The sequence below is a fragment of the Halomonas sp. DQ26W genome (genome assembly GCF_003339685.1).
Taxonomy (GTDB): domain Bacteria; phylum Pseudomonadota; class Gammaproteobacteria; order Pseudomonadales; family Halomonadaceae; genus Halomonas.
The window spans coordinates 56,828-113,534 of sequence record NZ_QPKI01000009.1; the positions used below are offsets into that span (position 1 = coordinate 56,828).

54 protein-coding genes and 2 pseudogenes (2 of these 56 cut by a window edge) are annotated in these 56,707 nt (G+C 63.9%); 35 read left to right on the forward strand and 21 right to left on the reverse strand.

The annotated features are described in order from the left end of the window. Positions 1-130: the beginning of an inositol monophosphatase family protein gene (locus tag DU490_RS06680; RefSeq protein ID WP_114573550.1), read on the reverse strand. 665 nt of this gene lie to the left of the window's left edge; 130 of the gene's 795 nt are visible here — the first part of the coding sequence; its start codon is at positions 128-130; its stop codon lies off the left edge, out of view. A 173-nt stretch (positions 131-303) separates the two neighbouring features. On the opposite strand from DU490_RS06680, the gene trmJ reads away from it, so the two are divergent. The 15 genes from trmJ (at position 304) to DU490_RS06755 (ending at position 14,633) form a co-directional block, all read left to right on the forward strand. Further along, a complete protein-coding gene (gene trmJ, locus DU490_RS06685; RefSeq protein WP_114573551.1) occupies positions 304-1,092 on the forward strand; it encodes a tRNA (cytosine(32)/uridine(32)-2'-O)-methyltransferase TrmJ in 789 nt (262 codons plus the stop codon). Positions 1,093-1,178: 86 nt separating this feature from the next. After that, positions 1,179-2,042, forward strand: a complete 864-nt coding sequence (gene cysE / locus DU490_RS06690; protein WP_114573552.1) for a serine O-acetyltransferase — start codon at positions 1,179-1,181, stop codon at positions 2,040-2,042. A 130-nt stretch (positions 2,043-2,172) separates the two neighbouring features. Next, positions 2,173-2,643, forward strand: a complete 471-nt coding sequence (locus DU490_RS06695) for a Fe-S cluster assembly transcription factor (RefSeq protein ID WP_114573553.1) — start codon at positions 2,173-2,175, stop codon at positions 2,641-2,643. A 49-nt stretch (positions 2,644-2,692) separates the two neighbouring features. Next, positions 2,693-3,841, forward strand: a complete 1,149-nt coding sequence (locus DU490_RS06700; protein ID WP_114573554.1) for an aminotransferase class V-fold PLP-dependent enzyme — start codon at positions 2,693-2,695, stop codon at positions 3,839-3,841. A 36-nt stretch (positions 3,842-3,877) separates the two neighbouring features. Next, positions 3,878-4,204 carry an iron-sulfur cluster assembly accessory protein gene (locus DU490_RS06705; RefSeq protein ID WP_114573555.1) on the forward strand — a complete coding sequence of 109 codons (327 nt, stop codon included), beginning with the start codon at positions 3,878-3,880 and terminating at the stop codon, positions 4,202-4,204. 244 nt (positions 4,205-4,448) lie between these two features. Further along, positions 4,449-4,874 (forward strand): nucleoside-diphosphate kinase, encoded by a 426-nt coding sequence (gene ndk, locus DU490_RS06710; RefSeq protein WP_114573556.1) that lies wholly within the window; start codon positions 4,449-4,451, stop codon positions 4,872-4,874. 169 nt (positions 4,875-5,043) lie between these two features. Continuing rightward, complete coding sequence (gene rlmN, locus DU490_RS06715; RefSeq protein WP_404872836.1) at positions 5,044-6,207, forward strand: 23S rRNA (adenine(2503)-C(2))-methyltransferase RlmN; 1,164 nt, start codon at positions 5,044-5,046, stop codon at positions 6,205-6,207. A 99-nt stretch (positions 6,208-6,306) separates the two neighbouring features. Then, positions 6,307-7,041, forward strand: a complete 735-nt coding sequence (gene pilW, locus DU490_RS06720; RefSeq protein ID WP_114573558.1) for a type IV pilus biogenesis/stability protein PilW — start codon at positions 6,307-6,309, stop codon at positions 7,039-7,041. 30 nt (positions 7,042-7,071) lie between these two features. Beyond that, on the forward strand, positions 7,072-8,064 hold the full coding sequence (locus tag DU490_RS06725) for a RodZ domain-containing protein (RefSeq protein ID WP_114573559.1): 993 nt from the start codon (positions 7,072-7,074) through the stop codon (positions 8,062-8,064). Positions 8,065-8,074: 10 nt separating this feature from the next. Then, positions 8,075-9,190 carry a flavodoxin-dependent (E)-4-hydroxy-3-methylbut-2-enyl-diphosphate synthase gene (gene ispG, locus DU490_RS06730; protein ID WP_114573560.1) on the forward strand — a complete coding sequence of 372 codons (1,116 nt, stop codon included), beginning with the start codon at positions 8,075-8,077 and terminating at the stop codon, positions 9,188-9,190. Between the two features lie 25 nt (positions 9,191-9,215). Then, positions 9,216-10,544, forward strand: coding sequence for a histidine--tRNA ligase (gene hisS / locus DU490_RS06735; RefSeq protein ID WP_258801410.1), 1,329 nt, complete (start codon positions 9,216-9,218; stop codon positions 10,542-10,544). 46 nt (positions 10,545-10,590) lie between these two features. Beyond that, entirely contained in the window at positions 10,591-11,250 is a 660-nt protein-coding gene (locus DU490_RS06740) for a tetratricopeptide repeat protein (RefSeq protein WP_114573562.1), read from the forward strand. A gap of 8 nt (positions 11,251-11,258) precedes the next feature. Continuing rightward, the gene (bamB, locus tag DU490_RS06745; protein ID WP_258801414.1) at positions 11,259-12,413 is read left to right on the forward strand and encodes an outer membrane protein assembly factor BamB; all 1,155 of its coding nucleotides are present in this window, start codon (positions 11,259-11,261) and stop codon (positions 12,411-12,413) included. Then, positions 12,410-13,813: a ribosome biogenesis GTPase Der gene (gene der / locus DU490_RS06750; RefSeq protein ID WP_114573564.1), complete on the forward strand. Its 1,404-nt coding sequence runs from the start codon at positions 12,410-12,412 to the stop codon at positions 13,811-13,813. The genes bamB and der overlap by 4 nt, the downstream gene beginning before the upstream one ends. A gap of 178 nt (positions 13,814-13,991) precedes the next feature. Continuing rightward, positions 13,992-14,633, forward strand: coding sequence for a hypothetical protein (locus DU490_RS06755; RefSeq protein WP_404872837.1), 642 nt, complete (start codon positions 13,992-13,994; stop codon positions 14,631-14,633). Positions 14,634-14,663: 30 nt separating this feature from the next. Here the strand turns inward: DU490_RS06755 and DU490_RS06760 are convergent, their stop codons facing one another. Further along, complete coding sequence (locus tag DU490_RS06760) at positions 14,664-15,530, reverse strand: ATP-binding protein (protein ID WP_114573565.1); 867 nt, start codon at positions 15,528-15,530, stop codon at positions 14,664-14,666. A 127-nt stretch (positions 15,531-15,657) separates the two neighbouring features. Between DU490_RS06760 and DU490_RS06765 the strand changes: the two genes are divergently transcribed. Both DU490_RS06765 and DU490_RS06770 read left to right on the forward strand, forming a co-directional pair. Then, complete coding sequence (locus DU490_RS06765; RefSeq protein ID WP_114573566.1) at positions 15,658-16,455, forward strand: M48 family metallopeptidase; 798 nt, start codon at positions 15,658-15,660, stop codon at positions 16,453-16,455. 18 nt (positions 16,456-16,473) lie between these two features. Further along, positions 16,474-16,734, forward strand: coding sequence for a hypothetical protein (locus DU490_RS06770; protein WP_114573567.1), 261 nt, complete (start codon positions 16,474-16,476; stop codon positions 16,732-16,734). A gap of 153 nt (positions 16,735-16,887) precedes the next feature. On the opposite strand, the gene aroE is transcribed toward DU490_RS06770, so the two are convergent. The 5 genes from aroE to DU490_RS06795 all read right to left on the reverse strand — a co-directional run bounded on the left by aroE (position 16,888) and on the right by DU490_RS06795 (position 21,633). Continuing rightward, positions 16,888-17,700: a shikimate dehydrogenase gene (aroE, locus tag DU490_RS06775; RefSeq protein ID WP_114573568.1), complete on the reverse strand. Its 813-nt coding sequence runs from the start codon at positions 17,698-17,700 to the stop codon at positions 16,888-16,890. Next, on the reverse strand, positions 17,697-18,626 hold the full coding sequence (gene hemF / locus DU490_RS06780) for an oxygen-dependent coproporphyrinogen oxidase (protein ID WP_114573569.1): 930 nt from the start codon (positions 18,624-18,626) through the stop codon (positions 17,697-17,699). The genes aroE and hemF overlap by 4 nt, the downstream gene beginning before the upstream one ends. Before the next feature lie 26 nt (positions 18,627-18,652). After that, the gene (locus DU490_RS06785; RefSeq protein ID WP_114573570.1) at positions 18,653-19,210 is read right to left on the reverse strand and encodes an L-threonylcarbamoyladenylate synthase; all 558 of its coding nucleotides are present in this window, start codon (positions 19,208-19,210) and stop codon (positions 18,653-18,655) included. Positions 19,211-19,471: 261 nt separating this feature from the next. Beyond that, on the reverse strand, positions 19,472-20,563 hold the full coding sequence (dprA, locus tag DU490_RS06790) for a DNA-processing protein DprA (RefSeq protein WP_114573571.1): 1,092 nt from the start codon (positions 20,561-20,563) through the stop codon (positions 19,472-19,474). Positions 20,564-20,601: 38 nt separating this feature from the next. Next, entirely contained in the window at positions 20,602-21,633 is a 1,032-nt protein-coding gene (locus DU490_RS06795; RefSeq protein ID WP_181869990.1) for a LysM domain-containing protein, read from the reverse strand. A gap of 274 nt (positions 21,634-21,907) precedes the next feature. Between DU490_RS06795 and def the strand changes: the two genes are divergently transcribed. From def to DU490_RS06835, 8 genes and pseudogenes are all read left to right on the forward strand, one after another. Further along, positions 21,908-22,420: a peptide deformylase gene (gene def, locus DU490_RS06800; RefSeq protein WP_114573573.1), complete on the forward strand. Its 513-nt coding sequence runs from the start codon at positions 21,908-21,910 to the stop codon at positions 22,418-22,420. A gap of 1,890 nt (positions 22,421-24,310) precedes the next feature. Then, positions 24,311-25,297, forward strand: a complete 987-nt coding sequence (fmt, locus tag DU490_RS06805) for a methionyl-tRNA formyltransferase (protein WP_114573606.1) — start codon at positions 24,311-24,313, stop codon at positions 25,295-25,297. Then, entirely contained in the window at positions 25,297-26,646 is a 1,350-nt protein-coding gene (rsmB, locus tag DU490_RS06810) for a 16S rRNA (cytosine(967)-C(5))-methyltransferase RsmB (RefSeq protein ID WP_114573574.1), read from the forward strand. Before fmt ends, rsmB begins: the two co-directional genes overlap by 1 nt. 38 nt (positions 26,647-26,684) lie before the next feature. Next, the gene (locus tag DU490_RS06815; protein ID WP_114573575.1) at positions 26,685-26,891 is read left to right on the forward strand and encodes a dodecin; all 207 of its coding nucleotides are present in this window, start codon (positions 26,685-26,687) and stop codon (positions 26,889-26,891) included. Between the two features lie 109 nt (positions 26,892-27,000). After that, positions 27,001-28,377 (forward strand): annotated as a pseudogene (gene trkA, locus DU490_RS06820) (Trk system potassium transporter TrkA); the annotation flags it as partial. Positions 28,378-28,455: 78 nt separating this feature from the next. Continuing rightward, positions 28,456-29,904, forward strand: coding sequence for a TrkH family potassium uptake protein (locus DU490_RS06825; RefSeq protein WP_114573577.1), 1,449 nt, complete (start codon positions 28,456-28,458; stop codon positions 29,902-29,904). A 239-nt stretch (positions 29,905-30,143) separates the two neighbouring features. Further along, the gene (locus DU490_RS06830; RefSeq protein WP_114573578.1) at positions 30,144-31,382 is read left to right on the forward strand and encodes a TraB/GumN family protein; all 1,239 of its coding nucleotides are present in this window, start codon (positions 30,144-30,146) and stop codon (positions 31,380-31,382) included. A 36-nt stretch (positions 31,383-31,418) separates the two neighbouring features. Then, positions 31,419-31,529, forward strand: a pseudogene (locus DU490_RS06835) (hypothetical protein); the annotation flags it as partial. 4 nt (positions 31,530-31,533) lie between these two features. Here the strand turns inward: DU490_RS06835 and DU490_RS06840 are convergent. The 3 genes from DU490_RS06840 to aceK all read right to left on the reverse strand — a co-directional run bounded on the left by DU490_RS06840 (position 31,534) and on the right by aceK (position 34,944). After that, on the reverse strand, positions 31,534-32,301 hold the full coding sequence (locus tag DU490_RS06840; RefSeq protein ID WP_404872838.1) for a tRNA-uridine aminocarboxypropyltransferase: 768 nt from the start codon (positions 32,299-32,301) through the stop codon (positions 31,534-31,536). Between the two features lie 96 nt (positions 32,302-32,397). Continuing rightward, positions 32,398-33,132, reverse strand: a complete 735-nt coding sequence (locus DU490_RS06845; RefSeq protein ID WP_114573579.1) for an NAD-dependent deacylase — start codon at positions 33,130-33,132, stop codon at positions 32,398-32,400. 66 nt (positions 33,133-33,198) lie between these two features. Continuing rightward, positions 33,199-34,944 carry a bifunctional isocitrate dehydrogenase kinase/phosphatase gene (gene aceK / locus DU490_RS06850; protein ID WP_114573580.1) on the reverse strand — a complete coding sequence of 582 codons (1,746 nt, stop codon included), beginning with the start codon at positions 34,942-34,944 and terminating at the stop codon, positions 33,199-33,201. Positions 34,945-35,248: 304 nt separating this feature from the next. On the opposite strand from aceK, the gene DU490_RS06855 reads away from it, so the two are divergent. Beyond that, positions 35,249-35,596, forward strand: a complete 348-nt coding sequence (locus tag DU490_RS06855; protein ID WP_114573581.1) for a CcdB family protein — start codon at positions 35,249-35,251, stop codon at positions 35,594-35,596. Between the two features lie 117 nt (positions 35,597-35,713). Here the strand turns inward: DU490_RS06855 and DU490_RS06860 are convergent, their stop codons facing one another. Together DU490_RS06860 and DU490_RS06865 are read right to left on the reverse strand one after the other, a co-directional pair. After that, on the reverse strand, positions 35,714-36,946 hold the full coding sequence (locus DU490_RS06860) for an MFS transporter (RefSeq protein WP_114573582.1): 1,233 nt from the start codon (positions 36,944-36,946) through the stop codon (positions 35,714-35,716). Between the two features lie 111 nt (positions 36,947-37,057). Next, positions 37,058-37,723, reverse strand: a complete 666-nt coding sequence (locus tag DU490_RS06865; protein ID WP_114573583.1) for an SDR family oxidoreductase — start codon at positions 37,721-37,723, stop codon at positions 37,058-37,060. Between the two features lie 224 nt (positions 37,724-37,947). On the opposite strand from DU490_RS06865, the gene DU490_RS06870 reads away from it, so the two are divergent. After that, positions 37,948-39,366, forward strand: a complete 1,419-nt coding sequence (locus DU490_RS06870) for a hypothetical protein (protein ID WP_114573584.1) — start codon at positions 37,948-37,950, stop codon at positions 39,364-39,366. Between the two features lie 334 nt (positions 39,367-39,700). Here the strand turns inward: DU490_RS06870 and DU490_RS06875 are convergent, their stop codons facing one another. Continuing rightward, entirely contained in the window at positions 39,701-41,008 is a 1,308-nt protein-coding gene (locus tag DU490_RS06875) for a ferredoxin reductase family protein (RefSeq protein WP_258801419.1), read from the reverse strand. A gap of 182 nt (positions 41,009-41,190) precedes the next feature. Between DU490_RS06875 and DU490_RS06880 the strand changes: the two genes are divergently transcribed. The 4 genes from DU490_RS06880 to DU490_RS06895 all read left to right on the forward strand — a co-directional run bounded on the left by DU490_RS06880 (position 41,191) and on the right by DU490_RS06895 (position 44,477). Beyond that, positions 41,191-42,489 carry a Glu/Leu/Phe/Val dehydrogenase gene (locus tag DU490_RS06880; protein ID WP_181869989.1) on the forward strand — a complete coding sequence of 433 codons (1,299 nt, stop codon included), beginning with the start codon at positions 41,191-41,193 and terminating at the stop codon, positions 42,487-42,489. Positions 42,490-42,595: 106 nt separating this feature from the next. Then, positions 42,596-43,363 carry a pseudouridine synthase gene (locus DU490_RS06885; RefSeq protein ID WP_114573585.1) on the forward strand — a complete coding sequence of 256 codons (768 nt, stop codon included), beginning with the start codon at positions 42,596-42,598 and terminating at the stop codon, positions 43,361-43,363. A gap of 21 nt (positions 43,364-43,384) precedes the next feature. Next, positions 43,385-44,218: a tRNA cyclic N6-threonylcarbamoyladenosine(37) synthase TcdA gene (tcdA, locus tag DU490_RS06890; protein ID WP_114573586.1), complete on the forward strand. Its 834-nt coding sequence runs from the start codon at positions 43,385-43,387 to the stop codon at positions 44,216-44,218. Between the two features lie 34 nt (positions 44,219-44,252). After that, the gene (locus DU490_RS06895; RefSeq protein WP_114573587.1) at positions 44,253-44,477 is read left to right on the forward strand and encodes a DUF1653 domain-containing protein; all 225 of its coding nucleotides are present in this window, start codon (positions 44,253-44,255) and stop codon (positions 44,475-44,477) included. Here the strand turns inward: DU490_RS06895 and DU490_RS06900 are convergent. From DU490_RS06900 to lptF, 8 genes are all read right to left on the reverse strand, one after another. Then, entirely contained in the window at positions 44,474-45,241 is a 768-nt protein-coding gene (locus DU490_RS06900; protein WP_114480879.1) for an ABC transporter permease, read from the reverse strand. The two genes, DU490_RS06895 and DU490_RS06900, sit on opposite strands and share 4 nt — an antisense overlap. A 13-nt stretch (positions 45,242-45,254) precedes the next feature. Then, positions 45,255-46,100, reverse strand: a complete 846-nt coding sequence (locus DU490_RS06905) for an ABC transporter ATP-binding protein (RefSeq protein WP_258801424.1) — start codon at positions 46,098-46,100, stop codon at positions 45,255-45,257. Between the two features lie 4 nt (positions 46,101-46,104). Continuing rightward, positions 46,105-47,154 (reverse strand): ABC transporter substrate-binding protein, encoded by a 1,050-nt coding sequence (locus DU490_RS06910; RefSeq protein ID WP_114573588.1) that lies wholly within the window; start codon positions 47,152-47,154, stop codon positions 46,105-46,107. Between the two features lie 316 nt (positions 47,155-47,470). Next, a complete protein-coding gene (gene bfr, locus DU490_RS06915; RefSeq protein ID WP_114573589.1) occupies positions 47,471-47,953 on the reverse strand; it encodes a bacterioferritin in 483 nt (160 codons plus the stop codon). A gap of 167 nt (positions 47,954-48,120) precedes the next feature. Next, the gene (locus tag DU490_RS06920) at positions 48,121-48,327 is read right to left on the reverse strand and encodes a (2Fe-2S)-binding protein (RefSeq protein ID WP_114573590.1); all 207 of its coding nucleotides are present in this window, start codon (positions 48,325-48,327) and stop codon (positions 48,121-48,123) included. Positions 48,328-48,447: 120 nt separating this feature from the next. Beyond that, positions 48,448-48,924, reverse strand: coding sequence for an RDD family protein (locus DU490_RS06925; protein ID WP_114573591.1), 477 nt, complete (start codon positions 48,922-48,924; stop codon positions 48,448-48,450). A gap of 6 nt (positions 48,925-48,930) precedes the next feature. Further along, the gene (gene lptG, locus DU490_RS06930; protein ID WP_114573592.1) at positions 48,931-49,995 is read right to left on the reverse strand and encodes an LPS export ABC transporter permease LptG; all 1,065 of its coding nucleotides are present in this window, start codon (positions 49,993-49,995) and stop codon (positions 48,931-48,933) included. Beyond that, a complete protein-coding gene (gene lptF, locus DU490_RS06935) occupies positions 49,995-51,074 on the reverse strand; it encodes an LPS export ABC transporter permease LptF (protein WP_114573593.1) in 1,080 nt (359 codons plus the stop codon). Before lptF ends, lptG begins: the two co-directional genes overlap by 1 nt. Before the next feature lie 117 nt (positions 51,075-51,191). On the opposite strand from lptF, the gene DU490_RS06940 reads away from it, so the two are divergent. The 4 genes from DU490_RS06940 to DU490_RS06955 all read left to right on the forward strand — a co-directional run. Further along, positions 51,192-52,712 (forward strand): leucyl aminopeptidase, encoded by a 1,521-nt coding sequence (locus DU490_RS06940; protein ID WP_114573594.1) that lies wholly within the window; start codon positions 51,192-51,194, stop codon positions 52,710-52,712. A 146-nt stretch (positions 52,713-52,858) separates the two neighbouring features. Continuing rightward, positions 52,859-53,959, forward strand: coding sequence for a branched-chain amino acid aminotransferase (locus DU490_RS06945; RefSeq protein WP_258801427.1), 1,101 nt, complete (start codon positions 52,859-52,861; stop codon positions 53,957-53,959). A 190-nt stretch (positions 53,960-54,149) separates the two neighbouring features. Continuing rightward, positions 54,150-54,590 carry a DNA polymerase III subunit chi gene (locus DU490_RS06950; protein WP_114573596.1) on the forward strand — a complete coding sequence of 147 codons (441 nt, stop codon included), beginning with the start codon at positions 54,150-54,152 and terminating at the stop codon, positions 54,588-54,590. A 304-nt stretch (positions 54,591-54,894) separates the two neighbouring features. After that, positions 54,895-56,707: the 5' portion of a valine--tRNA ligase gene (locus DU490_RS06955; RefSeq protein WP_114573597.1), read on the forward strand. It continues 1,049 nt past the right edge of the window; the window shows 1,813 of its 2,862 coding nt (coding positions 1-1,813); it begins with the start codon at positions 54,895-54,897; its stop codon lies off the right edge, out of view.

Consider the following 56,707-nt stretch of genomic DNA (forward strand, 5'->3'; position numbering starts at 1 on the left):
GAGCGGTGTCCTCGAGCAGGCGATCGAGGTTGTGTTCCTCGTGAGAATTCTCGATGCGCTCACGAATGCGCAGGAACTGTTCGGCGGCACTGCGCGTGGCGCGCAATGCAAATTGGACCATCGGATGCATGATCGGGCCTTGGAGCGTCGGTGGTGTTAAAGAACAGGCTTGTTCGAACGAAGCGTACAGGTCGAACGTATCGGCGCGAATGCTAGCAGAGTCGGCCCGACTGTGCCATCACCACAAGCGGACATGGTAGACTCTGCGCCCTCTTTTACCGTGACGCGACAGGCAGGACCACCATGCTCGACCGCATCCGCATCGTTCTGATCGGCACCAGCCACCCCGGCAATATCGGTGGCACCGCCCGCGCCATGCACAACATGGGGCTTGTCGACCTGGCCCTGGTGGCGCCGCGCTGCGAGCCACTGACCAGCGACACCATTTCCCGCGCCTCCGGGGCCGATCATATCGTGCATGGCGCCCGTACGGTCGAGACCCTGGAGCAGGCCGTTACCGACTGCACACTGGTGGTAGGCGCCAGTGCTCGTTCACGCACCCTGCCCTGGCCGATGATCACTCCCCGGGCGCTGGGGAGCCGGTTGCCCGAAGAGCTGTCCGGCTCCAAATCGCGGATCGCACTGGTATTCGGTCGCGAGGACAGCGGCCTCTCCAATGCCGAACTCCAACGCTGCCATGCTCACGTGCACATCCCGACCAACCCGGACTTCAGCTCGCTCAACCTGGCCGCGGCGGTGCAGGTGCTGGCCTACGAGTGCCGCCTGGCCTGGCTGGCTCAGCAGGAGGAAGGGGGAAGTGCCGAGATCGAGCCACACCAACCATTGGCAAGCCACGAGGAACTGGAACACTACTTCGCCCACCTGGAGCGCACGTTGATCTCCATCGGCTTCCATGACCCGGCCCTGCCCCGGCAACTAATGGCCCGGCTTCGCCGCTTCACCCTTAGGGCACGCCCCGAGCGCATGGAGCTCAACATCCTGCGTGGTATTCTCACCAGCACAGAGAAACAGGTAGCCCAGCCAGAGGGGCGACGGCACGATGTCGACGGCAGCGACACCTCGTCGTCTTGAAGCCGGCTCCCTACGCCCCCAATATGGTAAGTCACCCGACAGATGCCGCTACCGGCTCCGTGCAACCGCCACCCAAGGACCGCCAGATGTTTCAACGCCTGCGCGAGGACATCAACAGCGTATTCGCCCGTGACCCGGCGGCACGCAACTTCCTGGAAGTACTGACAAACTATCCGGGGCTGCACGCCTTGCTGCTCCATCGCATGGCGCACTGGCTATGGAAGAAGCATCTCAAGTGGCTGGCGCGCACCCTGTCGACCTTCTCGCGCTGGCTGACCGGCATCGAGATTCACCCCGGAGCCAAGATCGGCCGACGCTTCTTCATCGATCACGGCATGGGCGTGGTAATCGGCGAGACCGCCGAGGTAGGCGACGATGTCACGCTCTATCAGGGTGTCACCCTGGGCGGCACCAGTTGGCACAAGGGCAAGCGCCACCCGACCCTGGAACAGGGCGTGATCGTCGGGGCCGGTGCCAAGATCCTCGGACCGTTCACCGTGGGTGCCGAAGCAAAGGTGGGCTCCAATGCAGTAGTGACCAAGGAGGTGCCCGCAGGCGCCACGGTGGTGGGCATCCCTGGCAAGATCGTCAAGCGCGAGGAGCCAGATGTAGCCGCGGTACTCGACATCGACCCGGCACGGCGCGAAGCGATCTGCCAGAAGTTCGGCTTTGACGCCTACGGCGTCAGCGAGGACATGCCTGACCCGGTGGCACGTTCGATCCAGGCCATGCTCGACCACATGCATGCCGTGGACGAACGCATAGAGAGGATGTGCGTCACGCTACGCAAGCTCGACGCCGGCTACCGCGATGGAAAGTTGCCCGAACTGCGCGACGAAGATTTTGCCGAAATACTCGACGATGTCGACGCCTGCTGCGGCCCGCCAAAGCCAACACAGCGCACGCCACAGGCCGACACTAAGCACGGCCCCCAGCAGGGCAATGGTTGACCGCAACACTCGGGCTTTACCATAATGGCGCCATGACTTCCGCGGCCGCTGCACCGGCCGCGCCGCACACTGAGCGCCAGCCCCATACCAAGGCGCGGAGGTACGCTGCCATGCGTTCGACGAGCCCACCATGCGTTTGACAACCAAGGGGCGCTACGCCGTCACCGCCATGCTCGACCTGGCCCTGAACAGCGATAAAGGCCCGACTTCCCTGGCCGATATCTCGCGCCGGCAGGAAATCTCGCTGCCCTACCTGGAACAGCTCTTTGCTCGCTTGCGTCGCGCAGCACTGGTCAAGAGCGTTCGAGGACCCGGCGGTGGTTACCTGTTGGCGCTCCCGCCGGAGGATATCTCGGTGTCGAAGGTGATCGGTGCCGTCGACGAGTCGGTGGATGCCACTCGCTGCCAGGGTCTGTCGGACTGCCAGCAGGGCGATACCTGCCTGACACACCACCTGTGGTGCGACCTTTCCGAGCAGATCCGCGGCTTTCTCGACGGTATCACCCTCGGCCAGCTGGTCGAGAATGGCGATGTACGCCGTATCGCCAAGCGTCAGCGCGGCCGCCAGGATGCAGACACCATCCTGACCTCTGCGCCCTGAGCGCCGACGGACACCTCACCCGATCCCGTATGGAGACTCCCGCGAGCCCATGAGCGACCTCGTCTACCTCGATTATGCCGCCACCACCCCGGTCGACCCCCGCGTCGCCGACGTGATGCAGCGCCATCTCACCCAAGACGGCATCTTCGCCAACCCCGCCTCGCGCAGCCATATGCTCGGCTGGCAGGCGGAGCAGGTCGTGGAGAATGCCCGCCGCCAGGTCGCCGACCTGATCGGCGCCGACCCACGCGAAATCGTCTGGACCAGCGGCGCCACCGAAGCCGACAACCTGGCTCTGATCGGCTATATGCGTGCGAACCGTAACAAGGGCAGCCACCTGGTCACCTCGATCATCGAGCACAAGGCGGTAGTGGACACCGCCCGGGCACTGGAAACCGAAGGGTTCGAGGTAACCTGGCTGACTCCGGGGAAAGACGGGCGCGTGACCGCCGATCAGTTGCGTGACGCCATACGCCCGGACACCGTGTTGGTCTCGCTGATGGCAGTCAACAACGAGCTGGGCTGTATCCATGACCTCGCGGGGCTGGCGGAGGTGACGCATGCCGGCGGCGCCCTGTTTCATGTCGATGCCGCACAGGCGGTGGGGCGCATACCGCTCGATGTCAGCGCTCTCGGCATCGACCTGATGTCGCTCTCCGGCCACAAGGTCTACGGCCCCAAGGGCGTGGGCGTACTCTACGTCAAACGCAGCCCGGATATCCGCTTGGCGCCGCTGATTCATGGCGGTGGGCACGAGCGCGGCATGCGCTCCGGCACCCTGCCGACTCACCAGATCGTCGGCATGGGGGAAGCCTTCGCCCTGGCCGCCCAGGAAGGCGAGGTCGACCAGGCGCGCATCCTGGCACTGCGGAACCGTCTGCTTGACGGCCTGTCGGATCTGGATGGCATTCACCGCAATACGGCTATCGGCATCGCGGTTCCCAATATTCTCAACCTCGCCTTCGAGGGTGTTGACGGCGAGTCGCTGCTGATGGCGTTGCGCGATATCGCGCTTTCGACTGGCTCTGCCTGCAACTCGGCGAGTGTTGAGCCATCCTATGTATTGAAGGGTATCGGCGTACCGCGCCCTCTCGCGCTGGCATCGCTTCGCTTCAGTTTCGGACGATTCACCACCGAAACCGATATCGACAAGGCGCTGGACGCCCTGCAACATGCTCTTCCGGGCCTGCGCCGCTAGGCGGCCATGCCTACCCACACAAGCAGGAGAATGAAGATGTCGCACCTTTCGATCACCACCGCCGCCGCCGAGCAGATCCAACGGGTGCTCGAGGAGCGCGGCCAGGGACTGGGCCTGCGGGTCTCGGTCAAGCCCAGCGGTTGCTCGGGCTACAGCTACGTGCTTGACTTCGCCGACGAAGCGGCCAATGACGACATCGCCTTCGAGGATCATGGCGTAACCGTCTTCGTTGCCCCCGACGCGCTCGAGCTGCTCGACGGCAGCGAGGTCGACTATGTCTCGGAGGGGGTCAACCGCTTCTTCCGCTTCAACAATCCCAACGTCAAGGACCAGTGCGGCTGCGGGGAAAGTTTCACGGTGTAACACCCTCAACCACCCCCCTGCCGTAGCGGCCAAGCGAATGTTCCGCCCCCGAAGGCTGTACGATTGTTCAACGCCCGCCGGGAGCGTTATACTCTGCGCCCACTGTTTATGCGTTGAATCGTCGCGCCCTGGCCTGCGACGCAGAACGCAACTTTATTCTTAGCGCCGCGCCGTGCCGGCTTCTCTGAGAGACCGGCGCAGCGTGGCGCTATCCCCATACGCACTACCAACGGAGACAGGCCCCATGGCTACCGAACGCACTCTTTCCATCATCAAGCCCGACGCTGTCGCCAAGAACGCCATCGGCGAGATCATCGCTCGCTTCGAGAAGGCCGATCTCAAGGTCGTGGCCGCCAAGATGCTGCACCTCTCCGAAGAGAAGGCCGGCGGTTTCTACGCCGAGCACAAGGAGCGCCCCTTCTACATGGACCTGGTCGGCTTCATGACCTCGGGTCCGGTCGTCGTGCAGGTGCTGGAAGGCGAAGATGCCATCGCCAAGAACCGCGAGCTTATGGGCGCCACCAATCCGAAGGAAGCGGCACCGGGCACCATTCGCGCCGACTTCGCCAAGACCATCGATGCCAATGCTGTGCATGGCTCCGACTCTCCGGCATCCGCCGAGCGAGAAGTGGCGTATTTCTTCAATGCCGACGAAATCTGCCCGCGCTAAGGGAACTCTGATTTATTGCTGCGCTCGATATCTTGGCCGCCGGCGGTGCTCAAAATCCTCACCTAGTACCGCATAGGCTCCGGTTTTTGCGCTCCGGCGGCGACCAACCTATCTTCGCTCGCGGCAGAAATCAGCAGCCCCCTATGGCAGCTATCTGCGAGCGGGGGTCATGCCCCCGCTCTCGTCCTGCCCCGACCTATGTGATGCCATGACCGCCACCGCTTCCCAACGCACCAATCTGCTCGGCATGACTCGCGAGGAGTTGGAAGAGTTCTTCCTCACCATTGGCGAGAAGAAGTTTCGTGCCGCCCAGGTGATGAAATGGATCCACCACGAAGGCTGCGACGACTTCGCGGCCATGACCAACCTGTCCAAGGCGCTACGCACGCGCCTGGCCGAGGTGGCCGAGATTCGTGGGCCGGTGGTGGCCTATGAGGGCACCTCCAGCGACGGTACCCGCAAGTGGGTGCTGGAAGTGGAAGACGGCACCTATGTGGAGACCGTGCTGATCCCCGCCGAGAACGGCAAGCGGCGCACCCTTTGCGTCTCCTCCCAGGTCGGCTGCTCGCTGGATTGCAGTTTCTGCTCCACCGGCAAGCAGGGCTTTCAACGTAACCTCTCCAGCGCCGAGATCATCGGCCAGGTCTGGGTGGCAAGCAACAGCTTCGGCCCACGCCGCGACACCGCCAACCGCCCCGTCACCAACGTGGTGATGATGGGCATGGGCGAGCCGCTGTTGAACTACGACAACGTTGTGCCGGCCATGAAGCTGATGCTGGACGACAACGGCTACGGCCTCTCCAAGCGTCGCGTCACTCTATCAACGTCCGGCGTGGTTCCCATGCTAGACAAGCTGGGCAACGAGCTCGACGTGAGCCTGGCCATCTCGTTGCATGCCGCCACCGATGAGCTGCGCAGCAAGCTGGTGCCACTGAACCGCAAGTACAACATTCGCTCCCTGCTGGACGCCTGTCAGCGCTATCTTGCCAAGTGCGACGACACGCGGATGGTGACCATCGAATACACCCTGATCAAGGACGTCAACGATCAGCAGGTGCATGCCGAGCAACTCGCCGAACTGTTGCGCGAGTTGCCTTGCAAGATCAATCTCATTCCCTTCAACCCCTTCCCCCACTCGGGCTATGAGACACCGTCACGCAACCAGACGATGCGCTTCCAACAGTGGCTCTACGAACTGGGCTACACGGCCCCGGTTCGCAGTACACGCGGCGACGATATCGATGCCGCCTGTGGTCAGCTGGTGGGTCGGGTCAAGGATCGCACCAAACGGCATGCGCGCTATATTCGCTCGATACAGATCGACGCCGACTGAAGCGGGCAGGCGCCTTGACTTCAACACGTCACGGCGCTTTGATGGACAGGCTTTTTTACCCGCCACCACTGCCCGATGAGTTCTTTGCATGAGGATGCCATGACGCTCTGCCCCTCCCTGTCCTCCCGACTCAGGCCGCTTTCACTGATGGCGATGCTCGCCGGATCGCTGTGGCTGACCGGCTGTGCCAGCCAGCCCGAGCGGGGCGATGGCAGCAGCCCCGCCGAGGCGTTCACCGAACTGGGCATGGCCTACCTGGAGCAGGGCAACCTTCCACGCGCCATCGCGGCGCTCAATCGCGCCCTGGAAAGCGATGCAAGAAATCCTCAGGCACTTCAGGCCATGGCCATTGTCTATCAGCGACAGGGCGAAGACGAACTGGCCGACGAGACCTTCCAGCAGGCCCTGAAGGCGGACCCAGACTACAGCCGAGCGCGCAACAACTACGCTGCCTTTCTCTATGACAAAGGTCGCACGGCCGAGGCCTGCGAACAGCTCGAGATGGCTTCCCGTGACACCCAGTACGCCAACCGTGCCCAGCTATTTGCCAACCTGGGGCAGTGCTATTGGGAGATGGGGAATCTGGCCAAGGCTCGAAGCAACCTCGAGCGCGCCCAGAGCCTCGAACCGCGCAGTCCGAGGAGCTACTTTGCGCTGGCCGAACTGGAGCTGACGCTAGGAAATCCGGAGCGTGCCCGCCATCAGTTGGATGCCTTCATCCGGCTGGCGGGAATGACACCGAATGCCCGGGCGCTGGCCAACGAAATTGCCGTGGCCCCAAGCGGGAGCACAGCCGTCACCCCTGACCCGGACACCGTACGTGACGCCCCTTGATCAACGATTCATGACGAAGGATGCTCAGCCATGAGCGACAATCACAATATCGATACCGTCGACTTCGGGTCCCAGGCCTCTCCCGGCGAACTACTGCGCCGGGAGCGAGAAAACCAGGGTCTCTCCCGCGAAGAAGTTGCTACGGCGCTCAACCTTCGGCCGGCCGTTGTCAGCGGGCTGGAAGAGGACAACTACGAGCAGATCCCCGTTGCCGCCTACCGTCGCGGCTACCTGCGTGCCTATGCCCGCCTGCTGGGCATGGAAGATGGACCCGTTCTTGAATCCTATGCCAACCGCTTCAGCAGCCAGGAAATGGAGCAGCGGGTGACTCCAGTGAACGTCTCCCGCCCCCCCTCACGTATAGGTGCCTGGCTGTTCAAGCTGGTGACCCTGCTGGTGATTGCCGGTCTGATCGGGCTTACCCTGGTGTGGTGGCAAAGCCGGGGTGGTAACGAGCTGTTAGATTTGGGCGACAGCAGCCCTGTCTCGGTGGACAACCTCGATGGCACCACTACCGTGGTGGAAGAGGAGCCGCCTCCCGCAGTCGCAGAGTCCCTGCCACCGCTGCCCGAGGAAGGCGTCGACCCGATCGGCTCCCAGGCACCTGCCGCCCCGTCCCCCCAGGTCGACCCGACTGGGGCCGAGCGGCTCGCGGTAGTCGGCGACACCGGCGAGCCGATTCCCGCGCCCGTCGAAGGGGTGGCCGAGGAAGTTGCTGAAACGCCCGACATCGTCACCGAGGAGGAGTCCGAAACCGTCGAGGCCCCTGCTGCTGGCGATGTGCGGGAACTGCAGTTGACCTTCAACGAGCAATCCTGGACCGAGATCTTCGATGCCAATAACCAGCGCATCTTCGTTGGGCTCCAGGAGCCCGGCACCACCGCCAGCGTGGAGGGCGAACCGCCTTTCCGCATGACTATCGGCAATGCCACCGGTGTCGAGCTGATATGGCGTGACGAATCGGTCGATCTTGCTGCACGCGCCGGTGCCAACAACGTTGCCCGCTTCACTCTGGGAGAATGATTCCGTCACCATGCACGCTCAATCGCCCATCATTCGACGTAAGTCCCGCCAGATACATGTCGGCAAGATTGCGGTAGGGGGGGGTGCCCCCATCTCCGTGCAGAGCATGACCAACACCGACACACTTGACGTGGCCGCCACCGTAGCCCAGATACGCCAACTGGAAGCCGCCGGGGCCGACATCGTGAGGGTCTCGGTGCCGACCATGGAGGCCGCCGAGACCTTCGGCCGCATCAAGCGCGAGGTCGAGGTACCGCTTGTGGCCGATATTCACTTCGACTACAAGATCGCTCTGCGCGTCGCCGAGCTCGGCGTCGATTGCCTGCGCATCAACCCCGGCAACATCGGTAAGGAAGAGCGAGTTCGCGCCGTGGTCAGTGCCGCCCGCGATAACGGCATTCCCATCCGCATCGGCGTCAACGCCGGGTCGCTGGAGAAGGAGCTGCAGCGCAAGTATGGTGAGCCGACACCGGAAGCCCTGGTCGAATCGGCCATGCGCCATATCGACCATCTCGACCGACTCGACTTCCAGGAGTACAAGGTCAGCGTCAAGGCCTCGGATGTGTTCATGGCGGTGGCCGCCTACCGCCAGCTTGCCACGCTGATCGAGCAGCCGCTGCACCTGGGCATTACCGAGGCAGGCGGCCTGCGCTCGGGCACCGTGAAGTCCTCCATTGGCCTGGGCATGCTACTGATGGACGGCATCGGCGACACAATTCGTGTCTCGCTCGCCGCCGACCCGGTAGAGGAAATCAAGGTTGGCTTCGACATGCTAAAGAGCCTGCGCCTGCGCGCCAAGGGTATCAACTTTATCGCCTGCCCCAGCTGCTCGCGCCAGAATTTCGATGTCATCGGCACCATGAACGCACTTGAGGAGCGGCTCGATGACATCATGACGCCACTCGACGTTTCCGTGATCGGCTGCGTGGTCAATGGCCCTGGTGAAGCCAAGGAGGTCGATGTCGGCCTCACCGGTGGCTCGCCCGCCAACCTCGTCTATATCGACGGCAAGCCCGCCTCCAAGCTGAGCAACGACAATCTGGTCGATGACCTCGAGCGCTTGATTCGCGAGCGGGTACGCCTGAAAGAGCAGGCCGAACAGGATGTGCTCGCCCGCAGCCAGTGAGCCGGGCGACAACAAGGAGTCAGCATTGAGCAAGTCCCCAGTCAGCAATAAAGAGCCGAGCAAGAAAAAGATCCAGGCCATTCGCGGCATGAACGACCTGCTGCCGGAGCACTCGTCGCTATGGCAGTACTTCGAGGGCAAGGTGCAGTCGCTGATGCAGCGCTACGGCTACGCCGAGATTCGTACGCCAATCGTCGAGCAGACCGCGCTGTTCGCCCGCTCCATCGGCGAAGTCACTGACATCGTCGAAAAGGAGATGTATACCTTCGAGGATCGTAATGGTGACAGCCTGACCCTGCGCCCAGAGGGCACGGCAAGCTGCGTGCGCGCCGCTATGGAGAACGGTATGCTGCACAACCAGACCCAGCGGTTGTGGTACCAGGGCCCAATGTTTCGCCACGAGCGCCCGCAGAAGGGACGTTATCGGCAGTTTCATCAGGTCGGTCTGGAAGCTTTCGGCCTGGACGGTCCCGACATCGACGCCGAGGTGATCCTGCTCTCGGCACGGCTGTGGAAGGAACTGGGCCTGCTCGAGCATGTCACCCTGGAGCTCAACTCACTGGGCTCAAACGAGGCACGTGCCACCTATCGTGACAAGCTGGTGGCCTATTTCGAGGCGCACCGCGATCAGCTCGACGAGGATTCCCTGCGCCGCCTGACCAGCAACCCGCTGCGCATCCTGGATTCGAAGAACCCTGACATGGCGCCGATGCTGGCCGATGCGCCCCGGCTCATGGACCACCTGGACGACGGATCCCGCGAGCACTTCGAGCAGCTCACGGCCCTGCTTGAGGCGGCCGGCATCGACTACGTGATCAATCCGCGCCTGGTGCGTGGCCTTGACTACTACTGCCGTACCGTCTTCGAATGGACCACCACGGCGCTGGGCAGCCAGGGCACGGTATGTGCTGGCGGACGCTATGACGGCCTGGTTGAGCAACTCGGCGGCAAGCCGACCCCGGCCGTGGGCTTCGCCATGGGCATCGAACGGCTCATTCTGCTGCTGCAGACCCTGGAGCTGGTGCCCCCAAGCGCCCTGGAGGAGCTGGACGTCTACCTGCTGCCCATGGATGATGACGCCACTGCCAGCGCCATGCTGCTGGCCGAGCAGCTACGCACGTCGCTGCCTGACCTGCGTTTGCAACTGCACTGCGGGGGAGGCAGCTTCAAGAGTCGCATCAAGAAGGCCGACAAGAGCGGTGCCCGCCTCGCCCTGCTGCTGGGTGAGGATGAATTGGCCAATGATCGAGTGACCCTGAAGTTCCTGCGCGAAGCGCGTGATCAGCAGAGCCTGAATCGGCGCTCGATAGGCACCGACCTCGCCACATTGTTGTCAGGCAAAGCTGTTGGATAATGCGATCGCCTGACCCGAACCGGACATGCTGTAAAGGAGACCGCCCGTGGCGGAGCTGAGAACTGAAGAAGAGCAGCTGGATGCTATCAAGCGATGGTGGAAGGAGAACGGCACCGCGTTGGTCGCCGGTGTAGCCCTCGCCGCTGCCGGCATATTCGGCTGGAACGCCTGGCAGAACTATCAGGAAAACCAGTCCGAGGCGGCTTCGCTGCGCTACCAGCAGTTGGTCAACCTGGCAGACTCGGAAACGCTGGATGGCGAAGGCCTTGCCCGAGCCCGCACGCTTGCCGACGAGATCGTCGACAACCATGGCCGCACGCTCTATGCCGACATGGCACGGCTGATCGATGCTCGCCTGGCCGTGGAACAGGACGACCACGATGCCGCACAGGCCGCATTGCGCGCGGTGATCGAGACCAGCGGGCGTGAGTACCTCCAGGGTCTGGCGCGACTGCGCCTGGCGCGACTGCAGATCGCCCAGGGCGATGCCGAATCGGCTCTCGATACCCTCGGCAGCGGCATCCCCGACGCGCTTGCTGCCCAGCGGGCCGATATTCGCGGTGACGCCCAGCTCGCGTTGGGCCGCCAAGACCAGGCGCGCGAGGCCTGGCGTGAAGCGCTGGCCCACGCCGAGCAGCGTGACCAACCGATCTATGGTGTCCAGCTCAAGCTGGAAGATCTTGGTGTTGAAGAGGCGATACTATGATTTCTATCATGCGGCGCAATGCATCCCTGGCCATTGTTGCCACGCTCACTATCGGCCTGCTGGCCGGTTGCGCCAACAAGTCAGAGCCACGCTATTCGCCCAAAGAACTCACTCGCTTCGATGCCACCGCCGAGCTGCATAGCGACTGGCGCCAGCGGGTTGGCCAGGGACTGGGGCGGGCCCAGTACCCCATTGCCCCGTCGCTGGACGACGGCACCCTCTATGCCGCCGACGAGCGCGGCCGGGTAATGGCATTCGATGCCAACAGCGGCAGCCGGCTGTGGCAAAAGGACCTCGATGTCGGCGTTTCCAGCGCCCTGACCGCCGTGGCCGGCGAGATTTACCTGGGCACGCGAAATGGCGAAGTGCTGGCGCTCAGCCAGGCCGACGGTGACGTGTTGTGGCGCTCGCGGGTTCCCAGTGAAGTACTGGCCGCTCCCCAGCCTACCCAGCAGCTGCTGGTGGTGCAGAGCGTCGATGGCAGCATCACCGCCCTGAACCGCAGCAACGGCCAGGAGCGCTGGTCGCACAGCACCACCGAACCCGCCCTTACCCTGCGCGGCACCGGCACGCCGTCGGTGATCGACCCAGTGACCTTCGCTGGCTTCGCCAACGGTCGTCTGGTCACCCTGGACAATCGCAGTGGACAGCCACTTTGGGAGCGGCGCATTGCCGTGCCACAGGGCCGCAGCGAGGTCGATCGCATGGTCGATCTAGGCGGCCAGCCGGTACTGACGCCGGATGGACGCCTGTTCGTGACCAGTTACAACGGACGCCTGGTGGCCCTGCAGGCCAACACCGGTGAAATTCTGTGGGAGCGTGAACACTCCAGCCACCTGACACCGGTCCTGGTCGGCGACCGCCTCTTCACCGTCAACGAAGCCAGTCACCTGATCGCCATCGATGCGCGCAGCGGCGAGGAAGTGTGGCGCAACCGCGATCTCGAAGGGCGCTGGCTCACCGCCCCGGCCTTCGCCGGCGGCAACCTGGTGGTGGGCGACTTCGAGGGCTACCTGCATCTGGTCGATACCCAGAGCGGTCGCTTCACCGCCCGAACCCGGATAGACAGCTCGGGCATCAGTGTGCGGCCTGTCACCGATGAGCGGCGCATCTACGTGCTGGCCAATAACGGTCGCCTGGAAGCCCTGGACATCCGCCGATGACGCCTGTGATTGCCCTGGTCGGCCGGCCCAATGTGGGCAAGTCGACCCTGTTCAACCGCCTGACCCGCTCGCGGGACGCTCTGGTGGCTGACTTCCCTGGCCTCACCCGCGACCGCAAGTACGGTAACGGCCTGCTCGGCAACAAGAGTTATACGGTCATCGACACCGGCGGCATCAGCGGGGACGAGGAAGGTATCGACGCCGCCATGGCCGAACAGTCGCTAGCGGCCATCGATGAGGCCGACATCGTGCTGTTCATGGTCGATGCCCGGGCCGGCCTCAACGTAGCCGACGAGGCCATCGCCAACCACCTGCGGGTCAACCAGAAGAAGACCTGGCTGGTGGTCAACAAGACCGACGGCCTGGAAGAGCACTCGGCCATGGCCGATTTCTGGGCGCTGGGGCTCGGCGATCCCTTCCCCATCGCCGCGGCCCACGGTCGCAACGTCACCACCCTGATCGAGACGGTACTCGAGCGCTTTCCCGAACGCGACGAGAGCATCCCTGCCGACACCGGCACCAAGGGGATTCGCATCGGCGTGATCGGCCGGCCCAACGTGGGCAAGTCGACCCTGGTCAACCGGCTGCTGGGCGAGGAGCGGGTCGTGGTCTTCGACGAGGCCGGCACCACCCGGGACGCCATCGAGATCCCCTTCGAACGCCGCGGCAAGCCCTATGTGCTGATCGATACCGCCGGCGTGCGGCGACGCAAGAACGTCCGCGAGACCTTCGAGAAGTTCTCGATCATCAAGACCCTGGAGGCGATCAAGGAGTGTCATGTCGCCGTCATGGTGCTGGATGGCAGCAGTGGTCTAGTAGAGCAGGACCTGCATCTTCTCGACTACGTGCTGACCACCGGACGTGCCCTGGTGCTGGCGGTCAACAAGTGGGACGGGCTGGAGACCGAGGCCAAGGAGAAGATGCGCGCCGAGATCAAGCGCCGCCTGGGCTTCGCCGACTACGCCGAGCTGCACTTCATCTCGGCCCTACACGGCACTGCGGTGGGTGACCTCTATCCCTCCATCGAACGCGCCTTCGCGTCCGCCAATAGCCACTGGTCGACCAACCGTCTCACCACCCTGCTGCAGGATGCCGTCAGCCAGCATTCGCCCCCCCTGGTGCAAGGCCGCCGCATCAAGCTGCGCATGGCGCATCAGGGCGGCAGCAATCCGCCCATCATCGTGGTGCACGGCAACCAGACCGAGGCACTGCCCGAAGCCTACAAGCGCTACCTGATCAATACCTTCCGCAAGGTGCTCAAAGTTCGCGGCACGCCGATTCGCTTTGAATTCCGCTCCGGCAGCAACCCCTTCGACCCCATGGCCGACACCAGCGATCGCGAGAAAGCCAAGAAGCGTGAGTTGGGTCGTACCAAGGAGGCTCGCAAGAGCCGTCGCTGAAGCACCCACCGCGTCAGGCGTCGCCGACCCCCGGTAGGCGGCGCCGCTTCCCCGTCGTGTCTTGGCTCTTTCCGGTTACTGTTCCGTTGCTGAAATTTTCTTGACAGCAAGACCCACCAAACCTGAAATACGCCCATTTGCCATTCGCTGCTGCCCTTCCGGGCAAGGATTTCCTTGCATGATCCTGACCCGCTTACTGACGAAATTCTTCCTGTGCCGTCGGCGCTGGCGCCCACTTGCCCCGCTGAGCTTGGCCATGCTGCTCACCGGCTGCCTGGCACTGCCCCAGACCGGCCTGTTCGCCTTCCGCCTGGCGGTCACCTCCCTGGGGGTCGAAGAGGTACGTATCGGCTCCTACGCCGTGGATGCCCGCCTCGACACCAGCGATATCATGTCACTGGCGCTGTCGAGTCTCGGTGCCGGCAGCCTGCCGGTGCAGGCGACCCTGGCCATGGGTCTGGGGCTGCCCACCGGGATGCCGCCGGTGGAAATGTCAGGCTTTCGCTGGACGCTGGACATGCCGGGCGTCGAACCGGTCAGCGGCAACTACGAGCAGGACGTGACCCTGACTTCGGGTGACGATGCCAACTTGCGCCTGCCGGTGGCCTTCGACCTGCTCGATGGCGGCCGCGAGCGACTGGCCCCCATGGTGGAACTGGCAAGCCAGCTGGCCCGCCAGGGCGAACTGCCCGCCGGCAGCGAGCTGGCCATCACCCCCGGCGACCTGCACGGCCTGGGCATGACCCTGCCCGCGGGCCTGCTCACCCCCACCATCCGCCTGGGCGTGGGAGAGGACGGCAGGCTGATACCTCGCGGGTAAACGCTGACGGAACCGGGGCGCGTCTGGCGGCTACTTCCCGTGCAGGCGACGACGCCCCACCCAGTGGCTGGCAAACTGCCAGGCCCCGCGGCCGCTGCGGCCACCACGCAGGGTAGCGAAGCGGATCGCCTCGGCGCGGGCTTCGCTCCCCCAGTCCTTGGCACTGCCCAGTTGGGTGACCCAGTGGCAACAGGCCTCCAGGTAGGTGTCCTGATTGAAGGGATAGAAACCCAGCCACAGGCCGAAACGGTCGGAAAGCGAGATTTTCTCCTCCACGGCATCGCCATGGTGCAGCTCGTCTCCCACCAGTTGCGACGCCTCGTTGTCCGACAACGATTCGGGAAGCAGGTGGCGGCGATTGGAGGTGGCATACAGCAGCACGTTCTCCGGCGGCCCGGTCAGGGCTCCGTCGAGCACGCTTTTTAGTGCCTTGTAGGCGTCATCGTGGCCCTCGAAGGAGAGATCGTCACAGTAGACGACGAAACGCTGGGGCTGATGACGTAGCTGCTCCACCAGGGTCGGCAACCCGGAGAGGTCATGGCGGTCGACCTGTACCAGTCTGAGCCCTTCCGCCGCCAGGCTGTTGAGCAGAGCACGAATCAGCGACGACTTGCCGCTGCCACGGGAGCCCCACAGCAGGGCATGGTTGGCCGGTAGCCGCTGCAGGAAGGCGCGGGTGTTGTCGATCAACGCCAGCTTCTGGCGTTCGATGCCCAGCAGGTCGTCCAGTGCCAGGGCATCGCGGGGCGGCACCGGCAGCAGCCGCCCGCCCAGGGCGTGGCGCTGCCACAGGGCGGCCACATCGCGTTCCCAGTCGACCTCCTCGGGTACCGGGGGCAACCAGTGCTCCACGTGATCGAGCAGGCGGGACAGGCGTCGGGTGAGTTCGGAATCCATTGGCGGCGGCTCCTCTTCGATGGCTAAGCGCGGTCACAGTTGACCTTACCGTGGTACGGGGTATCTTGTGGCGAACCGTCATCCCCGTCCAGGGTCTCAATAGTCCCGGACACAGGAGATTTTCGCTATGCGCTGGATTCGCCCTATTGCCATGACCGCTCTGGTCCTGACCCTCGCTGCCTGTACGACCTCACCCACCGGTCGGCAGCAGCTCACGCTGATGTCCGATTCGCAGCTCAATGAAATGGGGCGCGAGGCCTTCGCGCAGTATCAGCAGGACCTACCGGCGGCTGGCCAGGCCCATCAGCGCTATGCCCAATGCGTGGCTAATGCCATCGTCGCTGAACTGCCGGAGCGGGAGCGCGACAAGGACTGGCAGATCCGTGTCTTCGAGTCGGAGCAGGCCAACGCCTTCGCCCTGCCCGGTGGCTACATGGGCGTCAACACCGGCCTGCTCGATATCGCCAAGACCCAGGACCAGCTCGCCGCCGTGGTGGGCCACGAAATCGGCCACGTCATCGCCAACCATGCCAATGAACGGGTTTCGACCCACACCTCGACCCAGCTTGCCCTCTCGGTGCTGGGCTCCGCCTCGGGCATGCAGGGACAGGGCGGCCAGCAGTTGATGGGTGCGCTGGGCCTCGGTGCCCAGTACGGCATTCTGCTGCCCTTCTCGCGCCGCCACGAGAGCGAGGCCGACGTGGTTGGCCTGCGCCTGATGGCCGATGCGGGCTTCGACCCACGCGCGAGTCTGGCCCTTTGGGAGAACATGAGCGCCAATGGTGGCCAGCCGCCGGAGTGGATGTCCACCCACCCCAGCCATGGCCAGCGCATGCAGGGGCTGCAGGCTCAGATGGGCAGCGCCATGAGCCGCTACGAGCAGGCACGCCAGGCCGGGCGAACGCCCAACTGCCCCCGCCCCTAAACCACTTCTGGAAAGCGAATGCTGAAACTTGGACTACTGCTGTTGATAGTGCCCCCACTGACGCTGATGGGCATTTACTTCTGGGAACTCAGTGACGTACGCGAATGCACCTTGATGCAGGGTGGGTACTGGGACTATCTGGACGGCATCTGCCGCGACACATCCCAGCCCTTCGTGCCTTGGGTGGAACGCCAGCCCTTGCTGGTCAACGGCGGAATGCTGCTCTCCGTGGCTGGTCTGGTCGTCTGCATGGCCGGGCTCTACGTCAAACGACGCTGAGGACTGAACGCTAATCGCGAGAAAATTGAATTTCGAGGCAAGTTTATCGATCTGATGAGACCAATAGCACGCTATTTAACGAATCAGATCGAATCAAATAGGCCGAAAGACCGGGTCTCGCAGCAGATCAGCGTTAAGTCCGACAAGCTCCATTTATAAAGCCCGCCGCAATCTCTCTCTCACCGACTCCGTCAACGGACGTTTTCCGCGCCACAGCAGAAAGGATTCCGCGGCCTGCTCCACCAGCATGCCCAGCCCGTCGACCGGAACGGCCCCAAGACCGCTGGCCCAGCGTAAAAAAACCGTCGGCTCGGCACCGTACATCATGTCGTAAGCGGTAGCGCCGTCCGCAAAGAGGTCCTCAGGCAGCGGCGGCAGCTCACCCGCCAGGCTCGCGCTGGTACCGTTGACTACCAGGTCGAACTGGCCTGTCACCGCCTCGAATCCACTGCCCTGGATCGCGCCCAGGTCGTGAAAGTCCACTGCAAGGGTCGTGGCCTTGGACGCGGTGCGGTTGGCCACCAGCACACTGGCCGGACCGGCCGCCAGCAGCGGCTCGAGCACCCCCCGGACCGCTCCGCCAGCCCCCAGCACCAGGATCCGGGCACCCGCCAGGCTCACCCCATGGTGCTCCAGGTCGCGAACCAGGCCCACTCCGTCGGTGGTATCCCCGTAGGTTAGGCCGTCAGTACCCAAAAGCAGAGTATTCACCGCCCCTGCACGCCGAGCACGCTCACTCAGCGTGTCGCAAAGCGAAAACGCCTGCTCCTTGAACGGCACCGTGACGTTGGCTCCCCACCCTCCTGAGGCGGTAAAGGCGCGCCAGGCGCCGACAAAATCATCCAGCGGTGCCTCGGTGGCGATGTAGTCGATATCCTCACCATTCTGCTCGGCAAAGGCGGCATGGATCATTGGTGACTTGGAATGCGAGATGGGGTTGCCGAAGACACAGTAGCGGTCGGTCATGAAACAGGCTCCTCCTCGTTCAACCAATCTCGGGGATGCAAGTAATCCCGATACAGCACCTCCTCGGCGCTACAGGGCTCGGGCGTCCAGTCATATTCCCAGCGGGCCAGGGGCGGCATCGACATCAGGATCGACTCGGTGCGTCCGCCGCTCTGAAGACCAAACAGGGTGCCCCGGTCCCACACCAGGTTGAACTCCACGTAGCGGCCACGACGGTAGAGCTGGAAGTCACGTTCGCGCTCGTTCCAGGACATCTCGCTGCGACGACGCACGATGGGCAGGTAGGCCGCAAGGAAAGCGTTACCGATGGCCCGCTGGAAGGCAAAGCTGCGATCAAAGCCCCACTCGTTGAAATCGTCGAAGAAGAGTCCCCCGACGCCGCGGGTTTCCTCGCGATGCTTGAGATAGAAGTAGTCATCGCACCACGCCTTGAAGCGCGGATAGACGTCATCACCAAAGGGGGCGCAGGCATCCCGTGCCACTCGATGCCAGTGCAGCACGTCCTCGTGAAACGGGTAGAAGGGTGTCAGGTCGAAGCCGCCGCCGAACCACCAGACCGGCACCTCGCCCTCTTTCTCGGCAATGAAGAACCGTACGTTGCCATGACTGGTCGGTACGTGGGGGTTTTCGGGGTGCATCACCCAGGAAACGCCGACTGCCTGAAAGCCGCGCCCGGCGAGCTCAGGGCGGGCAGCGGTCGCCGAGGGGGGCAACAGGTCACCAAAGACATGGGAGAAATTGACGCCGCCCTTCTCGAAGATCCGGCCATGCTCGAGCACCCGGGAGCGGCCGCCCCCCCCTGCATCACGCTGCCAGCTGTCTTCGTGGAAGTGCGCCTCGCCATCTTCCGCGGCCAGGGCCTGGCACAGCCGCTCCTGTAGATCGAGCAGGTAGATCTTGACGTCTTCAAGGTTGGCACGTGCCATGAGGTCTCCTTTCGCCGAGCCCGCCGTCAGGCGCGCAGCACCCGACCACTGCGCAGGTCGCGAATGGTACTCGGGCGATCATGCCCGCCGAGCTCGCCTTCGACGATGGCGTCGAGCTCGTCGCCAAAGGCCTCGTGGACCTCCTTGGCACTAAGCGCTGAGGGCTCGCCGGCACGGTTGGCCGACGTCGACACCAAGGGGCCGCCGAAGGCCTCGCAGAGTGCCACCACGCCGGGATGGTCGCTGACCCGCAGGGCTACACAATCATGGGCACCACGCACCAGCGCATGGGTGCGGCCGTTATCCGGCACCAACCAGGTGTGAGGCCCCGGCCAGGAAGCGACCAACGGGGCATGCAGTTCCAGCGGCAGGCCCTCGAGCCATGGGGTGAACTGCTCGATGCTGGCGGCGATCAGAATCAGCCCCTTGGCCGGGTCACGCTGCTTGAGCCTCAGCAGTTGTGCCACGGCCGTGTCATTGTCGGGGTCACAGCCCAACCCCCACACGCCTTCGGTGGGGTAAGCAATCATACCGCCGGCACGCAGCGCGGCCACGGCGTTGGAAAGAGACGTTACCTGAGGCATACCGGGTTGACCCTCGACGTTACGAACACAGACATTACGGCTCCCTACATCCGGCCGGCAAGACACGGATATCGGCCGGCCAATATGCTATCACGCTCAGGAGCCTGTCGGGCTTGACCGATCGTAGCGAGAGATACGGTTTTCGAGACAAGTTTATCGATCTGTAGAGGCGAATAGTGGGGCTCTTTAACGAAACAAATCGAATGGAATTGGCCGAAAATCCGGATTTCGCAGTAGATCAGTGTTAAGCCCGACAGGCTCCTAAACCCCACCCGGCAGGCGCACCCAGCCGCCCGGCGCCTGGGCAACGAGGCCTTCCAGTTCGAGTTCCAGCAGGCGGCGTTGGCAGTCGGGTACGGCCAGGCCGGTCAGAGCTACCAGTGCATCCAGCGGTGAAGGGGAATCGCTGAGCCAGCGCAGCAGCGGGTCACCCCCGCCATCGCCTGACGCAGCACACTCAGAGGCCGTCGGGGAAAGCGCCGTTGAGGAAAGCGTCGTGAAGGCGGGCGCCGCCCAGTGGGTCAGCTCTTCGAGAATATCGTCGAGCCGCCGCACCAGCACCGCCCCCTGGCGAATCAGCTGCAGGCAGCCCCGAGCCTGGGGGTTGTGGATCGAGCCGGGCAGCGCAAAAACATCGCGATTCTGCTCGACGGCGAGCCGTGCACTGACCAGCGAGCCGCTCTTTTCTGCGGCTTCCACCACCAGCACGCCAAGAGAGAGTCCGGTAACGATGCGGTTGCGGCGGGGAAAGAAGCCTGGCCGCGCCCGAGTACCGGGCGGGTGTTCGGAAAGCACCAGACCGCCGCGATCGAGCAATTGTTGGTACAGCCCCGCATGGCGGGGCGGGTATATCACATCGACGCCGCAACCCAGCACCGCCACACTGCGCCCGCCGGCTTCCAAGGCAGCGCGCTGCGCGGCACCGTCGATGCCCAGCGCCAGGCCGCTGTTCACGCACCAGTCCCGCAGTGCCAGCTCGCGAGCAAAGGCCGCCGCATTGGTCAGGCCCTCTCGAGTAGGTCGCCGCGAACCGACGATCGCCAGCGCAGGGGGCAATAGTGCGTCGAGATCGCCGAGGGCCCAGAGTACCGGCGGGGGATCGGCAATCTGGCCGAGCAGCGCCGGCCACGCCACGTGGCCGGGAAAGAGCAGGTGTCGGGTCGGATCGGCGTTCAACCAGGCCAGGTCGGCATCGACCAGGGCGTCTAGGGGGCTGCGAGCGGGATGATCGAGCCACAGCCGCAGCGCCGAGGCGGCCTGTCGCGGTAGGCGTGCCAGCCAGCCGTCGGGCCAGGCCGGGTCTGTCGTCACCAGCTCGGCCAGGCGTGACGCCCCCATTCCCGGCAGGCGCATCACCGCCAGCCACTCCCGCGCGCCCGGTGACACCACTTTCACCGCAGCGCCACCCCACGCCCATGGCGGGGATTGTGCACCCGGTCACCGACTTCCAGCGCGCGGGAAGCGCGCATCACCAGGCCATAGCTCATCTTCTCATAGGGGCGAAATACCATGATCAAGCCCGCCTCGTTACCGGGCAGCCGCAGGACCTCGCCGCTGCGCGGATCGTTGACCCGCTCACCCTGCTGCTCGACCTGAAGTACATGACCGGCTTCCAGACCGTCGCGGCGGCCGCGATCCAGCGCCACCACCTGCAGCCGTCCGATGAAGCGTACACCACCGGGCGCTGCCAGGATGCGACCCCCGACCGTGCTATCCGGGGCGCGGGGGACGAATTCCCTGATCAGCTCGCGGCTCTCCAGCGGCAGGATGATGTCATTGTTGCGCACCTCCTGAGAGGCCGACAGCACCTCGAGCACGACGATATCCTTCTCGGAGCGCTCTACCCGTGCCTCACCGACGCCCTCCAGTTCCAAGCCCAGCAGCTCACCAGACACGGCGTCGATGTAGCGCTCGCCGATGCGATAGATGCCGTACCGGGGGCCGCGCGGGATCTGGCCACGCGCATAGAACCGATCACCCGCCCCGCTGATGATGCGACGGTCGTCGCCGGCCACCACATAGGCCAACTCGTCCAGCGCCTCCGGGCCGTCGATGACCCGATGGTCGCGCAGGAAATGACGAATCATCTCCAGGGGGATCGGCTCTATGGCTTCTCGGGCAGGAATACGCCGCACCTCCGGCGAGAGCTGGACAATGCCTTGCCCGCGCTCGAGGCCAAGGCAGGGGCGGCCGTTGCAGTCATAGAGGTAGACCACATCGCCAGGATAGATGAGGTGTGGGTTACGGATCTGGGGGTTGACCTGCCACACCTCCGGCCACTGCCAGGGGTGCTGCAGGAAGCGCCCGGAGATACCCCAGAGGGTATCGCCACGCACCACGGTATATCGGTCGGGAGCGTCACCACGTAGCCCCTCCTCCCAGGTGAGGCCCTGAGCCTTGGCCGACGCTGCGCCGAGCAACATCACGATACAGCCGCCGCTTATCAAGACAATCCTGAAACAGCCAGCCAGCCAGCCGCGCCCTGCCCTGTCGATGCATTCCGCCATCCGCCAATCCCCCCTGCTCTCGACCCATCCCGGCAACCCTGAGGCCTTACGCCACCCCCGCCGGGAACCTGAGCACCGTGTTATAGTCTGATTTTATCGAAATAATAGGCGAAAGGGCGGTTTCACCCCGAGCCCCAGCCCCCTAGAATAAGGCAATCCCTGATGACAGCATAACGGTGGTTCCAACGCCATGGCCATATTACCTATCCTCGAATTCCCCGACGAACGGCTGCGCACCAAGGCGGCGCTGGTCGATGCAGTCGATGACGAGGTGCGCCAGCTGGTCGACGACATGCTCGAGACCATGTACGAAGCCAGCGGTATCGGGCTTGCCGCCACCCAGGTCGACGTCCATCGCCGCGTCATCGTGATGGACGTCAGTGACAGCCGTGCCAGCCCACTGGTACTGATCAACCCCGAGTACACGCCGACCGGCGACGAGCGCGACCTCATGTCCGAGGGCTGCCTGTCGATTCCCGAGTATTACGCCGAGGTTCCCCGTGCGCTGAAGGTGCACCTCAAGGCGCTGGACCGGGACGGCAAGCCCTACGAGCTCGATGCCGAAGGACTACTGGCCCACTGTATCCAGCACGAATACGATCACCTGGAAGGGGTGCTGTTCGTCGACTATCTCTCTCCATTGAAGCGGGACCGGGTGCTGAAGAAGATGCAGAAACGCCACAAGCAGATGCAGGACGCCTGAACCCCGCATTTTTTGGTTCTTCACACTTTGGCGTGAATCTGCTCTGCACAGACTGCATTGTGGAAGGACGCCTCGGCGATAGCGACGCAGGCGCTCCTTGTTGGAGCGCTCGGTTCGGTGCCCCGACTCTGCATCGCGACTGGCACCGTCAGGCGCCTCGGCGGAGGCTGGAACGCCGGTGATGGCCGCGAACGTTGGCAACACCGCCGGGAGGCCTTCGGCCTCCAGTCGTGATCTGAAGATACTCCAACAGCGCGTGGCGCCGTTGGTGGAGAGGATCGTTGTTGGAGCGCTGCTCCGCATCGCGACTGGCGCCGCCAGGCGCCTCGGCGGAGGCTGAAACGCCGGTGATGGCCGCGAACGTTGGCAACACCGCCGGGAGGCCTGCGGCCTCCAGTCGTGAGCTGAAGCTACTCTTGCAGCGGCTTGGCACCGTCGGTAGAAAGAATCATTGTTGGAGCGCTGGTCCCCATCGCGACTGGCGCCGCCAGGCGCCTTGGCGGAGGCTTGAACGCCGGTGATGGCCGCGAACGTTGGCAACACCGCCGGGAGGCCTTCGGCCTCCAGTCGTGAGCTGAAGCTACTCCAACAACGGCGTGGCGCCGTCGGTGGAGAGGGTCGCTGTTGGAGCGCTGCTCCGCATCGCGACTCGCGCCGCCAGGCGCCTCGGCGGAGGCTGAAACGCTGGCAGTGGTCGCCGGCATTGGCAACACCGCCGGGAGTCCTTCGGCCTCCAGTCGTGAGCTGAAGATACTCCAACAACGGCGTGGCGCCGTCGGTGGAGAGGGTCGCTGTTGGAGCGCTGCTCCGCATCGCGACTGGCGCCGATAGGCGCCTTGGCGGAGGCCACGGCGTAGGCGATGGTCGCCGGCACTGGCAACCCCGCCGGGAGGCCTGCGGCCTCCAGTCGTGAGCTGAAGCTACTCCAACAGCGGCGTGGCACCGTCGGTAGAAAGAATCATTGTTGGAGCGCTGCTCCGCATCGCGACTGGCGCCGATAGGCGCCGATAGGCGCCTTGGCGGAGGCCACGGCGTAGGCGATGGTCGCCGGCATTGGCAACACCGCCGGGAGTCGCGGCCTCCAGTCGTGATCTGAAGATGCTCCTACAAAATGGCGTGGCACCGTCGGTGGAGAGGGTCGCTGTTGGAGCGCTGCTCCGCATCGCGACTCGCGCCGCCAGGCGCCTCGGCGGAGGCTGAAACGCTGGCAGTGGTCGCCGGCATTGGCAACACCGCCGGGAGTCCTTCGGCCTCCAGTCGTGATCTGAAGATACTCCAACAACGACGTGGCACTGTCGGTGGAGAGGATCGCTGTCGGAGCGCTGGTCCCCATCGCGATTGGCGCCGCCAGGCGCCTCGGCGGAGGCTGAAACGCTGGCAGTGGTCGCCGGCATTGGCAACACCGCCGGGAGTCCTTCGGCCTCCAGTCGTGATCTGAAGATACTCCAACAACGACGTGGCACTGTCGGTGGAGAGGATCGCTGTCGGAGCGCTGGTTTCCATCGCGACTGGCGCCGTCAGGCGCCTTGGCGGAGGCCACAGCGTTGGCGATGTTCGCTGGCACTGGCAACACCGCCGGGAGTCCTTCGGCCTCCAGTCGTGAGCTGAAGATACTCCAACAACGGCGTGGCGCCGTCGGTGGAGAAAGCCGCTGTTGGAGCGCTGCTCCGCATCGCGACTGGCGCCGCCAGGCGCCTTGGCGGAGGCTGGAACGCCGGTGATGGACGCGAACCTCGGCAACACCGCCGGGAGGCCTTCGGCCTCTTCACGCCAGTCTGCGTAGAACCCATTTTTTCTACCCGAAGGCCGACGTAACGAAGTCGGCCTTCGTCGTTTCCGCCCGCCTCCGTTATGATGGGAAACATCGCCCACTGGCAAGGCTTCGAAATCATGCCCCCACCCCTGCGTGTCGTTTTCGCCGGCACCCCCGACTTCGCCGCTTCCAGCCTGGCTGCACTGCTGCAAAGCCGCCACTCCGTGGTCGCCGTCTACACCCAGCCCGACCGACCCGCCGGACGTGGCCGCAAACTCACTGCCAGCCCGGTCAAGGCACTGGCGCTGGAGCATGACTTGCCGGTGCTGCAGCCACAGAGCCTCAAGACGCCAGAAACTCAAGCCGTGCTGGCCGGGTTCGAGGCGGACATCATGGTAGTGGTCGCCTATGGCCTGATCCTGCCCCAGGCGGTACTGGACATTCCTCCAAGGGGCTGTCTCAACGTGCACGCCTCACTGCTGCCGCGCTGGCGCGGCGCCGCTCCCATCCAGCGGGCAATCGAGGCCGGAGACAGCGAAAGCGGCGTGACCATCATGCAAATGGATGCCGGACTCGATACCGGCAACATGCTGCTGATCAGGCGCACCCCCATCTCGGCCACCACGACCGGGGGCGAACTGCACGACACCCTTGCCACCCTCGGCGGCGAGGCCATCGTCGAGGCACTCGACGCCCTGGCGAATGGTGCATTGACGGCAACCCCCCAGCCCGAGGAAGGCGTAACCTACGCCGCCAAACTCAGCAAGACCGAGGCCGAGTTGGACTTCCGCCAGCCTGCTGCGGTGCTTGCCGCCAGGGTGCGCGCCTTCAATCCCTGGCCGGTGGCATGGTGCACCCATGGCAAGCAGCGCCTGCGCCTGTTGATGGCAACGGCCACGTCCCGTCATGATGGTCAGCGACCTCTACCCCCCGGCACCCTGCTCGAACATGACCCCGATGCCCTGCGCATCGCCTGCGGCAGGGAGGGCACCGAGGTACTGCGTGTGACACGCGCCCAGCTGCCCGGCGGCAAGCCATTGGCGACCCGTGACCTGCTCAACGCCCGCAGCAACACCCTGGCACCCGGCCTGTTATTCGGACAAGCCATCGAGGAGACATCCTGATGCATCGATCGACGCCCTCCTCCCGTGCGGGAAAGGCTGTTCAGGACAGCGGCCAGGCGGTGCGGGCCAGTGCCGCCCGCACACTGGTGCCAGTCATCACCGCCAAGGGGTCCCTGGCCGACCTGGATGATCACCAGGTCGTCACCCGGGACCGCGCCCTTTTCAGGGCGATGTGCTACGGCGTCTGCCGCACGCTGCCTCGACTGGAGGCGCTCGCCGCGCAGTTGCTCAAGACCCCCTTCAAAGCCCGCGATGCCGATATCCAGGCCCTGCTGCTGCTGGGTATTCACCAACTGCTCTACATGCGCATTCCGGCCCATGCCGCCGTGGGCGAGACAGCCGGTGCAGCCAGGCTGCTGGGCAAGGAGTGGGCGACCAAGGTGCTCAACGGCTGCCTGCGCCGCCTGCAGCGGGAGTCCGCGGCGCTGCAGGCCGAGGTCGACAGGGACCCCGGCGTGGCTCTGCTGCATCCCCGCTGGCTGCTCCAGGCGCTGCGCCAGGCCTGGCCCGACGACTGGCGCGCCATCGCCGCCGCCAACAATGAACCGGGACCGATGACGCTGCGCATCAATCGCCGCCGAGGCGACCGGGAAGCCTACCTGGCCAGGCTGATCGATTCAGGCCACGAGGCCCGGCTCTGTAATCACTCACCCGACGGCCTGGTACTGGACACGCCCTGTGACGTTCAGGCACTGCCCGGCTTCTCCGAAGGCGATGTCAGCGTACAGGATGAAGCCGCCCAGCTCGCCGCCGAACTGCTCGGGCCAGTGCTGGCACCACGTCCCGGCGGGCGTGTACTCGATGCTTGCTGCGCCCCCGGCGGCAAGGCCGCCCACTTGCTGGAACTGTTCGACGTGGACCTGTTGGCGCTGGACAGCGATGCCACACGTCTCGCCCGGGTAGAGGACGCCCTGGCCCGACTGGGCCTTTCGGCAACACTGCTGCACGCTGACGCCACCCAACGAGACTGGTGGAACGGCACGCCCTTCGATGCCATCCTGCTCGACGCCCCCTGCTCAGGCAGCGGCGTGGTCCGCCGCCACCCGGACATCAAGCGCCTGCGACGGCAATCGGACATCCCCAAGCTGGTCGAACTCCAGTCACGCCTGCTTGACAACCTTTGGCCGCTGCTGCGACCTGGCGGTTCGATGGTCTACGCCACCTGCTCGGTGCTTCGTGAAGAGAACGACGAACAGATCGAGGCATTCCTCGCCCGTACGGCAGGCGCCATCGCTACCACTCCCCAGGAGTTAAGCTGGGGTCGGCCGGTCGGTGACGGTCGCCAGTTGCTGCCAGAACCGGAGAGTCATGACGGCTTTTTTTATGCCAGACTGAAAAAGCAGGGTTAAAATGGCTCTGTCATCGATCATATGGGCAAGGAGCATCCATGAGCGATCACGTCTACAAGCATATCGAGTTGACCGGCTCCTCGGAAAAGAGCATCGAGGACGCCATCCAGCGTGCGCTGGAAAAGGCGTCGCACAGCCTGCACGGCATGCGCTGGTTCGAAGTAACGGACACTCGGGGCCACATCGAGAATGGCAAGGTCGGTCATTGGCAGGTGACGATCAAGGTGGGGTTCACTCTGGACTGAGGACGCCCTCCGCCAGGCCCGGTCTGTTACCCGGTGTAAGGCTGGTTTATGCTAGCCACCATGCTGCGGCGCCAAATCGGCGTCGCAGAGTCGTTTCACGGACCCGACAGCAATGAAGATCATCATTCTTGGCGCCGGCCAGGTCGGCGGCACGCTGGCCGAGCATCTGGCCCGCGAGGAAAACGACATCACGGTGGTGGACACCGACGCCGAACGGCTGCGCGAGCTGCACACCCGGCTCGACATACGCACCGTGGTGGGGCCGGGCTCCTACCCCGTGGTGCTGCGCCAGGCCGGCTGTGAAGATGCCGACATGCTGATCGCGGTGACCAGCCAGGACGAGGTCAACATGATCGCCTGCCAGGTCGCCCACACCCTGTTCCGCACGCCGACCAAGATCGCCCGTGTCCGCGCCACCGCCTACCTCACCCGCAAGGGTCTGTTCGCCCACGAGGCGGTGCCTATCGACGTGCTGATCAGCCCTGAGCAGGTGGTCACCGACCATATCCGCCGGTTGATCGAACACCCAGGCGCGCTTCAGGTCCTGGAGTTCGCCGGCGGGCTGGTGCAGCTGGTGGCGGTCAAGGCGTTCTACGGCGGCCCGCTGGTGGGCCAGGACCTGGGCTTCCTGCGCCGCCACATGCCGAGTGTCGACACCCGCGTTGCAGCCATCTACCGACGCAACCGGCCGATCATTCCTCGCGGCGACACCGTAATCGAGGCTGACGACGAAGTCTTCTTCATCGCTGCCCGCCGCGACATCCGTGCGGTGATGAGCGAGCTGCGTCGGGTCGACCGTGACTTCCGACGGGTGATGATCGCCGGCGGCGGCAACATCGGCGAGCGGCTGGCCGAGCATCTCGAGCACAGCCACCAGGTCAAGATCATCGAGCACGGCATCGAGCGCTGCACCGTGCTCGCCGAGCGCCTCGACCGCACCGTGGTGCTGCACGGCAGTGCCACCAACAAGCGGCTGCTGGAAGAGGAGAATATCGAGGACTGCGATATTTTCTGCGCACTGACCAACGACGACGAGGTCAACATCATGTCGTCGATGCTGGCCAAACGCATGGGCGCCAAGAAGGTGCTGACGCTGATCAACAATGCTGCCTACGTCGACCTGGTCCAGGGCGGCGAGATCGACATCGCCATCTCCCCGCAGCAGGCCACCATCGGCAGCCTGCTGACCCACGTGCGCCGCGGCGACATCGTCAACGTGCACTCGCTGCGCCGCGGTGCCGCCGAAGCCATCGAGGCTATCGCCCACGGCGACATGCAATCCTCCAAGGTAGTGGGCCGCGCCATTGGCGATATTGACCTGCCCAGCGGTACCACCATCGGTGCACTGGTACGCGGCAAGGAGGTGCTGATCGCCCATGACAACGTGGTAGTTGAGTCGGGCGACCACCTGATCCTGTTCGTCATCGACAAGCGCCGCATTCGCGAGGTGGAACGCCTCTTCCAGGTCGGCCTGACCTTCTTCTGATGCCAACGGGGCGCCTCTGATGTCACGCTGCTGCTTTGCGTTTATCGTCCGCACGCCTGTCGCCAAGGCCATCACCGCATGAGCCTGCGCATCATCCTGCGCATCCTGGGCATGCTGCTGATGATGTTCAGCCTGACCATGGTGCCGCCCATCCTGATCTCACTGTTGTTCGGCGATGCCCAGTGGGATGCCTTCGCCATTGCGATCATCATCACCGCGGTGACCGGGCTGGTGATGTACCTACCGAATCGACTGGCTCGCAAGGAGTTGCGCACTCGCGATGGCTTCCTGATCGCCGCTCTGTTCTGGAGCGTACTGGGGCTGTTCGGCGCGCTGCCGCTGATGTTGACCGGGGACGCTGCGCTGTCTCCTACCGACGCGGTTTTCGAATCCTTCTCGGGGCTGACCACCACCGGTGCCACGGTGATCACCGGCATCGACTTCCTGCCGGAGTCGATCCTCTACTATCGCCAGCAGTTGCAGTGGCTCGGCGGGATGGGGATCGTGGTGCTGGCGGTGGCGATACTGCCGACCCTGGGTGTCGGGGGCATGGCCCTCTATCGCACCGAGATCCCGGGGCCGCTGAAGGACTCCAAGCTCACACCGCGCATCACCGAGACCGCCAAGGCGCTGTGGTACATCTACGCCGCCCTGACCGTCACCTGCTTCCTGGCCTACATGGCCGCCGGCATGAATTGGTTCGATGCCCTGGGCCACAGCTTCTCCACCGTGGCCATCGGCGGCTTCTCCACCTATGACGCCAGTATCGGCCACTTCGACAGCGCCACCATCGAGCTGATCTGCATGTTTTTCCTGATCATCTCGGCAATGAGTTTCAGCCTCCACTTCCTGGCCTGGCGCGGCCGGCGCATCCGCCACTATTTCCAGGACCCGGAAGCCCGCTTCCTGCTGATGTTCCTCGCTTTCCTGTCCGTCATCACCGTGATCTCGCTGTGGCTCACCGGCACCTACGATACCGAGCGCGGCCTGCGTCACGGTATCTTCCAGGTGGTATCGATCGCCACCACGTCTGGCTTCAGTGTGGCCGACTTCTCGCTCTGGCCAGGGGCGCTGCCCTTCCTGCTGTTCGTGGCGGCCTTCGTCGGCGGCTGCTCCGGCTCCACCGGCGGTGGCATGAAGGTGATCCGCATCATCCTGATCTTGAAGCAGGGCATGCGTGAGGTCATGCGCCTTATCCACCCCAACGCCGTGATCGCGGTCAAGATCGGCAAGGTGAGCGTGCCCGACGGCATCGCCCAGGCGGTGTGGGGCTTCTTCTCGGTCTACGTGATGCTGTTCTTCCTGATGCTGGTGGGCGTCATGGCCACTGGCGTCGACCAGGTCACGGCCTGGTCGACGGTGGCCTCTGCGCTCAATAACCTGGGCCCGGCACTCGGGGAAGCCTCAGAGAATTACGGCGAAATGCCCACGCTCAGCAAATGGATCCTGGTGGTGGCAATGCTGCTCGGCCGACTGGAGATCTTCACGGTGCTGGTGCTGTTTACCCCAGCCTTCTGGCGCCGTTAGGGAAACGCTGCACAAATGCCTACACGAGCGAATCGCTGCGTTGCGCGGTGCGCGGAATCCTCACATATACCCCATATGCTCCGTTCCTGTGCTCCGTGCGCCTTGCGCTTCATCTCGCTCGGCTATTTGTTCAGCGTTTCCTTGGATAAGTCTGATGCTACTTCTGACAGGCCGGGTTTGGAGCGCGGGCCGGCTTCGTGGATAATCAGGCATTCATCCCCTTTCAACCCCGAGCGTTCATGACCCACTCCCAGGACACCGTGACCGACCCCCGCCAGGAAGGCGACTTCAGCGGCCCGCGCCAAGTCATCGAGCTGGGCGGGACGCGCTACACCCTGCTGGGCACTGCCCATGTCTCGGCACAGAGCGCCGATGACGTGCGCCGCCTGATCGGCTCCGGTGAATTCGATGCCGTGGCCATCGAGCTGTGTGATTCCCGCCACCAGAACCTCAGCGACCCGGACGCCCTGGGCAAGCAGGATCTCTTTGAAATTTTTCGCCAGGGCAAGGCCGGCATGGTAGCCGCCAGCCTGGCGCTGGGCGCCTTCCAGCAGCGAGTCGCCGAGCAGTCGGGGATCGAGCCGGGTGCCGAGATGCGTGCCGCCCTGGAGGAGGCACGCCGGCACGAGCTGCCCTTGCTGCTGATCGACCGCGACGTGGGCATCACCCTGAAGCGCATCTACCACAACGTGCCCTGGTGGCAGCGCATGTCGCTGTTCACCGGGCTACTCGGCAGCGTACTGTCGCGCCAGGAGATCAAGCCCGAGGAGATCGAACGGCTGAAGCAGGGCGACGTACTGGAGTCCACCTTCAACGAATTCGCCGCCGAGTCCGAGGCGCTCTACATACCGCTGATCACCGAGCGCGACCGCTACATGGTGATGTGTCTGGCCGAGCAGGCCCCGCCCGGGCGCTATCGCAATGTGCTGGTGGTGATCGGTGCCGGGCATATGAAGGGCATGGCCGAGCGCTTCGGCGAACCCCTGCCCACCTCGCCCCGGGAAGAGCGAGAGAAGCTGGAAGTCACGCCGCCACCGTCGAGGATTTGGCGCTCACTCCCCTGGCTGATCACGGCCCTGGTGCTGACCGGCTTCGCCATCGGCTTCTCGCGCAACACCGAACTGGGCTGGCAGCTGGTCGGCGAGTGGTTCCTGATCAACGGCGTGCTCTCGGGGCTCGCCACCCTGGCCGCCCTGGCTCACCCGGTCACGGTACTGGCCACCATGGTCGCGGCACCGCTCACCTCGCTGAACCCGACCATCGGCGCCGGCTTCGTCGCCGCCGGGGTGGAGCTGTGGATGCGCAAGCCCAAGGTGCGCGACTTTTCCACCCTGCGCCACGATGTCATCGAGCTGAAGGGCTGGTGGCGCAATCGGGTCTCACGCACCCTGCTGGTATTCCTGTTCGCCACGCTGGGCTCCGCCGCCGGCACCTGGATCGCCGGGTTCCGCATCGCCGGGGCGCTGTTCGGCAGTTGACGAGGAGCGTTACCTCTCTTTCCCGGCGTCACCGCCTGGCAGCCGGGTAACACGCCGCACCAGCTGGTGCATCGGGCCGACATGGCCATGTATCAGGCCAAGGAGGCGGGGCGCGCCTGCGTTCGAGTGGCCGGGGCAACTGACTGAAGGCTTACCGGGTGCGATGGTCCTGCAGTCGCTTCATGGCGGGCGTCGGCTCCTGAAGCTTCTCGAAGCGTCGGCTGGCGGCGTAGCTGTCGTTGAAGGCGTCGAAATAGTCATCCAGCACGTCACCGGCCAGGGTATCACCCGATTGACGCAGCAGTTCGGCAGCCACCTCGGCCGTGCAGAGGTGTGCCGCCGATGCTGGCTTGCGCAGCCGATAGCGGGTCAGCCGCTCGGTCGCCAGCGGCAGTACCGGCAGGTGATCTAAGTAAGGGCTCTTGCGAAAGATCCGCCGCGCCTGGCGCCAGGTACCGTCAAGCAGAATAAAGACCGGCATCTTCCCCTCACCCTTGACACCCGCGACAGCGTCCAGGCCCACCACGCGGTCGGCGTAGTCAGGCTGATCATCGGGAAAGATCACGAAGGGAGCGAAGCGGTTGTCCTCAAGCAGTGCCAGCAACCGCTCGTCCGGTTTTGTTCGATACCAGGTAAACACCTCGGTGGCGGGCAGCACGTCATGGATCAACCGGCCGGTATTGGTCGGCTTGTGGTGCTCCAGAGGGTGCGTCAACAGCCAGACACGGACCGTACTCTCCACAGCGAGTCGATAGGGGCAGAGGCAGTTCAGGCGGGGCAGATTGCAGCCGGGGCAGCGCTCGACGAAGCTGCCACGCGCCTTGAACTCACGCCGCGGCGGCCGAGGATGGCCCGTGGCGGGGTCGCGGGCGGTCAAATCGCCGGGGTTCCGGTTCGACATGAGAGTCTGGTTCGACATGAAAGCCTGTCGCGGTGCTGAAAGGGGCGGCATTCTATCATGCCTTTCCGTGTCCTCGGCTTTGTCCGGAAAGTGTTTGCGCTTGGCGATACGGCGTTAGCCTATCAGGGTTTCCGGCATCCAAAGCCGCCCCTCCCGCTTCCAATGGCGCACCAGCTGCGTCACCCCTTTGCCGGCAGGCTGGCTCAGCCGTGCCACACCGGGCGGCGAAACGGCCTCGGCGTCGGGATCCACCAGCACGCATGGGGCCTCCAAGGGGGCATGATTCAGCAATGAAGCGGCGGGCATGACGGCAAGCGAGGTGCCGACCACCAGCAGCAGGTCCGCTTCGCCGACGATCTCACAAGCCTCGGCAAAGTGCGGCACGCTCTCGCCAAACCACACCACGTCCGGGCGCAGCTGGCTCCCCTTGTCGCAGATATCGCCCAGCTCGATGCCGCCACGCGGGAGTCGATACTGCATGCGGGAGTCTACCGTGGAGCGCGCCTTGAGGATCTCGCCATGCAGGTGCAGCACATTGCGCGAACCTGCACGCTCGTGCAGGTCGTCAATGTTCTGGGTGATGATGCTGACCCGGAAACCCTGTTTTTCCAGTCTTGCCAGGGCCTTGTGAGCGGCATTGGGCCGAGCCCGACGTACCTGAGTCCGGCGCGTGTTATAGAATTCCAGCACCCGCCGAGGGTCGCGACGCCAGGCTTCGGGGGTGGCCACCGCCTCGATGGGGTGGTCCGCCCAAAGGCCATCACTGGCACGGAAGGTCTGGATACCGCTCTCGGCACTGATGCCCGAGCCGGTAAAGACCACCAGATGAGGGCGCCTCTCCTCAGCCATACCTTGCCTCGTCATTGCTGCTGCCTGTGGGACGCGTTGAAACGGCAAGTCTGCAAGCGGCTCGCATCAGTAGACCAGACCAGTCTCCTCGCTGCCGGCGAACCGCTGCTTGTTGCGGTAGGGATAGACGTCGATGACCCGCCCATCGAGAATGGCCTGCTGCAATCCCTTCCAGTAATCCGCGTCGAGCAGCTCCGGGTGCAGCTCATAGAAGAGCTTGCGCAGCCGTATGTCGGCAAACAGGAAGGGGCCGAATTCCTCGGGGAAAATATCATTCGGCCCCACCGAGTACCAGGGCTCGTCGGAGAGCTCCTGCTCGGGATACATCGCCTCCGGAATATGCCGAAAATTGCATTCGGTGAGGTAGCTGACCTCGTCATAGTCGTAGAAGATCACTCGGCCGTGGCGAGTGACGCCGAAATTCTTGAGCAGCATGTCACCAGGGAAGATATTAGCAGCCGCCATCTGCTTGATGGCATTACCATAATCCTTGAGTACCGCCCGTATTTCGGCTTCATCGCACTGCTCGAGGTAGATGTTGAGGGGTGTCATCATCCGCTCCGTGTAGCAGTGCTTGATGATGACCTTATCGCCCTTGAGCTGGACATTGGATGGCGCCACCTCGAGCAGCTCCTTGAGGCACTCCGGCGCGAAGTGATCCTTGCGGGCAATGAAGTTAGAGAACTCCTGGGTATCGGCCATGCGCCCGACCCTGTCGTGCCGCTTGACCAGGCTGTACTTCTCGCGCACGTTCTCCCGGCTCATCCGCTTGGAAGGATCGAAACGGTCCTTGATGATCTTGAAGACCGTACGAAACGACGGCAGCACGAATACCACCATTACCATGCCCCGCACCCCGGGGGCGATGATGAACTTGTCCTCGCGCTTGGCTACCTGCCGGTTGAGTGCGCGAAAGAACTCCGTCTTGCCATGCTTGAAGAAACCGATCGTGGCGTACAGCTCCCCTTCGGGCTTGTCGGGCATCAATTCCTGCAGATAATCGACGAACTCGCCCGGCACCTGAACCTCCACCTGGAAGTAGGCGCGGGTGAAGGAGAAGATGATCGAGACTTCGTCGGATTCGATGAGCACCGTATCCAGGTGCAGCCCCTGCCCTTCATCATGTAGCACCGGCAACACCAGCGGCACCTGCTCACCGCCGCCTCGAATACGCCCTACCAGATAGGCACCCTTGTTGCGGTAGAAGACACTCTTGAGCAACTCGATTTCGGTATCCGGCGCGTCAAGAATGGTAGGCGGCAGGTGGCCAAGCAGGAACTCGGCAGCCAGCCTGGAATCACGCTGCAGGTTATCGAAAGGTGTCTCGAAGGGAGCATCCGCCAATGCCCAGCGAATGGCTTTCTGCCATTTCCCGTCTACCGGTAGACGGCGACAGCGCTCGATGCCGGAGTGGTGCGCCGCCGCATCCCGAGAGCTGTAGACGAACATCCAGTCGTTACGGATATGACGGTGATGGAAAATCGAGCAGAACATCGAATTGAAATAGGTTTCGGCCAGCTCGTAGTCGAGCCGCTGGCTGATCAGTTCGGCGTAATGATTCCTGCCTTCGCGCCAGCATTCGCAATGGGTCAGATCCTCGTCGGCGAAGGATCGCTTGAGCCTGTCGAGGGTTTCTTCAACCTTCTCGTCGTAGAGATTGATGCGTTCCGCCGAGGCCTGCTGTGCCTCCCGCCATGCGGCATCACGAAAGCGACGACTGGCATCCGCGGTGATTTCCTTGAAACGTGAACGGTATTCGTCGAAACCGTGCAGGATCGTGGCAGCAAGACGATAGGCGGGGGAATGCTTCATGACGGACTCCGGGCATCGTGAAGGCACAGCATGGCGAATTGTGCGCTGCAAGGCGAGCCGACCATGGTGGGGCTCGCTGTAGTCCCTTGTCATCCTGCCGGCAATCATCGGGGATTCAGAGGGCCCAGGCGCTGGCCACGCTTGCCTGGTGTCACGTCTTCATCATGGCACTGTCGCCAGACCGTCATCGCTCAGTGTCAGCCTTGTCGCCATAAGCCCTACTGGTAGGCGAGGCGGGCCGCCCGACGGCTTTCCATTCCAGTGGTAGCCGGTTGGCATACCAACTTCGACCACTACTGTCGCGATTCTTCGGCGCAGTGGAGCAGAGCGTAGGTGCGCCCGAAAACACGTTTACCCCAACCCAAGCAAAACCAGTAAGGCGCACTACCCATACCTAGTGAATATCCAAAGCCCCCTTCTGACAGACCTGGCAACTCGCCTTGTTATTCCACTTGGCAAGCGCTCAGCCTTCGGCGGACAAGCTATGCAGGGTGTTACTCCGGAAATAGCGTTCGACGGCGAAGAGTTGCTACTGCTGACTCCGCAAATTTCCTCAGTGTCAGAAAAGCACCTCAAGAATCCCGCTGGCTCCCTCGCGCACTTAAGAGATCAGATTGTTGGAGCTCTGGATCTAGCTATCACTGGCATTTAACGCCCGCTGTAGGTCTGGAGCAACACGAGGTGCCTCGGCCACTTTCAGCATTGCGCGTCAGGGCGGCGACGGAAAGCATGACGCCGCCCCGTGAGCGAGACCAGCCTGGTGGGCGACTCAGGCGGCGCGTGGCGACGCATCGCTGCGTACGCAGTTCAACAGGCAGAAGACAGCTAGTGTACCGGTCAGCGTGGGCAGCAGGAAACCCACGGTGTAGCTGCCGCTGAGCCACACGATCAGGCTGAACAGCGCCGGGCCCACCAGTACCCCCATGTAGGTAAGCACCAGCACGGCAGCCGTGGCCTCACCCACCTCACCGGGCTGGCAGCGCCGCGCCACCTCGCCCAGATAGACCCCGTTCCAGCCCACCGCCGTGGCGCCGGCGACCACCATCAGGGTGATCGTCAGCCAGGTAGGCACCGCGGTGCCGAGCACGGCCAGCAGAAAGAAGATCACGGCGATAACGCCGGCTAGGCCGAACAGTACTGGCAGGCTGCCCCCCAGGCGGTCGGCCAGCACGCCCCAGGCCAGGCGGCCCGATACCCCGGACACATGCACCAGCGACACTACGGCCCCCGCCATGACCAGACTCAGCAATAGCTCCTCGACCATGAAGGCCACCGCGAAGCTGAGCAGCGAAAGCTGCGCCGCGGAGAGGCAGAAGCCGGTGGCGCCCAGCCAGCGCATGGCACGGGAGCGACGCAGCACGCCAAGGCTGCCGGCCCTCTGCATGCGTACGTTGGCATCTCGGCTAGCATCCCAGCGGGAGCGCCGCGGCTGGAGTAGCAGCAGCGTAGCCAGGCAGGCCACACCCACCACCAGGAAAGCCGCCTGCCAGTTCCATAAGGCCGCCAGCGGCGGTGCCATCAAGCCTGCCAGCACGCCGCCCAGGGGCACGCCGGTCTGTTTGATGGAGTAGACGAGATTACGTCGTTCGGGCGGCGTGAAGCGGGACAGTAGCTCCGCCGCCGCCGGACTGGTGATGCCGTAGGCAAGGCCCAGCATCAGGGTGGTGCCGAGCAGCGCCAGCGGCGTGCCGATCAAGGCCAATGCGCAGCCCCCCATCACCAGCGCTATGGCCAGTTGGCTAGCCCGACAGCCACCCAGGCGCCGGGCGAACATCGCCGACTGCAGCGAGGTGAGCATCGCCACCCCGTAGAGCAGGCTGACCTGCAGCCCGACCCAGCCGGTCGGCACGCCGAAAGCGGCGGCGATCTGCGGTGCCAGGGTCGGTACCAGCAGCATTCCAGCACTACACAGCACCTGTACCCAAGTCGCGGCCAGCAGCACCACGACACCCTCGCCCCATTCGGTAGCGACGGCTGGCTGGTCGGTAGGAGATGGCAGCATGGGCGCGCTTCATGGCCAAGGAAACCGTTAGCCTACACACAATCTGCCACTCCCCGCCAATACCTGCGCCGGGACGAGTCGCGGCGACGCCGCTTGGCGCCCCTTCCCGCCTTACCAGGGAAGTGGTTCGCCGTTGCTGTGCCAGAAGGTGCCTGTGGTCTCCAGAGTCAGTGCCGCGATACGTGCCGCGATACCGGCTGTGGCTTCTTCCGGCGAAATCTGGCCGCCGAAGTTTACCATCCGGGTCTTCACGAAACCGGGATGGAGCTGGATGACCGAAATCCCGCGTGGTGCCAGGTCCATAGCCAACGACTTGCCGAAGGCATTGAGTGCCGCCTTGGAGGCGCGATAGCCATAACGGCCACCGGAATCGTTGTCGGCGATCGAACCCATGCGGCTGGTGATGTTGGCGATCTTGCTGCCTTCCCCCAGGTTGTCGAGCAACGCCTCGACCACGGCGAGCGGCGCGTAGGCATTGATCTCCATCTGTTCCCGGATGGTGTCGAAGTTCAATTCGCCCAGGGACTCGTCGCGCAGCAGGCCGGCGTTGTTGATCAGCAGGTCGAGCCGCTGATCCTTCACCTCCTCGGCGAGTCGGGCGATATCGGCGGCACGGGTCACATCGATACCTTCCACCACCCGGCTGGCCACTGCGTCCAGCTCGGCGGATGTCTGGCGACAGACCCCGATCACTTGCCAGCCCTCGCCATGATAGTGCCGGGCCAGTGCCAGGCCGACGCCGCGATTGGCACCGGTGATCAAGACGGTTGAGGACATGATGACTCCTGTTGGTTGGTAGAACGGTCGGTTTAACGTTGGCCGGAGGCTTTCCTGGCTTGCTCAGGGAGAGGTTGGGGGTCACGGGGCTCACTTCAAGCGGCAAGTGCTCCCCACTTTCCCTCAACGAAGAAGCCCCGTATAATGGTTACGAAATGTAAACATTGCCCGAAATAGCCGGGCGCCCCTATCACCGATGCTCGCCATCGAACAAGGAAGCTTCCATGGCCAACCGTGCCACTCCCCTTTTCCTGGTCGCCCTGGGCGGCGCAGCCGTCGGCTTGATCGTCGGCTGGCAGCTGCCGGCGGTCGCCACTTCCACCGAAACGGCGGCGGATGACGCTAGCGTCATGACCGCCTTTGAGCGCATCCAGCTGGGCGAACACCAGCGTGGTGAGATCACCTCGCAGAGTGAGCTCAACGGCAAGGATGGCAGCCGTTTCACCCGGTTCACCCTGCCGCTCGAAGAGGGAGCGCTGGTCGAAATCGAGCTCGGCGGTCCCCTGCAGGGCGCCCTGTCGCTGTATGACGATGAAGAGCAGCTGCTGGCATCCACCTACGCCCCTACTGACTACCTCGACCCGGCCCAGACACCGGCGCTGCGCCGCCGCATCGACGAAAGCGGTGATTACACCCTGATCGTGAGTGGCAACGACCTGCACAGCTATGGGCCCTTCAGCGTTACCAGCCGCAGCATGGAACTCACCACCAGCGACACCCTGAGCGTACCGTCACGTGCCGACGGCTGGCTGCAGGACGGGCCGGATCATTACACCCTGACGGTGGAAGAGAGCGGGCTTTACCAGATCGAGATGCGCTCCAGCGAAGTGGACGCCTACCTGGCCCTGGAAGGGGCTCATGGCTACCACCGCGAGGATGACGACAGCGCCGGCAACCTGGACGCACGCATCGCCGATTTCCTCGAGCCAGGCGAATACCAGCTCACCGCTCGCACCGCCCATGGCCAGGAGAGCGGCCTCTACACCCTCACCGTCGAGCTTCATGAACTCACCCACGGCGCCGCCCTGCGCAACAGCGGCGAGCTGGCGATCGACGATCCGCTGCATGGCTGGCTCAACGGCGAGGCGCTGGAATACCAGCTGACCCTCGAGTCTCCCGCCCTCGTCACCATCGACATGCTCTCCGACGACTTCGATGCCTTCCTCGAGCTACGCGGCGAGGACGTCTTCACCAGCGACGACGACGGCGGTGAAGGACTCAATGCACGTATCCGCTACAACCTGGGGCCGGGAGGCTACACCGTTACCGCCCGCAGCCACAGCTTCAGCGGCAGCGGCCTGTTCGAACTCAAGGCTTCCGCAGTGGAACTGGACGAACTCCCCGACGATGGTCAGCTGGCAATCGGCCAACCCATCGAAGCCTGGCTGGAAGCGGGAGCCCGGGATGCCTATACGTTTCAACTGGAAGAAGCCGGCACCTACCGCCTGGACATGATGTCCAGCGAGCTGGACGCCTTCCTGGAGCTGGAGGGAGAAGGACTATTCTTGAACGATGACGATGGCGGCAACAACCTCGATGCCCGTATCGAGGCGCACCTGGAGCCCGGCGAATACCGCGCCATCGCGCGCTCCTTCAACGGCGGCGACAGCGGCACCTATGTGCTGAGCCTGAGCGCCGAGTAGTCGCCCACTGCCAAGACGGTGGCCCCGACCGGCCATGGCAGGCCCCGATGGCGACCGCCTGTGGCGGGGCCATCGGTGGCCCATGGCACCTAACCAGCGACCAGGCGTGCGGCCAGAAAGGCGATTATCACCAGCAGCATGGCGATGAACGTGCCGGCGTGGTGAGCGTAGAGGTGCAGCATGGTGGCTCCTTAGGCTATGTACGAAAAGTCGCCGAGCGAAGGTCAGGCAAGGCAAAAATCGGCGAAAAAGCGGAGTTTACGGGGTGTAAATGAGCATTTTGAGTCGATTTTTAACGCCGCATGGCCGAGCGCAGGCAGTTTTCGTACAAAGCCTAGACGATATCGAATCGATCGGAATAGATACGGGTGGGCGCGACGCCAATGTGCAGTAGCGCCTTTTCGGCGGCATTCATCAACGGTCCGGGGCCGCAGATGAAGTACTCGCGCCGTCCATCGTCGGCAGGCAGCCGACGCCTCACCAGCGCCTCGTCGATCATGCCGCTCTCGCCTTGCCACTCCGGCTTCGGGTCGCTGATCACATAGATGACCTCGAGAGGCAGGATCTCCTCGAGTTCGGCCAACTCGTCGCGAAAGGTGGCTTCGTCCCAGGTATCGTTGGCATACAGCAGCCAGAGTGGCGCTTTCTTACCCCAGTCCCTCCAAGTGCGAAGAATGCTCATTATCGGTGTGATACCAATGCCCCCGGCAATCATCACCGCTCCTGCATCATCGTCGGCATCCGGCACGAAGGCGCCATAGGGGCCTTCGATGTAGGCCCGGGCACCCGGTTCGACGTCGGGCAGGGTATCGGTGAAATCACCGAGTCGCTTGGCGGTGAAGGCAACCCTGTCGCTATCGGCAGCCGATGACACCATCGAGAACGGATGCTGCTGAAGCGAGAACGGCGTCTTGCCCAGGGTGATCCAGAAAAACTGTCCCGGTGCAAAGACAAGGCGATGGTCGCCCTCGGCCTTCAGGGTCAACGTGGCGGCATCACCCCGTTCCTGATGGTTGTCGACCACACGCCAGGGGCGCTTGCGGTTGCGCCAGACCCGGAACAGCCGCGAATCCAGTAACAGCAGCAGCGGCACGGCGATGATCCCGATCAGCGCCAGCGAAGTCGCCATCCCAGCCGTGTAGTTCTGCACCATCAGCGCATGGCCGAGGCCAGCGGAAACGATGAAAAGCGACAGCATGCCATGTAGCGCCCGCCACCATTCGTAGGCGAGGCCGAAACGGGTCCGCCACAGCGAGCTCGCCACCAGCAGCAGCGTCGCTGCCAGCAGCAGGATCAGCGTTACCGCCCTGAGCGTCTCGTCACGCGGGTCGAGAAACTCGATCCATTCGGGTCGCGTGGTGATCATGAGGATAGGATGAGCCAGCACCAGCAGCAGGGCACAGATGCCCGTCTGCCGGTGAAACTGCAGGATATTGTCGAAGCCCAGCGACTCGGCGAACCAGCGATGGCGCCCCGATATCACGACCTGCATGGCCAGCACGCCGAGTGCCAGCAACCCCAGGAAAGCGCCGAAAACGGCACCCAGCGCCCGGCTCTCCTCAGGTCGTACTATCAATGCCACAATCAGTGGAATCATCGCCAGCAGCATATAGCTGCCACACCAGAAAAGTGCTTTTCGCATCAGCGGGCTCACGGCTTCCCTCCCTTGTCGATCCTTGACGTCCTGTTTGCCCAAGATAGTGCTTCATCCTGTAATCGACTGAAGTTTTTCGTACCCATTCCTGGCCCACCCATGGCGAGGAGGAATGGCTGCTACGCTTTTATCTATCGAGCATTAACCGCTTACGGCAATGGAGGATCACAATGTCACGGCAAATGGATCATGCCAATCTCTTCGCCGATGCCCGCTCGCGTCTGGACGACGTCTTCAATGCACTCGACGTACACGATGACGTCATCCAACGCTTGATGCAGCCAAGCCTGTCGCTAAAGGTAAGTGTACCGGTGCGTATGGACGATGGCCGGCTGCGCGTCTTTCCCGGCTGGCGAGTGCAATACGACACCACCCTGGGCCCGGCCAAGGGTGGCATTCGGTTCCATCCCGACGTCGATCAGCTCGAGGTCACCACCTTGAGCTTCTGGATGGCGGTGAAATGTGCCGTCGTCGACCTGCCTTATGGCGGCGGCAAGGGCGGTGTCAAGGTCGACCCCAAGCAGCTCTCCCGCCTCGAACTGGAGCGGCTCGCCCGGGGCTACATTCGTGCCATTGCCGATGTGATGGGCCCACGCCGCGACATCCCTGCACCCGACGTCAATACCAACGCCACGGTGATGGGCTGGATGGCCGACGAATACAACCATATCGTGCGCGGCAAGGAGCCTGCTGCCATAACCGGCAAGCCCCCGTCGCTGGGCGGCTCCCATGGCCGGGTGGCGGCCACCGGGCGCGGCGCCCTGCATGTGCTGGACCAGTGGGCCAAGCGTGGGCAGCGCAAGCCGGAAGATACGACGCTGGCCATTCAGGGCTTCGGCAATGCCGCCTATCACTTTGCCCGGCTGGCCTACGAACGCGGCTATCGCATCGTCGCCCTTTCCGATTCGGGTGGGGCCATCTACAGCAACGAAGGTCTGGACCCGGAACCGATCATGCAGCAGAAAACACAGAACCAGCGGCTGCATGACCTCGTCTACTGCGATGATTCGGTCTGCATCGCAGAGGATGTCGAGCATCTCGACCGCGACGACCTGTTGACCCTGGATGTCGACGTCCTGGTGCTCGCCGCGCTCGAAGATCAGGTTCACAGCGACAATGTGGAGCAAGTAAAGGCGAAGGCCCTGCTCGAGATCGCCAATGGCCCCGTTACCAGCAAGGCCGAGGCAGCGCTCATCGAGCGCGACGTACCGGTCCTGCCGGACGTGCTGGTCAATACCGGCGGCGTCATTGTCAGCTACTACGAGTGGGTACAGAACCGTACCGGCGAGCGCTGGACGGAGGAGACCGTCAACCAGCGCCTGGCCGAACAGATCGAAAGCCAGGGCCGCCTGGTACTGGAGCGAGCCGAGAAGGAGGGAATCTCCTACCGCCAGGCCGCCTACCGCCAGGGCATCGAGCGCATTGCCCATGGCATCCTTCAGCGGGGCAACTGCCAGTACGGCGAATGACGACATGCCCGGCAGCCAGGTGGTCGAGGCGGCAGGACAGTGCATGAGGTGACAACGCCTCGCATGGCGGCGACAATGGCGCCCCCGTTCCACGAGCCAGGCTGACATGTCGGAAGCGTTGACGATTCTCCATCGGGACGAGCATCTGGTCGCCGTGCACAAGCCGGCCGGGCTGCTGGTGCACCGCACGGCCCTGGCTCGGGGTGAGCGCGAATTCCTGCTGCAGCGTCTACGCGACCAGCTCGGCCAGCGAGTCTATCCGGTGCACCGCCTGGACCGCCCCACCTCGGGGGCAATGGTCTTCGCTCTGTCGGCAGCCGCGGCAACCAAGCTTGCGGACGCCTTTAGCGAGCGCCGGGTCGCCAAGCGCTACCTGGCAGTGGTTCGCGGTGTCGGCCCCGAGCACGACCGGCTCGATTACCCCCTGCGCGAGGAGGACGGCAGCCGCCCCAAGGCGGAAATGCCCGCCATGGAGGCGATGACCGAGGTGAAGCGACTCGATAGCGTCGAGCTGCCGGTGCAGGTGGACCGCTACCCCCAGAGCCGTTATTCGCTGATGCAGGCGTGCCCCGTGACCGGGCGCCGCCATCAGATACGCCGCCACCTGTCACAGCGGGGCTATCCCATCATCGGCGATGCCAAGCACGGCAAGGGCACCCACAACCGCTTCTTCAAGGAACAGCTGGCGTGTCCGCGGCTGCTGCTGGCCGCCGTGGGTCTGGCCTTCGACCATCCGCTCGAGGCGTATCGGCTGACCTTGAGCTGCGCCCTGGACGACCCCATGTCGGCCCTGTTCGAACGCTTCGGCTGGAGCGGTCACCTGCCGGCAAACCGCGCCAGCTGTAGCGCTTCACAGCCCGAACCCACCGCCTGACGGGAGCCCGGACCAGCGATCATGACAGCCCCATTCTCGAGCCACGGCGACCCTGCCACCCAGCATGACCACGACCTTCGTTTCGGCGGTATCCGTCGGCTCTATGGCGCCCGTGCCGCCGAGCGCTTCCGCACCGCCCATGTGGTGGTGGTGGGTGTCGGCGGCGTGGGCAGCTGGGCGGTGGAGGCGCTGGCCCGCTCGGGAATCGGCAAGCTCACGCTGATCGACCTGGACGATGTCTGCGTCTCCAACGTCAATCGCCAGCTCCACGCCCTGGACGGAACCATCGGCCGACCCAAGGTGGAGGTCCTGGCCGAGCGCTGCCGGGCGATCCAGCCGGGCATCGAGGTGGTGGCGGATACCGCCTTCGTCACCCCCACCAACCTGGCCGAGCGCATACCCCAGGACGCCGACCACGTGGTGGACGCCATCGACAGCGTGCTGGCCAAGGCCGCTCTGATCGCCTGGTGCAAGCGCCGCAAGCTACCGATCACGGTGACCGGTGCCGCCGGGGGCCAGACCGACCCGACACGCATCCGCATAGCGGACCTCAGCCGTACGGAGCACGACCCGCTGCTGGCCAAGGTTCGTGCACGCTTGCGCCGTGATTTCGGCTTCTCGCGAAACCCCAAGCGCCGCTTCTCGGTGGAGTGCGTCTATTCTGAAGAACAACTGGTCTATCCGGGCAACGATGGCGAGGTGTGCTTCCAGAAACCGGGGACCGGCGAGCCGACACGGCTAGACTGCGCCTCGGGCTTCGGTGCAGCCACCTTCGTCACCGGCAGCTTCGGTTTCGTTGCCGTCTCGCGGGTGCTGGCCAGATTGGCCAGGCTCGCCGCCGCCCCCGGCAAGTGACCCTCCAACCCCGCCTCACAGCATGGAGTCTACGATGACACGCCCCTATCCCGTTCCCGGCATCTACAGCCACTACAAGGGCAACCGCTACGAGGTGCTGGGCGTCGCCCACCACAGCGAGAGCGAAGACGCCCTGGTGGTCTATCGCGCCCTCTACGGCGAGTACGGATTGTGGGTACGGCCAATCGCCATGTTCACCGAAACCGTCGAAGTACAGGGCCAAACGGTGCCGCGCTTCGACCTGGAGAAGGCGTTCTAGCGCTGCCCCCGATGTGCCCACCCCGTCATCCGCTTCTCCAGCACGGCAAACAGCTCATACATCACCATCGCCATGGCGCTGATCACGATCAGTCCGGCGAATACCAGCGCCATGCGCATCTGCGAGCCGGCACTCATCATCAGGTAACCGATACCCTGGTTGGAGGCCACCGTTTCCGACACCACGGTGCCGACGAAGGCCAGGGTGATAGCCACCTTCAACGAGGCGAAGAAGTAGGGCAGCGAGCGCGGCAGCCCCACCTTGAGCAGCACGTCGAGACGCTTGGCCCCAAGTACCCGCAGTACGTCCTCCATTTCCGGCTCCAGGGTCGCAAGCCCGGTGGCCACGTTGACCACGATAGGGAAGAAGCAGATCAGGAAGGCGGTAAGGATCGCTGGCACCGAGCCGATGCCGAACCACACCACCAGGATCGGCACGAAGGCGACCTTGGGAATTGCGTTGAACCCCACCAGCAGCGGGTAGCAGGCATGGTAGAGAAATTTCGACGAACCGATGATGAAGCCCAGCAGCAGGCCGACCGCCACGCCGATGCCAAAGCCGACCATGGTGGTCCAGAAGGTCTGCCAGGAGTGCATACCGATGGGACCGGCGTAGGTCACCAGCGCCTGCGCCGTGGCCCAGGCCCCGGGAAAAATGAACTCCGGCACGTCGAGCAGACGCACCGTGGCTTCCCAGATCACCACCAGGATCGCCACCGCTGCCCAGGGCGCGATCCGCTGGCGGCTCTTTTCACTCAGTTGCATGTCACGTCCTCGATCAGGTCCCGCGAATCTCGCCGATCTGCTTGCGCAGGCTCTGCACCAGGCCGGTGAACGGCTCCTCGTAGGTGATCGCCAGTTCACGCGGCCGCGGCAGGTCAATGGTGCGCCGTTCGATGATGCGCCCCGGGCGCCGGCTCATGACATACACGGTGTCGGCCAGGAAGGCCGCCTCGCGCAGGTCATGAGTCACCAGCACCACAGTGAAACGCTGGAACTCCCACAGGTCGCGCAGCACGCACCAAAGCTCCTCGCGGGTAAAAGCATCCAGGGCAGCGAAGGGTTCATCAAGCATCAGCAGCCGCGGGCGATGGATCAGCGCCCGGCAGATAGACGCCCGCTGCTGCATACCGCCGGAGAGCTGCCAGGGAAACTGGTCCTCGTAGCCCTCGAGACCCACGGTGCGCAACAGTTCACGGGCCCAACCGACGAACTCGGCCCGGCGCTTGCGAAACTGCGAGCGGTAAGGCTTGACGATCTCCAGCGGCAGCAGGACGTTATCCAACGTGGTCCGCCAGGGCAGCAAGTTGGCATTCTGGAACGCCATGCCTGATATCTTCAGCGGGCCACCGACCGGCTTTCCATCGACCCTCACCTGGCCTGCGGTTGGGCCATGCAGGCCGGTGCACAGCTTCATGAACGTCGACTTGCCACAGCCACTGGGGCCGACGAAGGCAACGAACTCGCCCTCATCGATGGAAAGCGTGATGTCTTCGATGGCGTTGCCCGAATCGTCGTAGGCCAGGCTCACCTCGTCAAAGGCAACGAAGGGCGTGTCGGCGGCTCCACCACGCCCCGGCTCCACAGCCCCGTCGGCGGACAGGTCCTGGGATGTTTCCAGCATGCCGCTACTCCGCCCGGCCAGGAAAGATCATCCGCTCATTCTGAGGCGGCAGGAAACGAGAGGTGAAGACCCGCTCGGGTTCGGGCACCGACGGTAGCTCATAGGCATCGGCCACCAGCTGAATGGCGTTGCGCAATCGCTCCTCGTCCACCGCCCCGGCGCCATTGGCGCGAGCGTCCTCGGTGTCGATCACGCTGCCGATGGCAAGCTTGAGTCGCCGGATCTCCATCTCCCTGTCGATCAGCGAGTCACGGTTGTAGACATACTCGATGGCACCATCCGGGTCGGCCAGGGTCTCCTCGAGGGCACGGTTGAAGGCGCGAAGGAAGCCCTCGACGGCTTTGGGGTGCTCCTCGGAGAAAGCCTGGCTGGCGATGATGGCATTGCCATAGAGCGGCACGCCATAGTCGGGAAACGGCATGATGGTGAGCGCCTCTTCACTCATCCCTCGCCCTTCCAGGTTGAGCAGGCTGGTGAAGTAGAAGCCGGTGATCGCGTCCACGTCACCGCGTACCAGCAGAGTCTCGCGCAGGGTCGGGTCGACGTTCTGCCACTCGACGTCGTCGGCGTCGAGGTCGTTGGCCGCGGCAAAGATGCCCCAGGCCCGGTAGCCGGTATCGAAGGCCGGTGCGGCGATGGACTTGCCGGCAAGGTCCGCGGGCGACTCGATATCGCGATCTTTGCGCGCGAAGACCGAGGCGGGGCTACCGTCATACACCACATAGACCCCCTGGATGCCAGGCCCATCGGGATTCTCGGCGAGAAACTCCACCAGGGCATTGAGGTCACCGAAGCCCATTTCGTATGCCCCGGAGGCGACACGATTGATGGCGCCGGCAGAGCCACTGCCGGAATCCACCTCGACCCTGAGCCCCTCCTCGGCGAAGTAGCCGCGCTCCACGGCCATCAGGAAGGGGGCCGAAGGACCCTCGAAACGCCAATCTAGCTGGAAACGAATGCGGGTCTCGTCGGCCTGGACGAGCGATGTCCCGACCAATGAAAGACCGAGTGCGCCGACCAGCAGGCCGGTGGAAGGTAAAAGGTAACGACTCATCAAGGCTGCCCTCGCAGGTTCTGGTTACGATTATTATATGCAGCTTTCTTGCCAACTCCACACACACAGGTAATCAAGCGTGGCGTGCGCACCCATATAAAGCAGGGCAAGGCGGCCAGGGCAACGTACGGGTACAGTGCGCGACGACTGGCACGCCTACATGCACCAGCGTAGAACATTGACGCCGGTTTCCCGGAGCGAGCAAGAAAAGGAAAACGTCGACACCGGCACAGCGCACCGGTGTCGTTAGGATAGTGTCGTTAGGGAAGAGATCGGTGAGGGTAGGGAATAAGAGAACGCAGCCCTGCGGCAGGCCTTACTCGTCGCCCGCTTCCTGCATCTGCTTGAGCATGTAGTTCTCGATACCGACCTTGTCGATCAGGCCGAGCTCTGTCTCGATGTGGTCAATGTGGTCTTCCTCATCGGCAAGGATGTCGCGGAAGAGATCGCGGCTCACGTAGTCCTTGATCTGCTCACAATAGGTGATTGCTTCGATATAGTCGTTACGTCCTTCGTGCTCGATCTTGAGATCGCATTCGAGCATCTCGCGCACGTTCTCACCGATATGCAGCTTGCCTAGATCCTGCAAGTTGGGAATGCCTTCCAGGAAAAGAATACGCTCGATCAACCTGTCGGCATGCTGCATCTCCTCGATGGACTCGTCGTACTCCCACTTGGCCAACGCCTTGAGACCCCAGTCCTTGTACATCTTGGCATGCAGGAAGTACTGATTGATCGCGACCATCTCGTTGCCGAGTGCGGTGTTTAGATGTTCGATGACCTTGGCATCGCCTTTCATTGCGCTTCTCCATTCTCGTCGGGTGTCGGGGGATAGATCAGTATTGGCTACACTGACAAAAAAGTCCAACCACGACAAGAGCTTGGACAAAAGCCAACAAGAATGATAGAGATTGGCATCGGGACTGGAGCCGGCACAGCCCGCCGCGTCAGCCCCAGAGGAGAAGGCTATACGGCATATGCCAGGCCGGCTGCCGATGCCTGCATTTCCGACCTGATGGCATCACGTGTGATGGTCTTGGCCAGGCAAGCACACTTGCCGCACTGGGTAGCACAGCCGGTCTCGCCCTGCACTTCGCGCCAGCTACGTGCTCCGTCCTCGACGGCCGAGCGAATCTTGTGGTCGGATACGCCTTTGCACAGACATACGTACATTTGCCATCACCTCGTCATAGCCTACAAGGTTAATGTAAATGATTCGCATAGACTATCGCAAGTGACGATCGGACATTTTTTGATCGACGTCATTGTTTCCGGCCACCTGCCCTCGTGATGTCACCGGCGGGCTTTGGGCACCACCACCACCCGGGTGCCGGAGGCGATATCGGACCAGCTGCGCTTTTGCCCATCGAAGAGAATCCACCAGTAGCCAAGGCCAAGAGCCGCCAACGACACCCACCCCACCAGGTAGCGCACCAGGCTCTGGGTCCAGGTGATCGAGCACCCGTCGTCGGTCTGTACGCGCAATCGCCAGGCCTGCATCCCCAAGGTCATGCCGCCACGGGTCCAGGAAAAGGCGAAGAAGACGTAGGCGCTGAGTGCCAGGGCAAGGCGCAGCGAGAGCACCTGGGCGAGGCCGGCCCCTACCGTTTCAGGCGGCAACTCCAGCACAAGCCTCACCCAGGCCACGTGGACAGTGGTGATGCCGATCCAGATAGCCAGCACCAGCAGCGCGTCGTACACCATCGCACCCATTCGCTTGCCCAGACCGGCCGGCCATACTTCGTCGAGCTGATCGAAACGTCGTTGCATAGACTCCTAGCCTGTTCGTCGCAGGAAATAGAACCCCAGGGCCGCACTGATCAGGGTTGGCGCCAGCACAGCCCATATCGGTGAAAAGCCGAATACCGTGGACGCAGGTGCCAGCAGATCCTGCAGATACTTGAAGCAGAGCCCGGTCACCACGCCGTAGAAAACCCGTGTGCCGGCCGCCACGGTACGCAGCGGGCCGAAGACAAAGGAGGCTGCCACCAGCACCAGCGACGCCATGGTCAGCGGCATCAGCATCTTCTGCCAAAAATAGAGCAGTGGCTGAGTAGCCTGCAGCCCCTGGTCATGCAGGAAACGGGCATAGGCCCAGAGCTCACTGGGCGCCTGGCTGTTGATGGGGCGCAGCAGACGGTTGAGCTGAGCTGGCGTCAAGCTGGTCTCCCACCCCTGCTCGGCTAGGTGTTCGGCCGCGGTACGCCCCTCATCGAAACGCGTCGTGGCCACGCCCTCGAGTACCCAGTTACCGTCACGCCAGACGGCACGCTCGGCCACGGTGGCCTCGCGCAGCTCATGGCCCTCGAAACGGTAGCGGGTCAGGTCGACAACGGTATCGTCGGCGCGTATGGCGCCGAAGCGATAGACGCTGTCGCCCTCGCGCTGCCAGCCGCCGCGCTGCATCACCACCGCGCCTTCACCCTGCATCTGTTCCAGTCGCCAGGCGCTGGCGAACTGCTCGGTGCGCGGGCTGACATACTCGGCCACGATCAGTACCGCCACCACCACCAGGATAATCGGCTTCATGACACCCCAGAGTATCCGGGTGAGTGAGCGGCCCGCGGCCCGCATCACCGTCAGTTCGTTGCTCGATGCCATGCTGCCCAGACCAACCAGGGCACCGATCAGCACCCCCACCGGGGCATACTGATAGAAGCGCCAGGGCAGCCGCATGATCAGGTAAAGCAGCACCTGGAAGGCACCAAAGTCACCTTCCACGTCGTCCAGGTCGTTGATGTAGGAAATCACCAGGTCAAGACCCAGCAACAGCACCTGTACCACAAGAATGGCGCCAAGCACATTGCGGGCGATATAGCGATCGAGACGATCCGTCACCATCAGCGCATTCCCTTCTTCTGGGCACGCACCATCATGCCCAGACCGAGCACCAAGAAGGCGGCGTGAATGGGCCACATACCTATCGCAGCAGGCAAGGAACCGCGCCCGATGGCATCCAATGCCGCCAGCAGCAGGCTCAGATAGCAGACATGCAGGAAAATGGCCGGCAAAAGCTTGGCGAAGCGCCCCTGTCGCGGATTGACCCGGGACAGCGGCATCGCCATCAAGGTCAGGATGAAGACCATGATTGGCAGGGAGAGCCGCCACTGCAGCTGCGCCCTCGCCTGGCTGGTGTCATCACTCAGCAGCTCTTTCGTGGAGGCGTAATCCGGCGACTCCAGCGCACGCCGGTCGCCACCCAGCGCAAGCCGCACGGCATAGGTGGCAAACTCGAGCCGTTCGGCCTCGAATCGCCCTGGGTCGACGCTGTAGCGCTCGCCGTCAGCCAGCACCAGGAACCGGCTGCCGGTCTCTGCGTCCACGGTCTGGTAACCACTTGTCGCCCGTGTCACGGCACTCTCGGGGGTGCCGTCCCGCCTGCGCTGACGCTCGCTGATAAAAACCTCCTGCATGCGGCTGCCATCACTGCTGAAGGACTCGGTATAGGCGGTACGTCCACCGCCGAAATCCTGGAAGCGGCCCGGGGCCAGGGCGGTGAAGTCCAGCCGACTGCGCTGATCCTCCAGCATCACGGCATTGTGCAGCGCCCCGGCGGGAGTCAACCATAGGCTGCATAGCCCCACCAGAATCGCCACCAGGGTGGCCGGTATCAGGCTGACGTGCAGGAGTCGCGCGGGACTGGTGCCGCAGGCAACCAGCACGGTGATCTCACTGTTCAGATAAAGCTGGCCATAAGCGAGCAGGATGCCGAGAAAAAATGCCAGCGGCAGAATCAGCTCGAGAAACCCCGGCAGGTGATACAGCATCAGGTTACCGAGAATGCTGGCGGGAATGTTTCCCTCCGCTGCATCGGCAAAATAGCGGATGAAGCGGCTACCCATGATGACCAGCAGAAGGACGCCGGCAACGGCGGCCATCGTCAGGAGAATCTCGCGGGTCAGGTAACGAAAAATGATCATGCAGCCGTCTTCCATGCAATGGCGCCATGCCTTGAGTACACTGGGGTGACTCGGCAATGGCCTGGAGCCGTGCCGGCATTATCCAGAATCCCCCTTCGCTTGTCTTGTGGAGTCACAATGGAATTCCCAGTTCAGACGGCTAATCCCGCCAAGGCCGAAACGGCCTGCCTCGTGGTACCGGTGTTCAAGGAGGGCGACCTGTTGCCCACCGCCGCCAAACTCGACGATGCCAGTGAGCGGCTGATCGGACAGCTGATCGAGCGCGGAGACTTCGATGCCAAGGCAGGCAGCGTTCAGCTGGTGCCGTTTGCCCCCGGCCTGGGCGCCGACCGCCTGATGCTGGTTGGTCTGGGCGAGCAGGCCAAGTGCCACGAGCGAGCCTTCATCAAGGCGCTGGACGCCGCCTTCACCGCCCTGGCCGGCCTGCCGGTGGAGGACGTCGCGGTGGCGTTCACCGATGTCCCGGTTCCCGACCGAGCCTGCGACTGGAAGGCGCGCATGGTCGCCGAGTCCGCCCACCGGGCCGTCTACCGCTTCAACGAATTTAAGTCGCAGCCGACACCGGTCCCCAGGCTGGCCCGTGTCACGCTGCTGGTCAGTGAAGGGGGCAACGCCGCAGCCGCCCGGGAAGGCGCACGTATCGGTGATGCCGTCGGCCAGGGTGTCGCCCTGACCCGCACCCTGGGCAACCTGCCGGGTAACGTCTGCACGCCACGCTACCTGGCCGAACAGGCCGAGGTACTGGGCAAGGGTTCGGGCGCCGCGCTCACGGTCGAGATCCTCGACGAAGCGGCGCTGGAAGCGCTGGGTGCCAACAGCCTGCTCTCCGTAGGCCGCGGCAGTGAGGAGCCCACGCGACTGATCGTAATGTCGTATCAGGGCGCAGAAGACTCAGAAGAAGCGCCCCACGTACTGGTGGGCAAGGGCATCACCTTCGACACCGGCGGTATCTCGCTCAAGCCCGGCGAGTCCATGGACGAGATGAAGTTCGACATGTGTGGCGCGGCCAGCGTATTCGGCACCGCCAAGGCTGTCCTTGCGATCAAGCCCAAGCTCAATCTGGTCTTCATCGTCGCTGCCGCCGAGAACATGCCCGATGGCCGGGCCACCAAGCCCGGCGACATCATCACGACCCTCAAGGGCCTGTCGGTCGAGGTACTCAACACCGACGCCGAGGGCCGGCTGGTACTGTGCGACGCCCTGACCTACGCTGAGCGCTTCGAGCCTGCCAGCGTGATCGACATCGCCACCCTCACCGGGGCGGCCATCATCGCCCTTGGCCACCATGCCACGGGACTGCTCTCCAACGACGACGACCTGGCGCTGGACCTGCTGGATGCCGGGGAAGCCGCCTGGGACCGCGCCTGGCACATGCCATTGTGGGAGGAGTACCTTGAGCAGCTCGACTCCAACTTCGCCGACCTGGCCAACATCGGCGGCCGCCCGGCCGGCACCATCACCGCCGCCTGCTTCCTCTCGCGCTTTGCCGACAAGTTCCCCTGGGCGCACCTCGACATCGCCGGCACCGCCTGGACCTCGGGCAAGCAGAAGGGGGCCAGCGGCCGCCCGGTGGGCCTGCTGACCCAATACCTGCTTGACCGGGAAGCGGATGCTCGCGTCGAGATTGGCGACAATTGAGCCAAGAGGGTTGCCATCGCGCTCGGCAACCTTTACATCTGAACCATTGACAACGCATCGAGCCGGCTCACACCGGCTCGATGTTCCTGTATCGCCCCTTGAGTGCAGTCGGATGGCTGTCTCAGGGACTGCGGAGACCCTTTGCCGTGCCCACTGCAAGCTTTGACCTACGACCCAACGCCACTCCCACGGCGACACCGATCCGTGAAGACATCCTCAAGAACCCCGGCTTCGGTCGTTACTTCTCCGATCATATGGCTCACGTGCGCTGGACCCTCGATGCCGGCTGGCACGGTCGCGAAGTGCGCCCCTACGGCCCGCTGACCCTGGACCCGGCCGCTGCCGTGCTTCACTACGGCCAGGAGATATTCGAGGGCATCAAGGCCTACCGCCATGCCGACGGCTCCATCTGGACCTTCCGACAGGACAAAAACGCCGAGCGCTTCCGCCGCAGTGCCCGTCGCCTGGCCCTGCCGGAACTCTCCGACGAGGACTTCAACGGCTCCCTCAAGGCACTGCTGGCCCAGGACCACGACTGGGTGCCCACGCCGGCCAGCGAAACCGACGAGTGCAGCCTCTATTTGCGCCCCTTCATGATCGCCAGCGAGAAGTTCCTCGGCGTGCGCCCGGCCCACGAGGTCGACTACTACGTCATCGCCTCGCCGGCGGCGGCCTACTTCAAGGGTGGCGTGGAGCCGGTCTCCATCTGGCTCTCCAGCCACTACAATCGTGCTGCCCCCGGCGGTACCGGCTTCGCCAAGTGCGGCGGCAACTATGCCGCCTCGCTGGCCGCCCAGAAGGAGGCCAGCGCCCACGACTGCGGCCAGGTTGCCTTCCTCGACGCCCGCGAAAACAAGTGGATCGAGGAGCTGGGCGGCATGAACCTGTTCTTCGTCTTCAAGGACGGTCGCATCGCCACCCCACGCCTCACCGATACCATCCTCGAGGGCGTGACCCGCGACTCGGTGCTGACCCTGGCCCGGGACGAAGGGCTCTCCCCCGAGGAGCGGCCGATCAGCATCGACGAGTGGCGCGAGGGCGCCGCCTCCGGTGAAATCACCGAGGTCTTCGCCTGCGGCACCGCCGCGGTGATCACCCCGGTGGGCGAACTGGTCACCGAAGAGGGCCGTATCCGGCTGGCCGCCGGCAGCGACAACCCCATCGCCAAGCGCCTGCGCACCAAGCTGCTCGACCTGCAGTACGGTCGCGCCGAAGACACGCATGGGTGGCTAACCCGCCTGGTGTGATATCAGAAATTCAGTGGTGGACATACTGACGTCCACCCGGACCGCGGCCCTCGCCACCGTGACGGGGGCGCCGGAGGGCGGGCCGTAGCGGAGGTCCTACGCCAGGGATGGCGTCGGTAGCGTACAGGGAAGTATTCACAGCGCCTCCGCGCAGGCCTGCCCTGCGGGAAAGCCCCCAGGCAGATCCCAGATGACCCAAGTAGATTTCTATATTCTCCCCGACACCACCTTCGAGGCACGCCTCGACTTCGCCTGCCGCCTGGCCGAGACCATCGCCGGCAAGGGCTTCCGGCTGCACCTGCATGCCGAGGACGAGGCCATGGCCCGCGACCTCGACGACAGGCTATGGACCTTCCGCCCCGACGCCTACCTGCCCCATGCCCTTCTCGGCAGCGACATGGCTGACAGCGTGGCGGTGACCATCGGCTGGGAGCATCCCCCCGAACCGGTTCCCGATACATCCATGGCGATGCTCAACCTCGACCCCGGCATCCCCGAGTGGTTCTCGCGCTTCGAGCGGGTCGCCGAGATCATCAACCAGCACCAGCAGGTGCTCACCGCCAAGCGGGAGTGCTGGCAGACCTACAAGCAGCGCGGGTATCCAGTCAAGGCGCATCAGCTTCGCGGCTAAGACTGTTACGAAAACTGGCTGCGCTTGCCCATTGCGCCGCCTAGGTGAGGGGCGCCGGGGGCAGGCCGGAGAGGAGGTCATTCGCCATGGATGGCGAATGTAGCGCCCAGGGATGGGTTCACAGCGCCTCCTCGCAGGCCTGCCGCCGGATCAGCCCCGGTCCGCGAAGTTCAGTAGGCAGGGCTGGCTGACGCCAAGTGCCTCATCGCGCTATAATCGAGCCCATTTTTCGAACGCTCTACGACGACTTCCTGCCGCCCGGCGCCTCGACCGGCGGCGATCATTTCTGGACCCGGAACGCCCCATGGACAAGACCTACCAACCCGAGCAGATCGAATCCCGCTGGTACGAGCGCTGGGAGGCCGACGGCCGCTTCGCCCCCTCGGGCGAGGGCGAACCCTACTCGATCATGATCCCGCCGCCCAACGTCACCGGCAGCCTGCACATGGGCCACGCGTTCCAGGACACCATCATGGACACCCTGATCCGCTGGCGGCGCATGCAGGGCAACAACACCCTGTGGCAGGTGGGCACCGACCACGCAGGCATCGCCACGCAGATGCTGGTGGAGCGCAAGGTCGCCGCCGAAGAGGGCAAGACGCGCCATGACCTCGGCCGTGACGCCTTCATCGAAAAAGTGTGGGAGTGGAAGCACGAGTCCGGCGGGCACATCACCCGCCAGCTGCGCCGCATGGGCGCCAGCGTCGACTGGAGCCGCGAGCGCTTCACCATGGATGACGGCTTCTACAAGGCGGTGCAGGAAGTCTTCGTGCGCCTCTATGAAGAGGACCTGATCTACCGCGGCAAGCGCCTGGTCAACTGGGACCCGACCCTGCACACCGCGATCTCCGACCTCGAGGTGGAGAACCGCGACCAGCAGGGCAGCTTCTGGCACTTCCGCTATCCGTTGGCCGACGGCGTCACCACCGACGCGGGCCTGGGCTACCTGGTCGTCGCCACCACCCGTCCCGAGACGATGCTGGGCGACACCGGTGTAGCGGTCAATCCCGAGGACCCGCGCTACGCCTCGCTGGTGGGCAAGTTCATCGAACTGCCCCTGGTCGGCCGCCGCATCCCCATCGTCGCCGACGAACACGCCGACATGGAGAAGGGCTCGGGCTGCGTGAAGATCACCCCGGCCCACGACTTCAACGACTACGAGGTGGGCCGCCGCCAGGGCCTGCCGCTGATCAACGTCTTCACCCAGGACGCGGCGATCCTGCCCCAGGCCGAAGCCTTCGATATCCAGGGCCGTCCGCTGCCCGACATCGACCCCAGCCTGCCCCAGGCCTACGCCGGGCTCGACCGCTTCGAGGCACGCAAGCAAATCGTCGCCGACATGGAGGCCGCCGGCCTGCTGGAGCAGGTCGAGACGGTGAACAACACCCTGCCCTATGGCGACCGCAGTGGCGACGTCATCGAGCCGCTGCTCACGGACCAGTGGTTCGTTGCCGTGGAGAGCCTGGCCAAGCCGGCCATCGAGGCGGTGGAGAATGGCGACATCCAGCTCGTGCCCAAGAACTACGAGAACATGTACTTCTCGTGGATGCGCGACTTGCAGGACTGGTGTATCTCTCGCCAACTGTGGTGGGGCCACCGCATTCCCGCCTGGTACGACAGGGAAGGCAACGTCTATGTCGCCCGCACCGAGGCCGAGGCCCGCGACAAGCACGGCCTGGCCGCCGACGTGGCGCTGACCCAGGACGAGGACGTGCTCGACACCTGGTTCAGCTCGGGTCTGTGGACCTTCGGCACCCTGGGCTGGCCGGAGAAGACCCCGGAGCTCGCGACCTTCCACCCCTCCAGCGTGCTGGTCACCGGCTTCGACATCATCTTTTTCTGGGTCGCGCGGATGATCATGCTGACCCTGAAATTCACCGGCGAGGTGCCGTTCAAACAGGTCTACGTTCACGGCCTGGTGCGCGACGGCCAGGGCCAGAAGATGTCCAAGTCCAAAGGCAACGTGCTCGACCCCATCGACCTAATCGACGGTATTACCCTCGACGAGTTGCTGGACAAACGCACCGGCAGCCTGATGCAGCCTCAGAAGGCCAAGGCGATCGCCAAGGCCACCCGCGACGAATTCCCCGAGGGTATCGAGCCCCACGGCACCGACG

Excerpts from the sequence above, each read along its gene's own strand:
- DU490_RS06950 (WP_114573596.1), top strand. The coding sequence starts at position 54,150 with ATGACCCAAGTAGATTTCTATATTCTCCCCGACACCACCTTCGAGGCA.
- ndk (WP_114573556.1), top strand. The coding sequence starts at position 4,449 with ATGGCTACCGAACGCACTCTTTCCATCATCAAGCCCGACGCTGTCGCC.
- ispG (WP_114573560.1), top strand. The coding sequence starts at position 8,075 with ATGCACGCTCAATCGCCCATCATTCGACGTAAGTCCCGCCAGATACAT.
- rlmN (WP_404872836.1), top strand. The coding sequence starts at position 5,044 with ATGCCCCCGCTCTCGTCCTGCCCCGACCTATGTGATGCCATGACCGCC.
- DU490_RS06825 (WP_114573577.1), top strand. The coding sequence starts at position 28,456 with ATGAGCCTGCGCATCATCCTGCGCATCCTGGGCATGCTGCTGATGATG.
- lptF (WP_114573593.1), bottom strand. The coding sequence starts at position 51,074 with ATGATCATTTTTCGTTACCTGACCCGCGAGATTCTCCTGACGATGGCC.
- DU490_RS06905 (WP_258801424.1), bottom strand. The coding sequence starts at position 46,100 with ATGCTGGAAACATCCCAGGACCTGTCCGCCGACGGGGCTGTGGAGCCG.
- DU490_RS06840 (WP_404872838.1), bottom strand. The coding sequence starts at position 32,301 with ATGTCGAACCAGACTCTCATGTCGAACCGGAACCCCGGCGATTTGACC.
- DU490_RS06865 (WP_114573583.1), bottom strand. The coding sequence starts at position 37,723 with ATGTCCTCAACCGTCTTGATCACCGGTGCCAATCGCGGCGTCGGCCTG.
- DU490_RS06845 (WP_114573579.1), bottom strand. The coding sequence starts at position 33,132 with ATGGCTGAGGAGAGGCGCCCTCATCTGGTGGTCTTTACCGGCTCGGGC.
- DU490_RS06895 (WP_114573587.1), top strand. The coding sequence starts at position 44,253 with ATGACACGCCCCTATCCCGTTCCCGGCATCTACAGCCACTACAAGGGC.
- DU490_RS06795 (WP_181869990.1), bottom strand. The coding sequence starts at position 21,633 with ATGTTGCTCGGCGCAGCGTCGGCCAAGGCTCAGGGCCTCACCTGGGAG.
- DU490_RS06765 (WP_114573566.1), top strand. The coding sequence starts at position 15,658 with ATGCGCTGGATTCGCCCTATTGCCATGACCGCTCTGGTCCTGACCCTC.
- DU490_RS06785 (WP_114573570.1), bottom strand. The coding sequence starts at position 19,210 with ATGCCTCAGGTAACGTCTCTTTCCAACGCCGTGGCCGCGCTGCGTGCC.
- DU490_RS06885 (WP_114573585.1), top strand. The coding sequence starts at position 42,596 with ATGTCGGAAGCGTTGACGATTCTCCATCGGGACGAGCATCTGGTCGCC.
- hemF (WP_114573569.1), bottom strand. The coding sequence starts at position 18,626 with ATGGCACGTGCCAACCTTGAAGACGTCAAGATCTACCTGCTCGATCTA.
- lptG (WP_114573592.1), bottom strand. The coding sequence starts at position 49,995 with ATGGTGACGGATCGTCTCGATCGCTATATCGCCCGCAATGTGCTTGGC.
- rsmB (WP_114573574.1), top strand. The coding sequence starts at position 25,297 with ATGCATCGATCGACGCCCTCCTCCCGTGCGGGAAAGGCTGTTCAGGAC.
- DU490_RS06725 (WP_114573559.1), top strand. The coding sequence starts at position 7,072 with ATGAGCGACAATCACAATATCGATACCGTCGACTTCGGGTCCCAGGCC.
- def (WP_114573573.1), top strand. The coding sequence starts at position 21,908 with ATGGCCATATTACCTATCCTCGAATTCCCCGACGAACGGCTGCGCACC.
- DU490_RS06870 (WP_114573584.1), top strand. The coding sequence starts at position 37,948 with ATGGCCAACCGTGCCACTCCCCTTTTCCTGGTCGCCCTGGGCGGCGCA.
- trmJ (WP_114573551.1), top strand. The coding sequence starts at position 304 with ATGCTCGACCGCATCCGCATCGTTCTGATCGGCACCAGCCACCCCGGC.
- DU490_RS06695 (WP_114573553.1), top strand. The coding sequence starts at position 2,173 with ATGCGTTTGACAACCAAGGGGCGCTACGCCGTCACCGCCATGCTCGAC.
- aceK (WP_114573580.1), bottom strand. The coding sequence starts at position 34,944 with ATGAAGCATTCCCCCGCCTATCGTCTTGCTGCCACGATCCTGCACGGT.
- der (WP_114573564.1), top strand. The coding sequence starts at position 12,410 with ATGACGCCTGTGATTGCCCTGGTCGGCCGGCCCAATGTGGGCAAGTCG.
- DU490_RS06705 (WP_114573555.1), top strand. The coding sequence starts at position 3,878 with ATGTCGCACCTTTCGATCACCACCGCCGCCGCCGAGCAGATCCAACGG.
- tcdA (WP_114573586.1), top strand. The coding sequence starts at position 43,385 with ATGACAGCCCCATTCTCGAGCCACGGCGACCCTGCCACCCAGCATGAC.
- DU490_RS06760 (WP_114573565.1), bottom strand. The coding sequence starts at position 15,530 with ATGGATTCCGAACTCACCCGACGCCTGTCCCGCCTGCTCGATCACGTG.
- DU490_RS06755 (WP_404872837.1), top strand. The coding sequence starts at position 13,992 with ATGATCCTGACCCGCTTACTGACGAAATTCTTCCTGTGCCGTCGGCGC.
- fmt (WP_114573606.1), top strand. The coding sequence starts at position 24,311 with ATGCCCCCACCCCTGCGTGTCGTTTTCGCCGGCACCCCCGACTTCGCC.
- bfr (WP_114573589.1), bottom strand. The coding sequence starts at position 47,953 with ATGAAAGGCGATGCCAAGGTCATCGAACATCTAAACACCGCACTCGGC.
- DU490_RS06700 (WP_114573554.1), top strand. The coding sequence starts at position 2,693 with ATGAGCGACCTCGTCTACCTCGATTATGCCGCCACCACCCCGGTCGAC.
- DU490_RS06925 (WP_114573591.1), bottom strand. The coding sequence starts at position 48,924 with ATGCAACGACGTTTCGATCAGCTCGACGAAGTATGGCCGGCCGGTCTG.
- DU490_RS06830 (WP_114573578.1), top strand. The coding sequence starts at position 30,144 with ATGACCCACTCCCAGGACACCGTGACCGACCCCCGCCAGGAAGGCGAC.
- aroE (WP_114573568.1), bottom strand. The coding sequence starts at position 17,700 with ATGACCGACCGCTACTGTGTCTTCGGCAACCCCATCTCGCATTCCAAG.
- DU490_RS06880 (WP_181869989.1), top strand. The coding sequence starts at position 41,191 with ATGTCACGGCAAATGGATCATGCCAATCTCTTCGCCGATGCCCGCTCG.
- DU490_RS06900 (WP_114480879.1), bottom strand. The coding sequence starts at position 45,241 with ATGCAACTGAGTGAAAAGAGCCGCCAGCGGATCGCGCCCTGGGCAGCG.
- bamB (WP_258801414.1), top strand. The coding sequence starts at position 11,259 with ATGCGGCGCAATGCATCCCTGGCCATTGTTGCCACGCTCACTATCGGC.
- DU490_RS06860 (WP_114573582.1), bottom strand. The coding sequence starts at position 36,946 with ATGCTGCCATCTCCTACCGACCAGCCAGCCGTCGCTACCGAATGGGGC.
- DU490_RS06875 (WP_258801419.1), bottom strand. The coding sequence starts at position 41,008 with ATGCGAAAAGCACTTTTCTGGTGTGGCAGCTATATGCTGCTGGCGATG.
- dprA (WP_114573571.1), bottom strand. The coding sequence starts at position 20,563 with ATGCGCCTGCCGGGAATGGGGGCGTCACGCCTGGCCGAGCTGGTGACG.
- DU490_RS06920 (WP_114573590.1), bottom strand. The coding sequence starts at position 48,327 with ATGTACGTATGTCTGTGCAAAGGCGTATCCGACCACAAGATTCGCTCG.
- cysE (WP_114573552.1), top strand. The coding sequence starts at position 1,179 with ATGTTTCAACGCCTGCGCGAGGACATCAACAGCGTATTCGCCCGTGAC.
- DU490_RS06770 (WP_114573567.1), top strand. The coding sequence starts at position 16,474 with ATGCTGAAACTTGGACTACTGCTGTTGATAGTGCCCCCACTGACGCTG.
- DU490_RS06940 (WP_114573594.1), top strand. The coding sequence starts at position 51,192 with ATGGAATTCCCAGTTCAGACGGCTAATCCCGCCAAGGCCGAAACGGCC.
- pilW (WP_114573558.1), top strand. The coding sequence starts at position 6,307 with ATGACGCTCTGCCCCTCCCTGTCCTCCCGACTCAGGCCGCTTTCACTG.
- DU490_RS06815 (WP_114573575.1), top strand. The coding sequence starts at position 26,685 with ATGAGCGATCACGTCTACAAGCATATCGAGTTGACCGGCTCCTCGGAA.
- DU490_RS06910 (WP_114573588.1), bottom strand. The coding sequence starts at position 47,154 with ATGAGTCGTTACCTTTTACCTTCCACCGGCCTGCTGGTCGGCGCACTC.